The organism is Pseudomonas sp. NBRC 100443 (genome assembly GCF_030268185.1).
Lineage (GTDB): Bacteria > Pseudomonadota > Gammaproteobacteria > Pseudomonadales > Pseudomonadaceae > Pseudomonas > Pseudomonas citronellolis.
The window spans coordinates 1-57671 of record NZ_BSQE01000015.1 but is presented as its reverse complement, the minus strand read 5'-3'; the positions used below and the strand labels follow the sequence as shown (position 1 = coordinate 57671).

Here is a 57671-nt window from a genome sequence, read left to right as displayed (position 1 = left end):
CTGGTGCTGGTCGCCGTGGGCGGCTCGTTCTACACCATCGACGAGAAGGAGCGCGGCGTGGTGCTGCGCAACGGCAAGCTGGTGGACGTGGCCGAGCCCGGGCTGGGCTGGAAGGTGCCGTTCATCGAGACGGTGAAGACCCTGTCGATCCAGAACCACACCAGCCGCTACGAGCAACTGCAGGCCTACAGCCGCGACCAGCAGAGCGCGGCGCTGGTGGTCTCGGTGTCCTGGCACGTGACGCCGGACGAGGTGGCGAAGGTCTATTCCGGCTACGGCGACCTGCAGGGGCTGGTGGACCGTCTGATCAGCCGCCAGGTGCCGACCCAGGTGGAAAACGTCTTCGGCCGCTATACGGCGATCCAGGCGGTGCAGAACCGGGGGCAGTTCGTTGCCGACGTGGCCACCGCAGTCAAGGCCGCGGTCAAGGGCCCGGTGGTGATCGACGGGGTGCAGGTGGAGAACATCGACTTTTCCGACGCCTACGAACGTTCCATCGAGGAGCGCATGAAGGCCGAGGTGGCGATCCAGACCCGCCAGCAGAACCTCGCCACCGAGCAGGTGCAGGCGCAGATCCAGGTCACCCAGGCGCAAGCCGAGGCCGACTCCAAGCTGGCCCAGGCCAAGGCCGACGCCGAGGCCACCCGCCTGCGCGGCCAGGCCGAGGCCGATGCCATCCGCGCCAAGGCCGAGGCCCTGGCCTCGAACCAGAACCTCATCGAACTGACCAAGGCCGAACGCTGGGACGGCAAGCTGCCGGAAACCATGCTGCCGGGCTCGACGCTGCCGTTCATCGATGTGAACCGCACGCGTCCCTGATCCTGGCATCGGTTCTTCGTGGGGCCGGGCCCGGTGGGGTCGGCGCCAACCTGTAGGAACAACTGTCTGCGCCGAGGCGCTTTCCGTAGGATGGGTTGAGCTTGCGAAACCCATGCGGTTGCACTGATGGGTATCGCTTCGCTCAACACCATCCTACGAAAAGCCATGCTCGCTACGTTCGTGTGTCCCTGGAACTGGACTGTGTTCCGTGCCGAGGTTGAGATCGGAGTGGAGGGCCGCGGAAGAGCACCCTCTCCCCAGCCCTCTCCCGCAAGCGGGAGAGGGGGCTGCCCGGCATGCTCGGGGAGTTCGGCGCCAACCTGTAGGAGCGGGCCCTGCCCGCGATTTCGCGCGCAGGGCGCGCTCCTACATGCTGTCCGGGAGAGCGCGGATCTCATCCGCGAATCGCGCCGGAGCTTCCGGCCATCGCGGACAAGGTCCGCTCCTGCCATACGGGTGGGCACGGCTTCTCGTAGGAGCGAGCTTGCTCGCGAACACACTTCACTGCGCTGCTCATTCACGAGCAAGAACCAGGCGTCCCCCCTCGACCTACGAAGAGGCGATCTGCCTGCCTCCACCGAGCCCGGCAGATAGTCCGCATTCGATGGTCGGTGATGGCTGCGTTGATGGTGTAGGCGCCGCCTCCGCAGATGCCGATGGCGCCGATGCGATCGGCATCTGCGGAGGGTTGGGCCAACCTCTCCATCCCCCAGCAACTCCCTTCATACATTTGTCTAGCGCAACTGCCCGTCCCTTGGATTTTGTCGATGTTCAGCCCCGGCGGAGGTCCCTAACCTTCTGAAAAGGCAGCGTTGATTACCAATAATAAAAGGAGACGACCAGTGCCTATTCAGACAGAACACGACCCGCGCCTGAAGCGTGCGCTCAAGACGCGGCACATCAGCATGCTGGCCCTGGGCGGCGTCATCGGCGCCGGGCTTTTCGTGGGCTCCAGCGCGGTCATCGCCTCGACCGGGCCCGGCGCTTTCATCACCTATGCCATCACCGGGCTGATCGTCGCGCTGGTGATGCGCATGCTCGGCGAGATGGCCGCCGCGCATCCCGCCAAGGGTTCCTTCGTCGATTACGCGAGGCTGGCCTTCGGCCGTCCGGCCGGGTACATGACCGGCTGGCTGTACTGGTACTTCTGGGTGATCGTGGTGGGCTTCGAGGCCGTGGTCGGCGGCCAGATCATCAACGGCTGGTTCCCGGACATCCCGGTATGGGCCATCGCTCTGGGGCTGATGGTGGGCATGACGCTGCTGAACCTGATGTCGGTGCACTCCTTCGGCGAGGCCGAGTACTGGTTCGCCGGCGTCAAGGTCGCGGCCATCGTCGTGTTCCTGGTCGCCGCCGGGGCCTATGCCTTCCGGCTGTGGCCGGGCTCCACCGCCAGCTTCGGCAACCTCACCGAGCATGGCGGGTTCCTGCCCCACGGCGTGACGTCGCTGTTCACCGGCGTGGTGGTGGTCATCTTCTCCATGACCGGCGTGGAAGTCGCCACCCTCGCCGCGGCGGAGTCCGAGGACCCCTCGCGCAACATCCGCAAGGCTGTCAATACCGTGATGCTGCGCATCCTGGTGTTCTTCGTCCTGGCGACCTTCTTCATCGTGGTCGCGCAGCCGTGGACCGAGATCAAGGCCGGCAAGTCGCCGTTCGTGGCCACCCTGGAGCACATCGGCATTCCCGGCGCCGGCCACATGCTGACCGCGGTGATCCTGGTGGCGGTGCTGTCGGTGCTCAATGCCGGGCTCTACACCTCGTCGCGCCTGCTGTACGTGCTGGCCTCCAACGACGAGGCGCCAAGCTGGATCGCCGGGGTGAGCCGCAAGGGCGTGCCGGTGCGCGGCGTCATCGCCTCCACCCTGGTGGGCTATGGCTGCGTGGTCATCGCGGCGCTCTGGCCCGATACTGTGTTCCAGTTCCTGATCAACTCCTCCGGCACCGTCTTCCTGTTCGTCTACCTGATGATCTGCCTGTCGCAGCTCAAGCTGCGCCGCAAATGGGTGGAGGAGGGCAGCCTGAAGTTCGCGATGTGGGGCCATCCCTGGCTGCCGCTGCTGGTGACCGCGTCGATCGTGGCGGTGCTGGTGAGCATGGCCTTCGACCCCTCGATGCAGATCAGCCTGCTGCAGTGCCTGATCGCCATCGCCGCGATCGCCGCCTCCTACGCGCTGGTGCGGCTGTCCCGCTGCCGCCGGCAAGCCGTCGCGCTACCCGCACGCAGCGCTTCGTAGCCCCCACCCATGGCCGTCAATTGGAAGCCAACCCCATGACCGCAAAATTCGATCTGACCCAGTTACCCAACAAGCCGCTCTGGTTCGAACAAGGCCCGGTCCGCGCTGCGCTGGAGGGCACCACGGACGCCGATGTCGTCATCGTCGGCGCGGGGTACACCGGCCTGTGGACGGCCTACTACCTGCTCAAGAGCGACCCCTCCCTGCGGGTGGTGCTGCTGGAGAAGCGCGAAGTCGGTTTCGGCGCCTCCGGGCGCAACGGCGGCTGGGCCTCGGCGATTTTCCCGATCTCGCTGTCCCGGGTGGCCGAGATGTATTCCCACGATGCCGCGCTGAAGCTGCAGGCGGCCATGAACGACACGGTGGACGAGATCGGCCGGGTGCTGGCGCTGGAAGGCGTCGACGCCGACTACGCCAAGCAGGGCTTCCTCTCCCTGGCCCGCAGCGCGCCGCAACTGGCCCGTGCGCGGGCGGCGGTGGAAGGCTCGGCGCGCTTCGGGCTGCCGGAGCAGTGGCAACTGCTCGATGGCGCCCAGGCCGGCGCCAGGGTCGGCGCCGAAGGCACGCTGGGCGGGCTCTATACCGAGCATTGCGCGCTGATCCACCCCGGCAAGCTGGTGCGTGGCCTGGCGCGGCTGGTGGAGACGATGGGCGCGACCATCCACGAGCATTCCGCCGTCACCGAGTTTGCCGAGGGCGTGGTGCGCACCGGGCGTGGTTCGGTGCGCACGAAGTTCACGGTGCGCGCCACCGAGGCGTTCACCTCGCAGCAACCCGGGCACTCGCGCTTCGTCATCCCGCTGTATTCGCTGGTGCTGGCGACGGAGCCGCTGCCCGCCGAGCTGAGACGCAGGCTGGGGCTCGACCACCGCCTGGCCTTCAACGACATGCGCCACCTTCGCGTCTACGGGCAGGTCACGGCCGAGGGGCGGCTGGTTTTCGGCGGCCGCGGCGCGCCGTATCGCCTGGGCTCCCGGATCACCGAGGAGGCCGACCTGGTGGACGGCATCCACGCGAAGATCCACCAGACGCTGCTGGAATTCTTCCCGGACCTGGCCGATGCGCGCATCACCCACCGCTGGGGCGGCGCGCTGGGCGTGGCCCGCGACTGGTGCCCGACGGTGAGCATCGACCGGAAGAAACGCATCGCCTGGGCCGGCAACTACGTGGGCGATGGCGTCGCCACCAGCAACCTGGCGGGGCGCATCCTGCGCAACCTGATCCAGGGCCGCGACGAGGCGATCAACGCCTTGCCCCTGGTCAACCACCGCTCCCCGTCCTGGGAGCCCGAGCCGCTGCGCTGGCTGGGTGTCAACAGTGGGCTCGCCGCGGCCTCGCTGAGCGACATCGAAGAGCGCATCACCCATCGTCCATCCCGCACCGCGATGTTGCTCGAGAAGCTGACAGGTGCGCATTAACAGGAGTACGCCGTGAGCACTTTCACGATCATCAAGTCCGCCGCCATCCAGTCCCTACCCCTGACCCCCGCCGGCCAGCGCGCCGGGGCGGACAAGGGCGACCCGCAGATCGCCATCCAGCAGCTGGCGCCCGAGGCGACCGGCAACCTCGGCGTCTGGGAGTGCCAGCCAGGCGGTTGGCCGGTGGTCGAACGCCCCGACACCGAGTTCACCTACATCATCTCCGGTAAGGCGCTGCTCACCGATAGCGGCAGCGGCGAGGTGGTGGAAGTGACTGGTGGCGATCTGATCATCCTGCCTCCGGGTTGGACCGGGCGCTGGGATGTGCTGGAGACCGTGCGCAAGGTGTACGCGATCTACTGATTCTGCAAGGTGGTGGCTGAGCGCTACCGCTGTTATCCCTTGATGTGAGAAAGACAATGACCCAAACCATCATGAATTGGATCTCCGGCGCCCAGGTACAGGCTACCAGCGGACAGCAACTGCCGGTCTACAACCCGGCCACCGGCGTCGTCACCGGCCAGGTGCAACTGGCCAGCCACGCCGACGTGGACGCGGCGGTGGCTGCCGCCAAGGCCGCCTTCCCGGCCTGGAGCAATCTCTCGCCGCTGCGCCGCTCGCGGGTGCTGAACCGCTTCCTGGCCCTGCTCAACGAGCACCGCGACGAACTGGCCCGGCTGATCACCGCCGAGCACGGCAAGGTGTTCACCGACGCCCAGGGCGAAGTCACCCGCGGCATCGAGATCGTCGAATTCGCCTGCGGCGCGCCGCAACTACTGAAGACCGACTTCACCGACCAGGTCAGCAGCAACATCGACAACTGGACGCTGCGCCAGCCGCTGGGCGTGGTGGCGGGCATCACGCCGTTCAACTTCCCGGTGATGGTGCCGATGTGGATGTTCCCCGTGGCCCTGGCCACCGGCAATACCTTCGTGCTCAAGCCCAGCCCGATCGACCCCAGCCCGAGCCTGTTCATCGCCGAGCTGCTCAAGCGGGCCGGCCTGCCCGACGGCGTGTTCAACGTGGTGCAGGGCGACAAGACGGCGGTCGACGCGCTGCTCGAACATCCCGACGTGCAGGCCATCTCGTTCGTCGGCTCCACGCCCATCGCCAACCACATCTACGAGACCGGCGCGCGCCACGGCAAGCGCGTCCAGGCCCTGGGCGGAGCGAAGAACCACCTGGTGGTCATGCCCGATGCCGACATCGACCAGGTGGTGGATGCGCTGATCGGCGCGGCCTACGGCTCGGCCGGCGAGCGCTGCATGGCCATCAGCGTGGCGGTTTTCGTCGGCGACGAGACCGCCGAGAAAGTCATGCCGAAACTGATCGAGCGCACCCGCGCGCTCAAGGTGCTCGAGGGCAGCAACCTGGCGGCCGAGATGGGGCCGATCGTCACCCGTGCGGCGCTCGAACGCATCACCGGCTACATCGAGCAGGGCGTCCGGGAAGGGGCGACGCTGCTGGTGGACGGCCGCGGCTTCGACGGCGAGACGGCGGGCGAGGGCTGCGGTGACGGCTTCTGGCTGGGCGGAACGCTGTTCGATGACGTCACCCCCGACATGCGCATCTACCGGGAAGAAATCTTCGGCCCGGTGCTGGCGTGCCTGCGCGTCAAGGACTTCGCCGAGGCGGTGCAGCTCATCAATGACCACGAGTTCGGCAACGGCGTGAGCCTCTACACCCGCGACGGCCACATCGCCCGCGAGTTCGGTCGGCGCATCCAGGTGGGCATGGTCGGCATCAACGTGCCGATCCCGGTGCCGATGGCCTGGCACGGCTTCGGCGGCTGGAAGAAGAGTCTGTTCGGCGACATGCATGCCTATGGCGAGGAGGGTGTGCGCTTCTATACCAGGCAGAAGAGCATCATGCAGCGCTGGCCGCAGGCCATCGCCAAGGGGGCCGAGTTCGCGATGCCGACCAGCGACTGAGGCTGGCGGCGAGTGGGCTCCGACGGCCCCGCACCCCAGGTGCGGGGCCGTTTGCATTCAAGGTGCCTGATCGAACAGCTCGGTGTTCTTCGCGGCCTGGAGCGCAATCCAGAAGCGCGCGATGCCGTTGGTGGAGGTGGGCTTGAGGCCCGTCAGCTGCTCCACGAGCTTCAGCCGGTAGACCAGGGTCTGGCGGTGGATGCCCAGGTCGAAGGCGGTGGCCTTCCAGTTCCCGTCGTTTTCCAGGAAGGCCAGCAGCGTGGGCAGCAGCGCGGCGCCCTGGGTGCGGTCGTGCTCGATCAGCGGGCCCAGGTAGCGCCCCACCAGCGCCCGGGCTTCGGCGAGGGACTTCGGCGCCATGATCAGGCCGGTCTCCGCCTCGCCATAGCGCAGCACGCCAGCCTCCACTTCCTGCGCCTGGGCCAGGGCCAGGCGCGCCTGCCTGACGCTTTCGCGAAAGCCCGTCGCCGCGGCGATCGGCCCGCTCACGCCGATCACGGTGCCCTCGCCGAGATTGCTGCGCAGGGCATCGAATAGCTCGTTGTCGTCGCGGCTGATCGCCAGCAGCAGGCCCTTGTCGTTCAGCAGCAGGGGGCTGGCCTGGTGCAGGGCGGGCGCCTGGTGCAGTTCGTCCGGCCCCCAGGGCCCGTTGCCACCCGGCTTGATCGCAAGGCACACCAGGGTGCCGAGCAGGCCCCGTTGTTCCAGGAGGGGGCGGGCGAGGCTGAACTCCGTCTCGCCTTCCAGCAGGCTGCGCAGCAGCGCCGAGCTCTCTTCGCGCTGCTGGTCGCGGTGGATCATCAGGCGTTCCAGTTCGACGCCGAGCAGGCCGACCAGCGAACGTACCAGGAGGGGGTCGTCCAGCATTCTTTCGCCCTTGCGGGCCATGACCAGGTTGGCCCGCGCCCGCCCGGCGATGGGTATCCGTTCCAGCCGCTCCGGGGGCGGCCTGCGGGTCGAGCGGGTTTCGACGATATCGACGCCGCTGACCGCGTCCTCGATCGCCAGGTACATGTCCAGCGTGGCGGCCAGGATCGAAAGGCGGCCGGCCATGTCGGGCTCCTTGCGCAGGGCTTCGGCGTAGGTCTGGAACAGCCGCTCGCTGGCATTGAAGCGCTCGCGCTGGGCCTGCAGCACGCTTTCGATCACATGGTGGGACAGCTTGACGAACTCGAGCTCGAAGCTGCCGCGGAGAATGGGAAACAGTAGGCGATCGGCCGCCGCCAGCAGCTCGTCCGACAGCGCCGGGGCGTCGTCACGGGGCGCGACCACCAGTGCGCTGGCGTTGCTCTGCACCAGTTGCTCCAGCCAGGCGACCTGGTCCTGCGCGGCTTCGGGCAGGCCAACGCCGGTGGTCATGACCAGGTCGCCCGGGGAAACCCAGCGCCACGGGTCCGGCAGGTCGACGGCATGGGCCCAGGTGATCAGCCTGCCGGTGCCGGCGAGGCCGGCGACTGTCTGCAGTTTCAGCAGCTCGATCTCGATCAGGTCTTGCACGGTGAGCATGGGGGCCTCTTGTTTCGACGCGGGCGGGATGCCGTTCATTATCCGGAGTTATCCGGGGGCGCCTAGCTCTTCCTTGTCGTTCTTGTGAGCGTGGAGTGATGGGGTTGAGGTTGGAGCGGAGGTTTGCAGAAGAGCACCCTCACCCCAGCCCTCTCCCGGAGGGAGAGGGGGCCGTTCGGAGTGGGCGGGGAGTCCGGAGTCATCCTGGGGCTCCTGTATCCGCCGTCGGCCGTGCCACCGGGGCGTTCGGCGTGGTCGGTGGGCCCAATCGCGGACGGAGTCCGCTCCTACGGCCGTGCTTCCCTGGAACCGTAACACTCTTGCCGGCTGCGAAACCCATGCGGTGGCGGTGATGGGCTTCGCTCAACCCATCCTACGGGGCTTCCCTGGAGCCAAGGAGCGGACTCTGCCAACAGAGCAAACATCCCTACCTCGCCGACTGCGCGATATAGCCGATGAACAACCGGAACAGGTCCGAGTTGCTGGAGATCTCCAGGCGCTGGTAGATGTTGTGCTTGTGGACCTTCACGGTGCCTTCGGAGATGCCCAGCAGGTGGGCGATGGAGGCGTTGCTGTGGCCTTGCAGGATGAGCTTGGCGATGTAGCGCTGGGCGTCGGTCAGCTGGCCCTGGAGGATGTCGACGAAGGCGCTCTCCAGTTCGCTTTCGGGCGCTTCCGTGGTGGTTTCGGCGGGCTTCAGGGCGGTGCGCCAGTGCAGTTCCCAGGCCGCGGCTATCACTGGCGCCAGGGTTTCCAGGTGGCGGACTTCCTGCGGCGCGAAGGGGCCGTGGTCCTCGGCCTTCATCAGCGAGAAGACGAGGGCCGTGCGCGGCTGCAGGTGGATGATGTAGCCGATCTCCTCGACCTGGGTGCCGTGGGTGGACGACACGCAGGGGTGCAGGTCGCGGGAGATGGCGAAGCCGGAGGAGAAGAAGCTGTCCGGCGCCAGGTCGCTCATGCGCCACAGGCCGGCCGGGTGGCGGTTCATGCTGGCCACGTAGAAGGGGTCGAGCAGGTAGCCGCCGCGGGAATAGGCCTCCAGGGTCTTCGCCGACACCTGGCCGTTGTAGCCGTCGTGCAGCAGCTGCGCATTGCAGTCGAAGCGGAACAGGTAGCCGCAGCTCATGTCGAAGCCGACCTTGCCGTCCAGCAGCGAGCCGATGGCGTGCCCCAGCTTGTCGGTGCCGACGGCGGCCATCAGGTCCGCCAGCTTCTTCGCGTCTTGGCTGTTCATGGAGGGGCTGCGTCGCCTGTCTTGAGCCGGTGTTGCCGCGCCGGCGCGGGGCCGGCGGGTGCCTGGGCCTGGCAGGGGCGCCGCGGGGCGCCCCTGCGCGGGTGCGTCAGGACAGTCCGGTCGAGGCGCGCAGTGCGTCCTGCGGTGCTTCCTGGCTGCCCAGCTGCTGCGCCTTGGGCACCGCCAGCCAGTAGGCCAGGAGCATGCCGATCAGGCCACCGCCGAGTTTTCCAATGATCAGCGGCAGGATCAAGCTCGGCTGGAAGTTGGCGGAGTAGGCCAGGTGGTCGCCGAAGGTGAAGGCCGCGCTCACCGCGAAGGCGATGACCAGCACCTTGTCCTTGGGCGGCATGTCCGCCACCAGGCGGAACATGGCGAGGATGTTGGCCGACGCCGCGAGGATGCCCGCCGCGCCCACCGGCGACAGGCCCAGGTGCGAGGCCACGCGCTCGATGGGGCGGGAGAGGAAGCGCTTGATCAGGTAGACCATCGGGAAGGCGCCGCAGAGCATGATGCCCACGTAGCCGGAGATCTCCAGCGCGCGGAACTGGTCCTGCTTGTCGGCGATGATGGGGGCGAAGCCCCAGCTGCCGAAGTTGGCGCTGAAGAAGCCGGTGAAGTATTCGACGATGGACGCCACCAGGATCAGCGTGACCGCCGCGTACATGATGCTGCCCAGCTTGAGGAACAGCCGCACCATCAGCCCCGGCACGTAGCGCAGCGCGGCGGCCAGGGCGATGCAGAAGAGAATCTGCGGCAGCAGGTTGCGCAGCAGCATCGGCAGGTCGAAGTGCAGCTGCAGGGTGGCGGCGCCGCTGGTGGCGATGTCCGGGCGCACGCCCAGGCCCAGCAGCTGCATGCCCATGGCGATGAGCACGATGCTGATGGGGATGCTCAGCAGCCCGGCCATGATGCCCAGGGCCATGTACTTGTGGTCGGCCTTGGCGAGCATGGCCAGGCCCACGGGGATGACGAAGATGATGGTCGAGCCGGACTGGAAGCCGGTGATCAGCCCGAGTATCCAGCCTTCCGGGTCGTGGGCCAGGGCCTGCGCCAGCTGGTAGCCGCCCAGGTCGGAAGCGATGAAGATCGCCCCGGCGATGGCCGGGTCGGCGCCCAGCGCGGTGAACAGCGGGCCCACGTAGTGGCTGATGAAGCTGGAGATGAAGGGGATCGCCGCCATGATGCCGGCGACCGGGATGAAGATCGGGCCGATGCTGTGCAGGCCGGCGTTGAACTCCTTGCCCAGCTCCGACTCGGCGTCGAGGATGGAGGCGATGGCGCCGACCACGGCGCAGGCCATGATGAGGTAGATGACGTACGTGCCGATGTTTTCCATTAGCTGCCTCTGTCTCTTGTAGGTTTCTTGTCTATTGGCAGAGCTAAGTGTCTTGCGAGCCGGGCGTTGTTGTTGGTTTGGGCGCGCGGCTCGGGCCGGTCAGGCCGCGGTGTAGGCGTTGTCGACGAACAGGTGGGCGCCGTTGACGAAGCTGGCGTCGTCGCTGGCCAGGAACAGCGCCGCCGAGGCCACCTCGCGCGGGTCGCACAGGCGGCCCTGCATGGCGCGCAGCGCCTCGTCGGAAACCTCGGTGCCGAATTCGCGCAGCAGGTCCAGCTCGCGGCGGCCGTGGGCGGTGCCGATGAAGCCGGGGCAGATGGCGTTGCTGCGGATGTTGCGGTCGCGGAACTCCACCGAGATCGCCCGGGCGAACATGTGGCAGGCGCCCTTGGTGGTGCAGTACAGGACCTCCATGGGGGTGCCGACCACGCCGGAGATGGACGAGGTGCAGATGATGCTGCCGCCGCCGGCCTCGATCATCTTCGGCAGCACGGCGCGGGTGACCAGGAACATGCTCTTCACGTTGATGTTCATCAGCCGGTCCCAGTCGCTCTCGCGGGTTTCCAGGAAGGGCCCGACGTGGATGGTGCCGGCGTGGTTCATCAGCACCGTGATGGCGCCGAAGCGTTCCTCCACCTGGGCCACTGCGCGCTCGACCTGCTCGGCGACGGAGACGTCGGTGGGCACGAAGAGGGCCGTGCCGCCGGCGGCGTTGATCCGCTCGGCCACGGCCTTGCCGTCGCTGTGCGGAAGGTCGAGCAAGGCGACCTTGGCGCCTTCGCGGGCGAAGAGTTCGGACGCGGCCAGGCCGCAGCCGCCCGCGCCGCCGGTGATGAGCGCCACTTTGCCGTTCAGTCGTCCCATGGGTATCTCCTGCTTGTTGTTGGTGTGGGATTGCCTTGGGGCTCCACGCTAGGGACGGGCCTTGTGGGTGTCCATATGCCGGCGGATATACGCCGGCCTATGTCTTTGTTTCAAAGCAATAAAAGTCATTTTTCCGATGGGCGGGAAGCGCCGTGCGGGGAGGGCGGCGACGCTGCGTTGCGGCCGTCGCTGTCGGGCCTGGTCAAGGAAGCGGCGCGCTGGAACAACTGCCCGGCAGCGCACGTGAACTAGCTTGGCTTTGCGCAATGCGGCCCTGGCTGGCGGCATTGGGCACGGACATGACAAGAACAACGAAGAAGGCCTCAGGATGACAACGACAAGAACGCAAATCCGCAATGGCGAGCTCGCGCAAGGCTTCAAGCCGCGGCACGTCACCATGCTTTCCATCGCCGGCGTGATCGGCGCGGGATTGTTCGTAGGCTCGGGGCACGCCATCGCGGCTGCCGGCCCCGCCGCCATAGTGGCTTATGTGCTCGCCGGCACCCTGGTGGTGCTGGTCATGCGCATGCTGGGGGAAATGGCCGTGGCCAGCCCCGACACCGGCTCCTTCTCCACCTATGCCGACCAGGCCATCGGCCGCTGGGCCGGCTTCACCATCGGCTGGCTGTACTGGTGGTTCTGGGTGCTGGTGATCCCCATCGAGGCGATCGCCGCTGGTGTGGTGCTGAACAACTGGTTCCCGCAGGTGGAGTCCTGGTTCTTCGCCCTGGCGATGACTGTGCTGCTGACCCTGACCAACCTGTTCAGCGTGGCCAAGTACGGCGAGTTCGAGTTCTGGTTCGCCATGCTCAAGGTGATCGCCATCGTGCTGTTCATCGCCCTGGGCGCCGTGGCCCTGGCCGGCGGCCTGCCGGGCCGCGAGGTGAGCGGCCTTTCGCAGCTGATGGCGAGCAACGGCGGCTTCATGCCCAATGGCTGGACGGCGATCATCGGCGCGCTGCTGACCACCATGTTCAGCTTCCTCGGCACCGAGGCGGTGACCATCGCCGCCGCCGAGTCGGGCAACCCGGCGAAGAACATCGCCAAGGCCACCCGCTCGGTGATCTGGCGCATCTGCGTGTTCTACCTGCTGTCGATCTTCGTGATCATTTCCGTGGTGCCCTGGAACGACCCGCTGCTGCCGGTGCAGGGTTCCTACCAGCGCGCGCTGGAGGTGATGCACATCCCCTACGCGAAGTTCCTGGTGGACATGGTGGTGCTGGTGGCGGTGGCCAGTTGCCTGAACTCGTCGATCTACATCTCCTCGCGGATGATCTTCTCCCTGGCCAAGCGCTCCGACGCACCGGCCTTCATCCGTCGCACCTCGGCAGCCGGCGTGCCGCGGGCGGCGGTGATCGCCAGCACCGTCATCGGCATGCTGACCACGGCGGTGAACTTCTTCGCCCCGGCCCAGGTGTTCGCCTTCCTGCTGGCCAGCTCCGGCTCCATCGCGCTGCTGGTGTACCTGGTCATCGCCTTCTCGCAGCTGCGCATGCGCTCGATCCTGCAGCGGCGCAACGCCGAGATCGCCTTCAAGATGTGGCTGTTCCCCTGGCTGACCTGGGCGGTGATCGGCTTCATCGTGTTCGCCCTGGGCGTGATGTTCGTGATGCCGGAGCACCGCCTGGAGGTGACTTCCACCCTGGCGCTGGCAGTGGTCATCCTGCTGCTCGGCAACCTCACCGCGCGCCGGCACGCCACGGCGGCCGCGCGTTCCGGCACGGTGGAGCAGGGCGCCTGAGGCCCGCGTAGAAAGCGACGGGAGGCCGGGGCCGGCCTCCCGTCGTCGCGTCAGTGCACAGTGGATTGGGACAGCTTGCTGCGGGCCGAGAGGAGGGTGGCGAAGATGATCAGCGCCGCCCCCAGCAGCATGCGCAGCGAGGGTTGCTCGCCGAACAGCAGCCAGGCGCAGGCGATGGCGTAGACCGGCTCCAGCGCGATGATCATGCCCGCGCTGCGGGCTTCCAGCGCATCCAGGCTCTTGACGAACAGGTACTGCGCCAGGCCCGTGCAGAAGATGCCCAGCAGCGCCAGGTAGACCCAGTCCGCCGGCAGCAGCGCATGGTGGGCGAGGTGCGTCAGGGCGAAGGGCGAAACCAGCACGGCGACGGTCAGGTTCTGCCAGAAGGCCACTTGCATGGCGTCCATGCCGCGCGTGGCGCGCCGGTTGGCGATCGCCAGCAGGGCGAACGACAGGCCCGAGCCCAGGCCCCAGAGCAGGCCCAGGGTGCCCTGGTCCGCCAGGTCGAACGACGGCACCACCAGCACCAGCCCCGCCGTGGCCATCAGCAGCAGGCAGGCTTCGCCGAAGCCGATCCGCTCGCGGAACACCGCCAGGTCCAGCAGGGCGATGAAGGCCGGGAAGCTGGCGAAACCGAGGGTCGCGACCGCGACGCCGCCGACCTTGACCGCGATGAAGAAGCTTACCCAGTGCGAAGTCAGCAGCGCCCCGGTCAGCGCCAGCACGCCGATCTTGCGCCAGCTCAGGCCACGCAGCAGCGGGCGCCGCTGCAGCTGGGCGACGGCGCCCAGGGCGACGATGGCGAAGGCGGCGCGGCCGTAGGTGATGACGCTGGCGTCGGCCTGGATCAGCGCGCCGAGGATACCGGTCAGGCCGAACAGCACGGCGGCGACGTGGGCCACCAGCAGGGCGTTGCGGTGCGCCGAGGCGCAAGTTGTGTGGGGGAGGTCGGATGTAAGCATGGCAGTGATTCTTCAAAAATGGTGTGCGCGCCGCTGCGCCGTGCGCAACGGTTGGGTGTCTGGTCGAGAAGGTTGTGTGTGGTGAGCGGCACGGGCCGACACCGACGGCGATGCAGCATTGAGAAGCTCTTCCGTGAGCAGTGCTGTTCGTTCGCCGCCCTGGATGGGTGGCGCCCCCGGCGCCGGGCGGCGCTGGGGGCTGTACTGCGGGTCAGGTCAGGATTTTACCGCGGGTCTCACGAAGCATCGATCCAGATGGTCTTCAGCTCGGTGTACTGGTCGTGGGCCCAGATCGACTTGTCGCGCCCGCCGAAGCCGGACTCCTTGTAGCCGCCGAAGGGCGTCGAGGCGTCGCCTTCGCCGAAGCAGTTGACGGTGACGATGCCCGCGCGGATTTCCCGGGCCAGGCGCAGGGCGTTGCGCAGGCTGCCGGTGTAGGCCGAGGCGGCCAGGCCGTAGACGGTGTCGTTGGCCAGGTCGATGGCGCCGTCGATGTCGGTGAAGGGCGTGACCGACAGCACCGGGCCGAAGATTTCCTCGCGGAACAGCCGGCTCTGCGGCTCGACGTCGTCGACCACGGTGGGCTCGACGAAGATGTCGCCCTGGGTCTGGCCGCCATAGACGAAGTCCAGGCGCTCGCTGCGGGCCTGCTCGATGTACGAGCGCACCTTCTCGAAGTGGGCCTTGCTGACCAGGGCGCCGAGGCGGTTTTCCGGGTCCAGCGGGTCGCCCATCTTCCAGTCGCGCATGTGCACGCCGATGCGTTCGAGCAGGGCGTCCTTGATGTCGGCGTGGACGATCAGGCGCGAGGACGCCGAGCAGTTCTCGCCCATGTTCCAGAAGGCGCCGTTGACCACGTGCTGGGCGACCTGGTCGAGGTCTTCCACGTCGTTCATCACCACCGCCGGGTTCTTGCCGCCGCACTCCAGCACCACGCGCTTGAGGTTGGACTCGGCGGCGTACTTGAGGAACAGCCGGCCGGTCTCGGTGGAGCCGGTGAAGCTGACCATGGCCACGTCCGGATGGCGGCCGATGGGCTCGCCGGCCTCGCGGCCGCCGCCGGGCACCACGTTGAACACCCCGGCGGGGATGCCGGCCTGGTGCGCCAGCTCGGCGACGCGCAGGGCGGTGAGGGTGGTTTCCCGGGCCGGCTTGACCACGATGGAGCAGCCGGCGGCCAGCGACGGGCCGATCTTCCAGGCCAGCATCAGCAGCGGGAAGTTCCACGGCAGCACCAGGCCGACCACGCCGATGGGCTCGCGCACCACCATGGTCACGGCGCCGGAGCCGACCGGCGCGGTGCTGTCGTAGATCTTGTCGATCAGCTCGGCGTGCCAGCGCAGGGTGTGGATGGTCTCCGGCACGTCGATGTTCTGGCATTCGCGCACCGGCTTGCCGCTGTCCAGGCTCTCCATCACCGCCAGCTCGTGGGCGTGGTCTTCGAGCAGCTGGGCGAAGCGCTGCATGACCGCCTTGCGCTCGCCGGGGGAGCGCTTGCTCCAGCGGCCGTCCTCGAAGGCCAGGCGGGCGCTGGCCACGGCCAGGTTGACGTCTTCGGCGTCGCAGGCGGCGATGTCGGCCAGCCGCTCGCCGGTGGCCGGGTTGCTGCTGGCGAAGGTGCGGCCGGAGACGGCGTCACGGAAACTGCCGTCGATGAAGGCCTGGGTGGGGAAGCGCAGTTCGGCGGCGATGGCGGCGTATTGCGCCTTGCTCAGCAATTCAGCCATTGTGGGTGCCCTCGGTGATCTGCGCGACTTCGCGCTTGAGTACGGCGACGATCTCTTTCAGTTCGGCCTTTTCGGCCTCGGTCAGGCCCTTGAGCGGGGCGCGCACGCCGCCGCTGCGCAGGCCGGCCAGCTCGCAGCCGTACTTGATCGACTGGACGAACTTGCCGCCTTCCAGGAAGTCCATCAGCGGCATCATCGCCGCCATGATGCGGCGGCCCTTGGCGAAGTCGTTCTCGACCACGCAGGCCTGGTACAGGGCGACGTGCTCGCCGGGGATGAAGTTGGAACCGGCGCAGACCCAGCTGCGCGCGCCCCAGGCGAAGAATTCCAGGGCCTGGTCGTCCCAGCCGCAGGACAGCGCGATGCGCGGGTGCTTGCAGGCCAGGCGGTGCAGCTGGCCGGTGGAGCCGGAGCTTTCCTTGATGGCGACGATGTTCTTGCAGCCGGCGACGGCGGCGAAGAATTCCTCGCCCATGTCCACGCCCATGCGCGCCGGGTAGTTGTACAGCATGATCGGCAGGTCGGCGGCGGCGTCGACGGCCAGCACGTGGTCGGCGATTTCCTGCTGGGTGGGCAGGGCGTAGGGCGGCGAGCCGACCAGCAGGGCGTCGGCCTTGATCTCTTTCGCCGCCTTGGCGTAGGCCACCGAGTCCTCGGTGCGGATGGCGCCGGTGCCGACGATCAGCGGCAGGCGGCCGTTGATCACGTCCTTGGCCTTGGCCGCCAGGTCGAAGCGCTCCTGGGCGGTGTGGGCGTAGTACTCGCCGGTGGAGCCGCCGATGATGATGCCGTGGACCTTCGAGGCGATCAGGTATTCCAGCACTTCGGCGAAGGCCGGATGGTCGATCTGGCCGTCGGCCGCCAGGGGGGTGATGGCGGGGGTGTAGATGCCTTCGAATTTCATGATGCGTTCTCCAGTGGGGTCGTGGTGGTCGGCCGCCGCGCCCAGCGGCGCGGCGGCCCTTGATCAGGTGAGCGAAGCCGCCTGCTGCAGGTTGAGCGAGCGGGTTTCCGGGGCCAGCGCCCAGGCGAACAGCAGGCCGACCAGGGTGACGATGGCCGCGGCGTACATGGTCTGGGCGATGCCCAGGCTGTCCAGGGACAGGGGGACGAGGTAGGTGCCGACCGCGGCGCCGACCCGCGACAGCGAGGTGCCCACGCCGACCGCGCAGGCGCGGATCTCGGTGGGGAACAGCTCGTTCGGGTAGACCAGCTGCAGCACCTGGGCGCCGCCGATGAACAGGGCGTAGGCGCCGAACAGCGCGAGGATCACGGCTTCGGAGGAGGCGTGGAAGGCGCCGAGGCCGAGCAGCGCCAGGCCGGACCAGAGGAAGCTGTAGATCAGCATGCTGCGCCGGCCGATGACGTTGATCAGGCGGGTGGCGATGATGCAGCCCACCACGAACAGCAGGGTGATGGCTTCCGAGCCGAAGGAGGCCCAGTTACCCTGGAGGTTCAGCGCCAGCAGCACCTTGGGCGCGAAGGCGTAGACGGCGAACACCGGGATCACCGAGCAGGTCCAGAACATGCTGACGAACAGCATGCGTTTGCCGTAGCCGGAGTGCAGCAGGTTCCACACCGAGAGCTTTTTCTGCCTGGGCTGCTCGGGCAGGTTCCGCAGCGAGAAGCGCGGCCCGTAGACGCTCTTGATGACTTGCTCGGCCTCGGCTGCACGGCCCTTGCCCAGCAGCCAGCGCGGCGATTCGGGGGTGCCCAGGCGAATCAGGAACAGGCCCGCGCCTATCACCGCGGCGCTGGCCAGCACCAGGCGCCAGGCGTCGTCGCCGCCGTGCCTGAGCAGGTAGTTGCCGACCATGTAGGCCAGCGCGGCGCCGGCGAACCAGAGGATGGTCAGGGTCGCCAGGCGCGGGCCGCGGAACTTCTTCGGCAGGAACTCCACCAGCAGGGAAGTGGCGACGGGGTATTCGATGCCCACGCCGATGCCGATGAGCAGGCGCAGCAGGAACAGCGCCAGGGCCGACTCCACCCAGTACTGCGCCAGCGAACTGAGGATGAACAGCACCGGGCCGACGAAGAAGATGCGCTTGCGCCCGAAGTGGTCGGTCAGCCAGCCGCCGATGAAGCCGCCGAAGAAAATGCCGATCAGCGCCGCGGCGGCGATCATGCCCTGCCAGAGGGTACTCAGGCCCAGGGCGGCGGTCATCTGCACCATGGATACGCCGATGATGCTGAGCACGTAGCCGTCGACGAAGGAGCCGCCGCCGGAGCGGATCGTCAGCAACTGGTGAAAGCGGTTGATGGGAACGTCTTCGATGGATGGAGTCGTAATTGTCATTGTTTTCCTCGTTTCAGGTTTCCCGGAAGCCGCAGCGCGCGCCCGGCAGCCGAAGGCGCTTCGGCCGGCGGGTACGCATCGCTGCGGCTTCAGGTCTGCACGCCGGGAATCGTGTCGTGCGGCCAATCTCGGCCGGAGGTTCCCTGGCAAATGACCGGGGCGGGGCTCAGCTTTCCTTGCCGGCGCGGTATTGCCCCCATTTCAGGTTCAGGTTGACGCCCGCGGAGAGGAACGGCTGCGGCGGGTTGCCGTTGGGGCCCGGCGAGTTCAGCAGGAAGTCGATGAGCTCGCTGCGCTCGCCGGCCAGCCAGTCGGCCAGCAGCTTGCCGGTAACCGTGCCGCGGGTAACGCCCAGGCCGTTGCAGCACAGCGCGCCAAAGACGTTGGCGGCCAGTTGCCCGAAGTAGCCCGAATGGTTGCGCGACAGGGCCAGCGCGCCGCCCCAGGTGTATTCGAAATCGACCTCGGGCAGCATCGGGAAGCGGCTGGCGAAGGAGGCCTGGTGGCGGTTGACGAAGCGCTCCAGGTACTTGGCGTTGCTGCGCCCGTCGGGGTTGAAGCTGAAGCTGTTGCGGATCAGCAGGCGGTTGTCGGGCGTGCGGCGCACCGTGGTGCCGAACGGGTCCGCCGGGATGACGCCCCAGTAGGGCTTGCCGCCGAGGCGCGCCTGTTCCTCGGCGGTCAGCGGGCGGGTGATGCTGGCATAGGTGAAGATCGGCAGCATCTTGCCGCGCAGGAAGCCGAAGCTCATGCCGAAGGCGTTGTTGGTGAGCACCAGGCGGTCGGCGACGAAGCTGCCGCGCTCGTGCCGGAGCACGACCTTGTCGCCGTACTCCACCTCGGTGATAGGGGTGTTCTCGTAGAGGCTGACGTTCGCCGGCAGGCTGTCCGCCAGGCCCTTGACCAGGGCGGAGGGCTGGATGAGCACGGTGCCGGGGGTGAACAGCGCCTTGCGGTAGAAATGCGTGCCAATGTGCCCGGGCAGCGCGTCGGCCTCGATCATCTCGTAGGCCTGGCCGAGCCGGTCCAGGCCGCGGCGATAGGCTTCCAGCACGGCGATGCCGCGGTCCTCGATGGCCGCCTGGTATTTGCCGCAGGCCTTCATCTGGCAATCGATGCCGTGCCGCTCCACCTGGTTGCGCAGCAGGTCCTGGCCCATCAGGTTGAGCTTGAGGCTGGTCCTGGCGATGTCGATGTCGCCGATGTAGTCGTCGGCGCCGATGTCGTGGGGCAGGTCGATGGCGAAGCCGGCATTGCGCCCGGAGGTGCCGAAGCCCACTTCCTGGGCCTCGACCAGGACGATTTCCTCATGGGGGAAATGCAGCGCCAGCTGGCGCGCCGCGGCCAGCCCGGTGAAGCCCGCTCCGACGATCACCCAAGGTGCCGAAGTCCGGCCGGTATGCGTGGGCCTGGGTTGTCTGGCCTTGCTCAGGTGGTACCAGCCACAGCTTTTGTCATCGGCAGGTAAATGGGTGATCTTCGTCATTTCAGGGGCCTGTTCTATTTATTTCAGCCAATAGCTATCCGTTGCGTGGAGTGAGTCACTTCACGCGAGAAAACCGGAGTCGGGGGATTACCCGAGTTTCACTGTTGCGGCGCGGCCTCGATGCCGGCGTCTGTGCGACGCTTCGAAGTGCGCCTTGAAGATGTCCGCTGTGGCTTGCGGGTCGTGTCGTTGGGTGCTGTCGATCATCCGCTCGTGCGGGGCGCGGGCAGGACCTCCTGCCCGTCGCCGGCGATCCCTGCCGTTCGTGGAATGACTATAGGGAGCGCGCCGACGGGGTGTCTAATTACATTTTCTGGGATCAATTCATACGCATACAGCGGGTTTCGGGCGCCGAAGAGGCGCTGGCGAGGGCCCCGGGCGCCTCTGTCGGCCGGGCATTTCCCAGCCGGAAATCACTGGGTTTTCTTTGCGGGCACAGGTGTTTCCACTGCCGGGGCGAGGGTTCCGGCCAGCTATGACGCGAGAGCAGGCGGCGCGCGCCGAGGCCGCTTGCGAGCCAGCCATGACCGGGGTCGAGGGATTGCGCAGGCCTGCGGGCTGCGTGGGGGAGTGGCCGGAGGCAGAGCGCCTGTATAACATTTGCCTGCGGACGGTATACAGAACAGCCATCGCCGCGTCGCCCTGCCAGGCCCGCCGCGAGGCTGATGAACGCCGCAACTGCCCACAAGAACTCATAGAGGCTGCCATCGGTGGAAAGACGACAATTCAGCGAAGCCATGCAAGGCAAGAATCTCCGCTTCATGGCCGAGAAGAAGGCCGAGCCGCAGCGTCAGCGACGCGTGGGCTTCGTCCTGCTGGAGCACTTTTCACTGCCGGCCTTCACCCAGGCGCTGGACACGCTGGTCACCGCCAACCTGATCCGCGAGGGCGCCTTCTCGACGCACACCTTCAGCCTGGACGGCGAGCCGGTGACCAGCGACCTGGGCCTGGTCATCTGCCCCTCCGCCGCCCTGGAAAGCCGTCATCTGGACCTGGACCTGCTGGTGGTCTGCGGCGGCCTGCGCACTCCGCTGCGCGAGCTGCCCTCGCTCAACCGCCTGCTGCAGCTCGCCGACGACCGGGGCGTGGACCTGGCCGGCCTGTGGAACGGCGCCTGGTTCCTCGGCAAGGCGGGGCTGCTGGACTGCCACAAGTGCGCGGTGCACCCGGAAAACCGCGCGGCCCTCGCCGAGGTGGCGAGGAACAGCGTGGTGACCGCCGAGAGCTACATCGTCGACGGCAACCGCCTGACCGCGGGGAGCCCGGCCGGCGCCTTCAACATGGTGCTGGAATGGATCAACCGCCTGTATGGCCGCGAGCTGGTCGACGGCGTGGTGGACATCCTGGCCTTCGAGGAATCCCGCTACCGGCGGACCCGCCCGGCGCTGCACGAGAAGATGTCGCAACCGCTGCGCGACGTGCTCAACCTGATGAGCGCGAACATCGAGGAGCCGCTGAGCACCGACCAGCTGTCACAGTGCGTGGGCCGTTCCAAGCGCCAGCTCGAACGCCTGTTCCAGGAGCAGCTGGGCACCTCGCCGGTGCGTTACTACCTGGAGCTGCGCATCACCGAGAGCCGCCGCCTGCTGCAACATTCGGACCTGTCCCTGGTGGAGGCGGCGCTGGCCTGCGGCTTCGTTTCGCCGAGCCACTTCAGCAAGTGCTACACCTCGTTCTTCGGCTACCCGCCGTCGAAGGAAATCCGCCACGGCTGCGTGCGTTCCGCCAGGGCGAAGTAGCGGGGCGGGCCGCCGGGCCCGGCCGCTCAGAACTGCGCCATGAGCCAGTCGCGCAGGCGGCGGCAGGCGTCGTCGTCTTCCTTGTCCTCGTTGAAGGTCAGGTAGTGCTGGCTGTCGTGCAGCACCACTTCCTGTTCCACGGGGCGCACCAGTGAACCGTTGGCCACCAGGTGCCCCACCAGGTGGTTCCAGCCCAGCGCCACGCCCTGGTGGCTCAAGACCATCTGCACCAGCAGGTTGTAGTCGTTGGCGTTGAAGAAGTGCGGGCGCTTGCCCGGGCCGTTGTCCAGGTCGATGTTCTGGAAGGCCATCCACACGCTCCAGTCGACGTGCTCGGCCACCTGCGAGCGGCCGTAGGGGCTGAGGTTGAGCAGCACGCCTTGGCACAGGCCTTCCAGGCTGGCGATCTCCGGGTGCCGGGCGAGGTAGGCCGGGGTGCACACCGGGTAGATCACGTCGTGGACCAGCGGGTAGCTGCGGTAGCCCTCGCGGATCTTCGCCATCTTGGTGATGAAGATGTCGGGCCGGGTTCCCGGCTCCATGGAGAGGAAGTTCTGCGTGGTGATCAGGTTCAGCTCCACGTCCGGGTTGGCCTCGAAGAAGCCCGGCAGGCGGTGGGCGAGCCAGAGCGCCGAGAAGGCCGGTGAGCAGCAGAGGGTGACGATCGACTTGGACGTGCTGTTGTGGCGGATGCGCTCGGCCGCCTGGGAGATGTTGACGAAGGACAGCTGCACGGCGTCGAAGAAGATCGAGCCGGCCGGGGTCAGCTCCACGGCGCGGCCCACGCGCTTGAACAGGTCGGCGCCCAGGTAGGTTTCCAGCTCGCGGATCTGCCGGCTGATCGCCGCCTGGGTGACGCACAGCGCCTCGGCCGCCCGGGTGAAGTTCTGGTACTTGGCCGCGGCCACGAAGGACTTCACCGCGCGCAGCGACGGCATCTTGATCAGCGTCTGATCGGGTTCGGTGTGTTTGACCATAACTTCAGGTAATCAAGACCTTGGAGAAAATGTCGGTTCTTTCGCGTCGGCCCCGGTCCTAGACTGCCGCAAATGCTGTGATCGCGGCGGGCTGGCAGGCTCCGTGGATGGAGGTTAGCCGAAGCGACCGACGACAGAAAGCCTCCGCGCCGCAGGGCCCCTGCGTCAGCGCCGGACGCCGCCGCCAGCCGATCCACGCATGCACCGATCCAAACCGCGCCTGCTCTGGAGTGCATACAACAATGGATAAGAAAGCCGCTGTGCTCGACCTGATTCGCCAACGCAAGGCCCGCCACGCGCTGCCCCGCGCCGTCTATAGCGACCCCGAGGTGTACCGCCAGGACCTGGAGCAACTCTGGCACAAGGAGTGGATCTTCGCCGGCCACACCTTCGAGCTGGAGAAGCCGGGCCAGTACCTGACGCTGCAGATCGGCGACTATCCCATCGCCGTGGTGCGCGGCGGCGACGGCCAGGTCCGGGCGTTCCACAACGCCTGCCGGCACCGTGGTTCCAAGGTGTGCACGGAGAACAGCGGCAAGGTGGCCAAGCTGGTCTGCCCCTACCACAAATGGGTGTTCGACCTGGACGGCAAGCTGCTGTTCGCCGGCAACATGGGCCCGGAATTCAACCCGGCCGACTACGGCCTGAAGCTGGCGCACTGCGAGGTGGTGAACACCTACATCTACGTGTGCGTCGCCGAGACCGCGCCGGACTTCTCGCGCTTCCGCGACGCGGTCTCGCCCTTCATCGGGCCGCACAACCTGGAAGACTGCAAGGTCGCCTTCGAATCCAACCTGGTCGAGCGCGGCAACTGGAAGCTGGTGTTCGAGAACAACCGCGAGTGCTACCACTGCGACGGCACCCACCCGGAGCTGCTCAACTCCTTCGTCGAGAACCTCTCCGTGGCCGGCGTGGGCGGCGAGGAAGACCCCGAGCTGAGCGCCCACTGGGACCGCTGCGAGGCCGCCGGCCTGCCCAGCCGCCTGGTGATGGACGAGGCCGGGCAGTTCCGCATGACGCGCATCCCGCTCTCGGCCGGCGCCGTGAGCTACACCATGGACGGCAAGCCGGCGGTGGCGCGGCGCCTGGACAAGAGCGGCGAGCCGAACATCGGTGCGCTGCTGTACTTCAACTACCCCTCCACCTGGAACCATTTCCTCGGCGACCACGCCCTGAGCTTCCGCGTGCTGCCCCAGGGCCCCAACGAGACCCTGGTGACCACCAAGTGGCTGGTGCCCAAGGATGCCCAGGAAGGCATCGACTACGACCTGGAACGCCTGACCCGCGTGTGGATCGCCACCAACGACCAGGACCGGCGCCTGGTCGAGGGCGCGCAGGCGGGGGTGAACTCGCCTGCATACGAACCGGGCCCGTACTCGTCGATTGCCGAGAATGGCGTCTGCCAGTTCGTGGATTGGTACTGCACCGAGATGACCAGTCGTTTGGCCGACTGATTCCTTTCCCGTTCGCTGCCGACAGGCCCCGCTTCACCCTCTGGTGAAGCGGGGCTTTTTCGAATGCCCGGTCGATCTGATACCCAGGGAGCAGGTCATGCGGACCCCGCGTTTTCTTCCCGGAATGAGCGCTCATTCCCGAGGCTTTCTTCTCGTTCTGCTGGCCGCGTTCTGCTATGGCCTGCAGCCGTTGTTCGCCAGCTTCGCCTATGCCGGCGGCGCCAACCCGATCGGCCTGCTGCTGGCGCGCTTCTCCATCGCCGCCGCGGTGCTGCTGGCGCTGCTGCACCGGCAGCGCATCGGCTTGCCGAGCCTGCGCCTGGTCCGGCAGAACCTGCTGCTGGGCGTGGGCTACGGCCTGGCGGCGCTGGGCTACTACAGCGCCAGTCGGGCCAGCTCGGTGAGCCTGGCGATCATCCTCGTCTACAGCTTTCCGGCCTTCGTCACCCTGGTTTCCATCGCCTGGCTGGGGGAACGCACCAGCCTGCTGAAGCTGTTCAGCCTGTTGCTGGCGCTGGGCGGGGTGGCGCTGGCTACGGGGCTGAGCCTGGCTGGCGCTTCCATCGGCGCGCTGTGGGCACTGTTCGCGGCGATGGCCTACGGAGCTGCGGTCATCTACGGCACACACCGCGTTCGCCATGAGCACCCGCTGGCCTCGGCGGCCATCGTCCTGCTGGGCTGCGCCGCCACCTTCGCCGTCGCCGCGCTGTTCCAGCACGCCGCCTTCCCGGTGGGTGGCCAGGCGTGGCTGGCAACCCTGGGGCTGGCGGTCTTCGCCACGCTGATACCTGTCGCCGCGTTCCTTGCCGGGGCGCCGGCGATCGGTCCTTCGGCGGCGGCCACGCTGTCCACTGTCGAGCCCCTGGTGGCGGTGGCGATCGCCGTACTGCTGATGGGCGAGCGGCTGACCCTGTCGATGCTCGTCGGCGGCTGCATGGTGCTGCTGGCCGCCGTCGCCCTGGCCCGCCCGAGCCCCGCGGAAACGCCGCTGGCGCCCGCGACTTAGGAACGTAGGGCGTATAACCGTTCGCGGTTATACGCCGTTGGCTGTGCCGCTGGGGGGGGCCGGCGTGGCCGGTGAATCCGATCGCGGACGGAGTCCGCTCCTACGACCGAGCTTGCCTGGGGGCCATGCACCAGGGCTTGAGAGCGCCCTCTCCCCAACCCTCTCCCGCAAGCGGGAGAGGGAGCTGTCCTGAGTGGGGCTGGGGTCTGGCGCCATCCTTCCACCTCGTCGGCCAGTGCGCCGATGTCACCATGACTGTAGGAGCGAGCTTGCTCGCGAACGGGGTTTGCCGGTGGCGTAGGTGCTGGGTTCAAGAGCGCCCTCACCCCAGCCCTCTCCCGGAGGGAGAGGGGGCCGTTCGGAGTGGCCGGGAAGTCCAGAGTCATCCTGATACTCCTTACCCCCTCGTCATTCCCGCGGACGCGGGACGCGGCTCCATCGCGAACAGCGCTTGCGCTGGCCCGAAGGGGAATAACCCAGTGACTGCGGGGTTCGCGAGCAAGCTCGCTCCTACGAAAAGCAAAAGCGCATTTGCTCTTGGACTTCCAGAGAAACATCCGCGCGCACCGAAACGCCCCTTCAGAAGGCCGAGCGAAACCGGCGCTCAGGAGGTCATGCGACATGGATGTCGCGAGAGCCCCGCGGGCTACAGGGACGTACCCTCGGGGCGGGCCTCCGTGGCGGGGGAGTTCGTGAGGGTAGCCCGGCTCCATCGGGCCCGTATGGCGGGGCAAGCCTTTTTGGTTCCTTTTTGCGGGGGTGGCCTTCCACCGTTTGACAAAAGGGACTCGCCCGAGGGGGCGAAACAAGACGGTCGGGCAGACTCGGTGCGGCGCAGAAACACCCAAACCAAGGCAACTGGGTTCCCGCGTTCGCGGGAATGACGGGGTTGAAGGATGCTGCCTAACCAACAAGCCGCTCAACCATGTAGGACTCATAACGCCCCAGGCCCCCGTGGCACAGGGCACGGACCCGGATCAATAACATCAAGTTATGGTTTTGAGCGAACAAATGTCGTTGGACGCTCGACAGGCGGAACCCTAATTTGAAGACACGCCGCCGTCGCCTTCGACGGCCGCTGTAAAGCCTTGCAGGAGCTTCTGCGCAACGGAAGGGCCGCCCCGCCGGCGGCGGCCGTGATTCTTCCGGCGGTACCGGTGCTACGAGGCCGCAAGGTCCCCCGCAGCAAGACCTTGGCCACAAGAATAAGCATAAGGTGAGGAACGTATGAGTCAGACCGACGATATCCTTTCGGTTCGCAACATCTTCAAGGTCTTCGGGCCGCGCCCTAACGAGGCGATGGAGATGCTGCGCAAGGGCGCTGACAAGAACGAGATATTCCGCAAGTCCGGGCATGTCGTCGGGGTGTTCGATGCCAGCTTCTCGGTCAAGCGTGGCGAAATCTTCGTCATCATGGGCCTGTCCGGTTCCGGCAAGTCCACCATGGTGCGCCTGTTCAACCGGCTGATCGAACCCACCTCCGGCAGCATCCACCTCAACGGCCGCGAGATCACCGGGCTGTCGGACAAGGCCCTGCTCGACGTGCGGCGCAAGGAAATGGGCATGGTGTTCCAGTCCTTCGCGCTGATGCCGCACATGAGCGTGCTGGAGAACACCGCCTTCGGCCTGGAGATCGCCGGGGTAGGGGAGCAGGAACGCCACAGCCGGGCCCGCGAGGCGCTGCGCCAGGTGGGCCTGGAAGGGCACGAGCACAGCTACCCGCACCAGCTCTCCGGCGGCATGCAGCAGCGCGTCGGCCTGGCCCGGGCGCTGGCCAACGACCCCACCATCCTGCTCATGGACGAAGCCTTCTCGGCGCTCGACCCGCTGATCCGCAACGAGATGCAGGGCGAGCTGATGCGCCTGCAGGCCGAGCAGCAGCGCACCATCATCTTCATCTCCCACGACATCGAGGAAGCCATCCGCATCGGCCACCGCATCGCGATCATGGAAGGCGGCCGGGTGGTGCAGATCGGCACCCCCCAGGAGCTGCTGAACCAGCCCGCCAACGACTACGTGCGGACCTTCTTCAAGGGCTTCGACAGCTCGCGGGTGCTCAAGGCCGGCGACGTCGCCGAACTCGACCAGGCGGTGCTCTGCCGGCTCAACGGCAAGGGGCCGCAGCCCAAAGCCGGCGTGCCATACAGCTACCTGGTCAACGAGCGCAACCAGCTGATGGGCGTCATGGGCGCCGAAGCCGGCGCCGCGGGCGAGGCGGGCGCGGGGCACTACACCCTGCACGAGCGGCACCCGGTCTACACCGACACACCGCTGCACGACGTGCTCGACATCGTCGCCGAGCTGCCGTACCCGGTGCCGGTTCTGGACCGCAGCGGCGCGCTGCACGGCACCATCTCCAAGAACCAGCTGTTGCAGACCCTCAGCCGGCACTGAGCGCAGCCTTGCGCAACAGCCGTCCTCGTCATTCCTAGAAGCAGGTAGCGAGCATGTCCGAGTCCAGTTTCCTCGATCCCTTCCAGAACGCGGTCATTCCGCTGGGCGATTTGGTCGAAACCAGCCTGAATTTCCTGGTACGCAATTTCCGCGATGTCTTCCACGCCATTCGCTGGCCCATCGACCACGTGCTCAACGGTTTCGAGTACGTGCTGCAGAGCGTTCCGCCGACGATCGCCATCGTGCTGGCGGCGCTGTTCGGCTGGCAGCTCGCCGGGCCGCGCATGGGCGCGCTGTGCGCCGTCACCCTGACCTTGCTGGGGCTGATCGGCGTGTGGTCCGAGTCGATGACCACGCTTTCGCTGGTGCTGACCTCGGTGCTCTTCTGCGCCGTGATCGGCATCCCGCTGGGCATCCTCTCCGCCCGCAGCGACCGCATCGAGCGCATCGTGCGGCCGCTGCTCGACGCCATGCAGACGCTGCCGGCGTTCGTCTACCTGGTGCCGGTGGTGATGCTGTTCGGCATCGGCAACGTGCCGGGCGTGCTGGTCACCATCGTGTTCGCCGTGCCGCCGCTGGTGCGCCTGACCAACCTGGGCATCCGCCAGGTGCCCGAAGACAAGATCGAGGCGGCCCGTGCCTTCGGCTGCACGCCGCGGCAGATGCTGATGCGCGTCCAGCTGCCGCTGGCCACGCCGACCATCATGGCCGGGGTGAACCAGACGCTGATGCTGTCGCTGTCGATGGTGGTGATCGCCTCGATGATCTCCGTCGGCGGGCTCGGCCAGATGGTCCTGCGCGGCATCGGCCGCCTGGACATGGGCCTGGCCACGGTCGGTGGCGTCGGCCTGGTGCTGCTGGCGATCTTCCTCGACCGCCTGACCCAGGCCATGGGCGAGCGCACCCGTTCCGACCCGAGCCGCCGCTGGTACCACAGCGGCCCGGTGGGCCTGCTGCTGCGCCTGTTCGGCAGCCAGCCGGCGCCGCACAAGGCGGCCTGAACGAGCCGCCACTGCTTTGCATTCATTCTGCCGACCCAACGAAAAGAACAAGAGGTATACAGCGATGCATTTCGAGACGTTCAAGAACAAGCTTGTGCACTGTGCCGCGGCCATCACCCTGAGCGTGGTGTCGCTGTACGGGATGGCCGCTTCGGCGGACAAGCCGGGGGAGGGGGTGAAGGTCACGCCGATCTTCCCGCCGATCGCCGAGGAGCGCTTCCGCGGCGAGCTGGCCATGGCCGGCCTGCGCGAGCTGGGCTACGACGTGCAGGAGCCGAAGGAAACCGAATACGCGGCGATGATGGTGGCGCTGTCCTATGGCGATGCGGACTTCACCGTGCACTTCTGGGACAAGCTGCACGACGCCTTCTACCAGAAGGTCGACGGGCCGCACACGCTGGTCAAGGCCGGCGACGTGATCCCCGGCGTGCTGCAGGGCTACCTGATCGACAAGAAGACCGCCGAGCAGTACCACATCCGCTACATCACCGACCTGAAGAAACCGGAGATCGCCAAGCTGTTCGACACCGATGGCGACGGCAAGGCCAATCTGACCGGCTGCAACCCCGGCTGGGGCTGCGAACTGGTGATCTCCCACCACATGAAGGCCTATGACCTGGAGAACAGCGTCAACGTCAACCAGGGCTCCTACTTCGCCCTGATGGCCGACACCATCGCCCGCTACAAGCAGGGCCAGCCGATCCTCTACTTCACCTGGGTGCCGCAGTGGATCGCCGGCGTGCTGGTGGAAGGCCGCGACGTGGTCTGGCTGGAGGTGCCCAAGACCGACCTGCCCGACGGCAACAACGACGTGAACACCACCTACAAGGGCAAGAACCTGGGCTTCGCCATCGACAAGGTAGAGGCGCTGCTGAACAAGGACTTCGCCGACAAGAACCCGGTCGCGCTCAAGTTCCTTTCTCAGCTGCAGATCAGCGCCGACGACGAAAGCCAGCAGAACCTGCGCATGCAGAAGGGCGAGAACAAGCCGGCCGACGTCCGCCGCCACGCCCAGGAATGGATCGCCGCCCACCGCCAGCAGTGGGACGGCTGGCTGCAGGCTTCGCGCGCGGTCGCCAGCCAGGCCAAGCAGTGACGCCAACGGGTGCCCGCCGCCGGGCACCCGTTCCTCCGATTCCCGATCCCCGTCTGTGGAGCCCCACATGTCGCTCTATTCGTTCGTTCGTGAATTCCGCTTCGAGCAGGCGCCCGCGCACACCCGCGAACTTATGCAGACCTGCCTGCTGGATATCCTCGGCGTCGCCGCCGGCGCCCGCGACAACGCCACCAGCCAGGCGCTGCGCCGTTATGCCTTGAACCACTACCCGGCGGGCGTGCTTTCCAGCCGCCTGCTGTTCGACGGCCGCGCGGTGCACCCGCTGGGCGCGGCCTGGGCCGGCGGCTTCTGCGTCGACAGCCTGGATGCCCACGAAGGCCACTTCACCTCCAAGGGCCACGCCGGCGCCACCGTGGTGCCGGCGCTGCTGGCCCTGGTGGACGCCTGCCGCCAGCAGGGCCGCACCATCAGTGGCGCGGAACTGCTCAGCGCCCTGACCATCGGCTACGAAACCGCCCTGCGCGCCGGCGCCGCGCTCATGGCCACGGCGCCGCAATACCACGCCTCGGGCGCGTTCTCCGGCATCGGCGTGGTGTGCGGCGGCGCGCGCCTGCTGGGCTTCGACGAACAGCAGTTCCGCCACGCCCTGGGCATTGCCGAATATTTCGGCCCGCGCTGCCCGATGATGCGCCTGGTGGACCACCCCTCCATGCTGCGGGACGCCCATGGCGCCGGCGCTTTCGCCGGCCTCAACGCGCTGCTGCTGGCCGAGGCCGGCGTCACCGGGGCCCCGGCCGAGACGGTCGAGTTCGACGAGGTCGCCGGCCACTGGCGCGACCTGTGCCAGCGCTGGGAGATCGATGCCCAGTACTTCAAGCCCTGGCCGGTGTGCCGCTGGGCCCAGCCGGCGCTGACTGCGCTGACTGCACTGATGGCCGAGCACCCGCAGATCCGCGGCGAGAACATCGAGCGCATCAAGGTGCAGACCTTCCACGAATCCATGCGTTTGCAGGGGCACACACCGACCAACGCCGACGAGGCGCAGTACGCCCTGGCCTTCCCGCTGGCGGCCCTGGCCGTGCGTGGCCAGGTGGGGCCGCTGGAGGTGACCGGGGACGCGGTGCACGCCTCGGACATCCTGGCCGTCAGCCAGCGCGTCGACATCGTCGAAAGCGACGAGCTTTCCGCGCGCTTCCCCAACGAGATCCTTTCTCGGGTCTCGGTGTCGCTCAAGGACGGCCAGGTGTTCACCAGCCCGGTGACCGCGGCCAAGGGCGACCCCGCTACAGCCATGAGCCGCGAAGAGTTCCGCGCCAAGTTCGACCTGCTGGCCGGCATCACCCTGGACGAGGCCCTCAGGCAGGAGATCGCCGGGGCGATAGCGGCGCTGCCCGCCAGCGCCGATTGCGAAGGCTTGTTCGGGCTGCTGTTCGAGGCGGCCGGGCAGGGCGCCTGAGCCCCGCGGCCGGGAGGCCATCGTCTGTAGCGATGGCCTTCACCGCAGCGGCCGCCGCCTTGCCCAGCGCCAGGCGGCGCCCTGCTACGGGGCCGGGTTTCTCAGCGCCTGGGTCTGCGCCAGCAGCCACTCGCGGAGCATGCGGATGCCCGTCGAGCCGACCAGGTCGCGGCGGCAGACGAAGTAGTGCTTCCTGTCGTCGGCGAAGTAGGTTTCCTGCAGGGGGCGCACCAGCCTGCCGCTGTCCAGCTGCGGCTGGACCAGGTGCCGCCAGGCCAGGCCGACGCCGACCTCCTGGTGCACCGCATCCATGAGCATGGAGAAGTGGCTGAAGTTCATGGCCTCCCGGCTTCCGGAAACGTCCAGGCCGAACTGCCGCAGCCAGAACGCCCAGTCGATGGGCGCCCACAACCTGGCCTTCCAGTGGCTCGCGCTGAGGTTGAGCAGGGTGGCGTCCAGCAGCCCCGGCAATGTCGCGACCTGGGGATGCTGTTCGAGAAAGCCCGGGGTGCAGACCGGGAACACCTCCTCGGAAAACAGGTACTCGGCCACGTAGCGCGGATGTTCCTCCAGCCCCAGGGTCACCGCTGCGGTGAAGTTCTCCTGGTAGTCGGGGTTGCCTTCGGTGCTGATCAGGTGCAGCTGCAGTTCGGGATATTGCGCGCGCAGCTGCTTCAGCCGCGGCATCAGCCACAGCTGGGCGAAGGCCGTGGTGGTGATCAGGGCGAGATGATCCTGGCCGTTGCGCCGCAACAGGTCGCTGGAGGCATTGGCGATGTGGTGCAGGGCCGACGATGCGGCCAGGTACAGCGCATGCCCGTCGTCGGTGAGCTCGACCTTGCGGTTGCCGCGCAGGAACAGCTTGAGCCCGTAGAAGTCCTCCAGCACCTGGATCTGGCGGCTGACCGCCGCCTGGGTCACGTAGAGCTCCTCCGCCGCCATCTTGAAACTGCCGTGGCGGGCGGCGGCCTCGAAAGTCCGCAGCGCATTCAGTGGCGGCAGCGAATGCCGGAGGTTGCTCATGGGGGCTCACCCGTTATGGAAAGACGCCTGGGCAGTTAAGCAAAACTCAAGCGTGCAGGGCAGTGCTTTCTCGCTTTCCTTCCATTCATGGGTATTTCGATTAACCAAAAGTCAATCGAATGCAGCGCAGAAGTCGTTTGTCGCCGGCCCCCGGCCTGTCGATCATCGGCCTCACACATCCCACTGAGGTGCAAGGCCATGCGATTCGAAAACAGGATTGTCGTGATTACCGGTGGCGCCGGCGGCGTGGGCCAGGCGCTGGTACGGCTGTTCGCCGCCGAAGGGGCCCGCCTGATGATCTCGGACATCAACGCCGAGGACTGCCAGGCCATGGTCGACGAGGCGCGCGCCCTGGGCGCCGAGGCCGAGTGCCTGGCCGGCAACCTGCGCGAGAAGGAGTACTGCGAGGCGATCATCGCCCGGGCGGTCGAGCGCTTCGGCGGCGTCGACATCCTGCTCAACAATGCCGGCATCATTCCCCGCGGCACCGTCGAGGAAACCACCGACGACATGTGGTTCACGGCGCTGGACGTCAACCTGAACGCCGTGTTCTTCCTCTGCCGCGCGGCGATACCGCACATGAAGCGCCGCGGCGGCGGCGCCATCGTCAACACCTCGTCGGTCTGGGGCGTCTACCCCGGCCCCGGGCACGTCGCCTACTGCACCAGCAAGGGCGCGGTGGCCGCGCTGACCAAGAACCTGGGCCGGGACGCCGCGCCCTTCGGCATCCGCGTCAATGCCGTGTGCCCGCATGAGATCAACACGCCGATGATCCGCAGCGGCTTCGAACGCCGTGGCCTGGACCCGCAAAAGGCCATCGAGGAGCTGAACAAGACCGTGCCGCTGGGCCGCATCGCCGAGCCGGAGGACATCGCCGACGTGATCGCCTTCCTGGCCTCCGACCAGGCGCGCTACATTGCCGCGGAAACGCTCGAAGTCACCGGCGCCAAACCGGTTTCGGGCTGAGGAGGCCAGCATGCTGCTCAATGACAAGGTAGCCGTCGTGACCGGCGGCGGACGCGGCATCGGCCGCGGGATCAGCGAGAAACTGCTGGAGGCCGGCGCCCGCGTGCTGGTCGCCCAGCGCCAGCCGCTGGATGAAGACCTGAGCGCCAACCCGCGGGTGGCATGGTGCGAGGCCGACCTGGCCGAGCGCGAGGCGCCCTATGCCATCGCCCGCGCCGTCGAGGCGCATTTCGGCGGCGCCGACATCCTGGTCAACAATGCCGGCTTCATGTTCGAGAAATCCCTCGACGACATGCACGAGGACGATTGGGACCGCATGATGGCCGTCAACCTGCGCGCCCCGGTGTTCCTGGCCAAGGCGCTGCTGCCGCAGATGCGCCGGCGCGGCGGCGGCAGCATCGTCAACATCGGCTCCATCGAAGGCATCGGCGCCAACCCCTGGCATACCGCCTACTGCGGCTCCAAGGCCGGCGTGCATGGCTTCACCCGGGCCATGGCCGTCGATCTGGGACGCGACGGTATCCGTTGCAACGCCATCGCCCCGGGGTGGATCAACTCGGAACTGAGCGACGCCTACATCGACGCCCAGTCGCAACCCGAGCTGGCCCGCGCCGGCCTGCTGAAGCTGCACCCGGTGGGCCGCACCGGCGAGCCCGAGGACATCGGCGGCGTCGCCGTGTTCCTGGCCAGCGACGCGGCGGCCTTCATCACCGGCCAGGTGATAGTCGTGGACGGCGGCCGCACGGCCAAGTTGCCGCTGCCTTTCTGAGGCGCGAGTGGCGCCGGGAAGCCCACCTTGGCGGTGGGCTTTCTTCATTGCGTCGTGCGGTGGTGTTTCGAGTGTGCGGGGCCTGTGATCTGGGATATTTCCCCCCAAAGCGGACGGAGTCCTACGGTTACAGGGAGGCACGGCTTTTCGTAGGATGGCGTTGAGCGAAGCGATACCCATCAGCGCCACCGCATGGGTTTCGCAAGCTCAACCCATCCTACGAAGAGCGCCTCGGAGCGGCCGTAGGAGCGGACTCCGTCCGCGATTCGGATTTCCAGAGGAACCTCCGAGCAGGCCGAAGCGGCGCAAACACACCCAAGAATCAGCGCGCCGCCCAGGCATTGAACCGCTGTTGCAGCTGCTCCCCATGGTCCGCCCAGAAGGCCGCATCCATCGCCAACTGCTTGCCCAGGTTATCCGGCGCGCTGGGCAGATTCTGGCTCTGCGCGGGCGCTATCTGCGCTGCTGCTTCGAGGTTCACCGGGCCGTAGGCGATGTGGTCGGAATAGGCCTTCTGCTGCGGCTCCTGCAGCGCGAACCGGATGAACTTACGCCCTTCCTCGGCGTGCTTGGCGCCCTTGGGAATGGCGTAGGACTCGATGTCGTAGATGCCGCCGTTCCACACCACCTTCAGGTTGCTTTCGTTCTGCACGGCGGAGATGCGCCCGTTGTACGCGGCGCTCATCACCACGTCGCCGGAGACCAGGTATTGCGGCGGCTGCGCGCCGGCTTCCCACCACTGGATGTACGGCTTGATCTCGTCGAGCTTGCGGAAGGCGCGGTCCTGGCCTTCCTTGGTGGCGAGCACGGCGTAGATGTCCTTGTACGGCACGCCGTCGGCCATCAGCGCGTACTCCAGGGTGTACATGGGGCCCTTGCGCAGCCCGCGCTTGCCCGGGTACTTCTTCACGTCCCAGAAGTCGGCCCAGCCGGTGGGCGCGGTCTTGAGCTTGTCGGCGTTGTAGGCCAGCACCGTGGACCAGACGAAGATGCCCGCGCCGCAGGTGTTGATCGCGCCCTTGACCAGCTTGGGCGCCAGGGCGGCGATGGCCGGGTCGTCGCCGATCTCCTCCAGCAGCCCCTCGTCGCAGGCGCGCAGCAGTTCCGGCGTTTCCAGCTCCACCACGTCCCAGGAGACGCTGCCGGTGTCGACCTGGATCTTGACCTTGGCCATCTCGCCGTTGAATTCGTCGGCAATGATCCGGCTGCCGGTCTGCGCGCTGTAGGGCTGGTAGTAGGCCTGCTGCTGCGCGTTCTTGTTCGCCCCGCCCTGGGAGGCCACGGTGAGGTCGGCCAGGGCGTGGGTGGAAAGACACGCGATGGAAAGGGCGATGACGCTGCTCAGAGACTTTGGCATTGTTATGGGCTCCGATGAGTCGAGGGAATGTCCGGTGAGGGCAACGGGCCGGGGGGCGCTGGACTGCGCGCGGCCTGACCTCCAGTTTCCCCAGGGCCCGGGCGCGGCGACATCAGACAGATTTACAATTCGCCAGCAGCTGGTTCATACCTTTGTATGGATTCAACGGCCCGGGGCCGATGCGATCCTCTGATTCGCTGCTGCGAACCCACCTGCCGGAGGCGCCGTGCCGATTTCGATTCAGGACATCCTCGATGACAACGCGCTGTCCACGCGCCTGGTCAGCGGCGCCAGCCACGTCGGGCGGCTGCTGCGCTGGGCCCACGTCTGCGAACTGCCCGACCCCTCGCAATGGCTGGGCGAGGGCGAGCTGCTGATGACCACCGGCCTGGGCATTCCCGCCGACGCCGCGGCGCAGCGCGAGTACATCGAGCGGCTGGCCAGGGCCCGCGTGGCGGGGCTGATGATCGGCGAGAACATGCACGCGCCCAGCGACATGGAAGTGCTGTTCGATACCGCCATGCAGCTGGATTTCCCGCTGCTGCTGACGCACAGCTCGGTGCCGTTCTCGGCGGTCGCCCGGGCGATCATCGATGCCAGCAAGCAGGAGGAGCAGGAGCGCCGCAGCGCGGTGGCGCGCATCTACGAAAGCGCGCGCATGGGCCTGCGCCACGTCGGCGTGGAGTTCCTGCTGCAGCGCCTGGCGGCGGACTTGCGCACCCAGCTTTACCTGTTCGACGCCGCCTCGCTGGAGCCCTGGCATGCGGGCCTGGCGCCGCTGCCGGCGCACTGGCGGGCGGCCCTGGGCAAGCGTGCGAACACCACGACCACCGTCACCCGCCATTCGACGGAGGAGGGCGACGCCCTGGTCATGGCCCTGCCTTCGGTGCCGGCCTGCAAGATTCTCGCCTGCGGCGGCGGCCTGGTGGATTACGGCCTGCTGCACCACGTGACGGCGGTGCTGGGCATCGAGCTGGAGCGCCAGCAGGTCGAGCATGAGCGCCTGCTGCGCCAGGGCTGGGAGTTGCTGGATGACCTGTTGCAGCAGCGCCTGAGCGAGCGGCCCGCCCACGAGCGCCTGGGCGCCCTGGGCTACCCCGTCGGCCAGGCGGTCTTCGCCGTTGCCCGTTGCCAGGCGGATTTGCCCGAGCGCTGGTCGCAGCGGCTGCACTTGCAGGGCGTGGCGTTATTGTCGCGCGTGCAGGGCGAGGAACTGATCCTGCTGCTGGCCTCGGACGCGGCGGCGGAGCAGGTCCAGCAGGTGCTCGGCTGCCCGCTGGGGCTGTCCAACCCGCTGGGGCACTCGGGCCGCACCCCGGAGGCGCTGCGCGAGGCGCGCCTGGCTCTGGCGCATACCTCGGCCAGCCGCCAGGTCGCCTATTACGGGCGGGCTTCCGGTGAGCTGCTGTGGCTGCCGTCCAGCCTGGAGGAGGCCCAGCTGGTCTACCGCCGCGCCCTGGGCGCCCTGGCCGATTACGACCAGCAACAGGGCGCGCAGCTGCAGCACACGCTGCAGGTGTTCCTCGAACAGAACCGCTCCTGGCAGAAGACCGCCGAGCGGCTCAACGTGCACCGCCAGACGCTGGTCTACCGCATCCGCCGCATCGAGGAGATCACCGGCCTCTCGCTGGATTCCACCGAGGACGTCGCCGTGTTGTGGATCGCCCTGCGCGCGGCGGACATCGCCGGCCTCAAGGCATGATCACGAAGCTCTTGCGCAGGGTTTCGCGGATGTCCCAGGTGCCGTGACAATTCGCCGGGAACAGGATGGCGTCGCCGGCGCGCAGTTCGATGGGCTCGCCCTCGTCGGGGATGAAGAAGCCGTGGCCGCTGATGAAGTGGCTGAACTCGCGCTCCATGACCTGGCGGCGGAAGCGCCCCGGGGTGCATTCCCACACGCCGGTCAGCAGGCCGCCCTGGCCTTCGGCGGCGTAGGTGGCGGCCTCGGCCACCGGCGTGCCGACCGGCGCCTTGGCCGGCACGCCGGCGGGCAGCGGGAAGCGGGCGGTATCGGGCAGATGGATCAGGTGCTGCATCGGGGGTCTCCTTGCCTGTTCAGGCGCTCTTGTCTTCCAGGCCCACGGGGGCGAATTTGCTCAGCCTGAGGTCGAGCCAGGACGGCTTGCGGTTCTGCGCCTCCTGCTCCTCCTTGCGCTGCACCGCGCCGCGCACCAGCAGGCCGCCGAAGTAGCGGATGGGCTCCGGCGGGAAGCTCTTGGGCCGGCGCCCCACCAGGCCGCAGCGGCTCCATTCGTCGTTGCGCCCCAGCACCAGGCTGGCGAGGATGCGCCCGCCCAGGCGGCTGGGGCCGACGCCGTTGCCGCTCCAGCCGATGCCGTAGAAGATGTGCGGCGCGCCTTCCAGGTGGCCGAACACCGGCATGCTGTCGTAGGTGCGGTCGATGGGGCCGCACCAGGCGTGGCTGATGGGCTCGTCGGCGAGGTTGGGGTAGGTGCGGCGGAAGTCTTTCTCGGTCTCTTCGCTCAGCCGCGGGTTGTCGTCGAAGCTGGCGTCGATGCGGCTGGCGTAGTTGATCATGCCGGTGCCCTTGCCGAAGGCGATGCGGCCGTCCTGCGTGGTGCGGTAGAAGTCCACCATCAGCTGCGAATCGGTGATCGACTCGCCGCCGGTCCAGCCGATCTGTTCCAGGCGCCGGGGGATCGGGTGGGTCGCCACTATGGTGCTGGTGACCGGCAGGACGACGCGGCTGAGTTCGGGGATCTGCGCGGCCCAGGCATTGGTGGCCAGCACCACGCGCCGCGCCGTGACCGAGCCCGAGGGCGTGCGCAGCACCGCCGGTTCGCTGCGCTGGATGTCGTCCACGGGCGTGTTCTCGAAGATCCGCACGCCTTTCTCCAGCGCCACCCGGCGCAGGCCGCGGGCGAGGCGGGCGGGCTGCACGGTGGCGTTGCTGGCCTCGATCACGCCTTCCAGGTGCTGGCGCGAGCCGGCGCGGCGCTGCACTTCGTTGTCCGGCAGCGAGCGGAAGACCTGCTCGCCCAGGCTTTCGCAGGTGCGCTGCACGCCTTTCCAGGCGCCGCGCTGGGCGTCGCTGGTGGCGGTCCACAGCCAGCCGCCGCGGCGGAAGTGCGCGTCGATGCCGTGCTGCGCGCAGAACTCGCCGATCTCGCCGATGTTCGCTTCCGAGGCGCGGGCCAGGCGCAGGGCTTCTTCCTTGCCGCACTGCGCCACCAGCGAGCTGATCTTCGGCCACCAGGACATCACGAAGCCGCCGTTGCGCCCCGAGGCGCCGCCGCCGCAGATGTCGCGCTCGAGGATCACGATCCGGCACTGCGGTTCGAGCTCCAGCAGGCGCAGCGCCGTCCATAGCCCGACGAAGCCGCCGCCGATGATGGCGACGTCGACGCTGAGGTCCTCCCGCAGGGGCGCGGTCGGGGTGAGTTCGTCGGCAATTTCCTGGAGCCAGAGGGAGCGTTTCATGGCGAGAGCCCATGGGTTGTTGTTTCCCATAATCTCGCCGAGCGGCGCTGGCCTACCCATCGTGCATTTCTAACGATTTGGCGGCGGGTTTTCATACAAACATACGAACCCGGCGCTGAGGCCAGGGTGCCCCGGCCACGGCGCTCTTCGCAGGATGGGGTGAGCGAAACCCATGTGGCCGTGGCGATGGGTATCGCTTCGCTCCACCCATCCTGCGTTGCCCGTCTTCACTCGCCGGAACCCTGGAGGTTCCGGCGCGGCGGGTTCAGAACAGCTTGAGGAAGTTGAGGTAGAAGCGCGGCGCCTTGCCGTTGTCGTCGTCCAGCTCTTCGGCCGAGACCTTGCGCGTCAGCGGGAAGGCCAGCTCGGGCGACACGTACATGTCCTTGAACACCTGCAGGTGGGCGCCGACGCCGGCCGAGGACAGGCTCTCGGCGCTGACCCAGCTCGGCTCCTCGCTCCACACCTTGCCGAAGTCCCAGAAGGCGTAGTACTGCGTGGGCACCTCGTGGTCCCTGAAGGTGTGCAGGCGGTTGTACTGCAGCTCGACCTTGCCGGCGAAGCCCTTGTCGCCGGTGATCTCCGACGGGTCGTAGCCGCGGCCGAACTCGCTGCCGCCCACGCCGAACTGCTCGGGGCTGAGCAGCGGCTGGCCGAAGGAGGTCTGCGCGGTCATCGCCAGGTACAGGTTGAGGCCGTCCATGATCTTCGACAGGTCCTGCAGGCGCTGGGCATCCAACTGCAGCTTGGTGAAGTCGGTCTCGCCGCCCTCGCGCGAGGGGTTGGCGCGGTTTTCGCTGCTGGCGCCCATGATCTTCAGGCCGCGGCTCAGTTCCGCCTTGACCAGGTTCTTGCCGCCGTAGGCATCGAAGAAGTCGTAGCTGGCGCCCAGGCGCAGGGCGCGGATGCGGTCGTCGCTGGAGGGCGGGTTGTGCGGGTCGTCGAGGTACTCGGACTTGCCGTTGAACCAGGTGAAGGCCGCCGAGGTCTTGAAGGTCTCGTCGCGCTGGCGGATCCACGGCCGGGTGATGCGCACGGCGAAGGTGTCGCCGGAGCTGTTGGCGTTGAGGAAGGAGTAGGTGTCGGCGTGGCCGTCGTTGTGCTGGGCGAGGAAGCTGAGCACGTCGCCGCGGTTGCCGACCGGGAGTTCGTACTGGCCTTCGAAGAAGGTCATCTTGTTGCCTTCCACCGATTTGCCGGCGCGCACGCCCAGGTGGTCGCCGTGGCCGGTCAGGTCGTTGACGCCCACCCCGCCGTACACCTGCCAGGGGCCGAAGTAGCGGCTGTCGCGGTTGTCGAAGCCGAAGAAGCCTTCGTACTTGCGCTGGGTGTTCTCCACCAGCAGGTCGGTGCCTTCGGCGACCGGCGAGGGGACGAAGGTGCCGCGGCTCTGGTTGCCGGACACGTCGTTCATCAGCAGCAGGTTGCGTTCCAGCGTGGCGCTCTTCACCGGCACTTCTTCACGGATGTTGCCGGCATACCCTTCCAGCGCCTTGTTGCTCGGCCCCTGGAAGGTCACCTGGTTGATCCGCCCCTCGAAGACGTGGATGACCAGGTTGCCGTTCTCCAGGCGTTGTTCGGGCACGTAGGCCTTGGCCAGGAGGAAGCCGGCGCGGCGATAGCGCTGGGTGATGATGTCGGCCACGGCGTTCGCTTCGGGCAGCGACACCCTGTTGCCTTCCAGGCGCGCGAGCAGTGGTGCGAAGGTGGCGGGCGGGTAGCTGGTCACGCCGCTGAGGGTGACCTTGGCGACCTTGAAGCGGGTCTCGCCGCCGGGCAGCGCGGTCATCTCGGCAGGGACGTTCTCCGCGCTCGGGGTGACCACCGTGTCCGGCAACTGCAGCGTGGCGGGCATCTCGGTGGGCGCGCTGCGGTGCCCGGAGGCGTCCGGCACCTCGACCCGCCCGGGGTTGAGCTGGCCGAGCGGGGCGGCCTGCAGCGCGGCGCTGGCGAACAGGCCGGAGCAGACGGCCAGGGCGAGGATGCTCAGTTTCGACGGAAGCGGTTTCATGGCTATTTCCCTCCCTTCTGGCCGGCCTTCAGGTCGTGGGGGATCACGCTGCGGTTCCAGTCGGGGGCGATGAACTGGCCGTCCCTGATCAGGCTGTTGGCGTAGGTCAGCACGTCGCGGATGTCCGGCGTGGTGCTGGTCTTGCCGCCGTAGGCGCGGGGTTTGCAGATCAGTTGCACGGCGTAGGTGCGGATCACCGCCGGCGACACCGAGTAGTTGGCCGAGACCGCCGAGGGCGATTCCAGCGCGGTGCAGCGGGTATTGCCGGGGGCCTGGGCGGTGAGCGGGATGCCCTGTTGCGGCTGTGGCGCGAGCGGTCCGGTGATGGTCAGGGCGCCGTCGCGGAACACCACGCTGTAGTTGCTGCCGGCCTCGAAGGCCTGGCCCTGGCCGATGGCGTAGCTGCCGGGCTCTTCGCCCGGGGCGCGGCTCAGCGAACCCCTGGCGACGTCGGCCGGGTCGCCGTTCTTCAGTCCGCTGACCGAGTAGGTCAGCCGCGGGTCGGGCTGGCCCTGGGCCTTGCGCTTGTCGTCGGCGCTCACCACCAGCGGCGCCGGGGTGATCTGCAGGTTGCCCTCCTTGAATACCAGGCTGTAGTTGCCGCTGCTCAGGCCCAGGTTGCCCTGGCCGATGGCGTAGCCCCGGGGCCGCACGTTCTCGCCGCGCTCGCGCTGCAGGCCGCCGTTGAGCACGGCAGCGGCGCTGTCACCGTTCTTCAGCCCGCTGACCGAGTAGCTCAGCGCCGGGTCGGCATCGCCGTAGACCTTGGTCTTGTCGTGGGCGATGACTTCCAGTTGCGCCGGGGTGATGTGCAGCAGGTTGCCTTCGAAGCTCAGGCGGTAGTTGCCGTTCAGGCTGCCGACGCCACCCTGGCCGATGGCGTAGTCGCCGACGTTCTGCCCGGGGGCGCGGTTGAGGTTGCCGCCCACCAGGTCGGCGGCGTTCTCGCCGAACTTTTGCCCGCTGACCTGGTAGGTCAGCGCCGGGTCGGCGTCACCATAGACCTTGGACTTCTCGTCGGCCCTGACCTTGAGCTCGGCCTGCCGGACGCTCAGGGTGCCTTTGTTGTCCTCCAGCCGATAGCGGCCCTGGGCGCGCTGGTCCTGGCTGACGTTGTTGTCGATGGCGTAGCCGCCGGGCCTCACGTCGCTGTGTTCGGTGGCCGTGGTGGTCGGCGTGCCGACCTGGGTGCCGTCGCGGCCGAGCTGCTGGTTGACGTAGTCGTCGACGCCTTTCACCGCCTGGGCGTTGGCGTCGTACTCGGTGCGGTTGGTCAGCGTGGGGTTGCTGTCGCCGTAGGTGCGCGCCTGGTCGTCGGCGGTGACGGTGATCGTGGCCGGGGCGGCGCTGTTGAGGATCACCCCGGGCTCGTTGGTCTTGTCCACGGTTTCGTAGAAATGCACCCGGGCGCGCTCCAGTGTCTGCTCGCCGGGCTGCAGCGACGGGCCGTTCTGATCGGCTTTCTGCAACCAGGGGGTGTCGTTGACCAGGGCGCCGATCAGCGCTTCGACGGTGTTGTACTTGCCGCCGAGGTTGACGACCAATTGTTGGCTGCTGCCGTCCTGGGCGTTGTGCTGGATCTCCTTCTGATCGGTGGCGCCGGGGATGTACTGGTAGGGTTCCACGCCCCAGCCCGCCGTGCCGAAGGTGGACACCACCTCCAGGCCGCCGTTGGCGCCGAAGGCGAAACCCACTGGGAGGGTGGTTTCCACCGGGCTTCCGCCGGGGTCGGTGCGGGTCACCTTGGTCAGGCTGGGGTCGGCCGCATCGGGTGAGATTTTCCAGAGCACGCCGGCCGCGTCGGTGAAGCTCAGGCCGTTGACCAGGTAGTCCGAACTGTCCAGGTAGTTGAGCAGCAGGGCCGGATCGAGCTCGCGGTAGCCGCCGCTGCCGTCCGGGGTGACGAAGCCGGTGGCCTCGAACACCAGGTAGTCGAAGGCGTCGCCGTTCTCGGCGCGCAGGGTCACCGAGCGGGTCGCGGAGCCGTAGGTTGTACCGGGGTCGGCCACGATGTCCTGATAGCCGCGATACTCCAGCTGCTGGGCGGTGACACCGCTGAGGCTTTCGTTGGAGTAAGGCGAGGCCACGCTGCCGGTGGTGGTGGTGCCGCTGGCGTTGGTCTGGTTGAAGCGGAAGATGCCGTTGCTGGCCTTGCCGGCCAGGGTGCCGGCGTAGTTCAGGTTGCTCTCCATGCGCACGCTGGCGCCTTCCAGGGCCACCTTGTCGCCCATCAGCGCGGTGCCTTCCTGCTGGACGATGGAGGCGACGTTGGAAGTCTTCAGCCAGGCGATGCCCTGGCCGACGTCGATGATCGCGCGCTGGCCGTAGCTGTCGCCGGTGTTGTTCAGGCGGATGTCGCCGGTGGCGGCGATGAACAGGTTGCCGTCCTTGAGCAGGATGGGCGCGTTGATGTACACCGAGCCGCTGTCGTTGGAAAGGTCGGCGCCGGCGTAGGCCTGGCCCTGGCGCGGGTTGCCGGTGGCGATCAGGGCCAGGGTGGCAGGGTTGCCGTTGCCGTCCTGGCCGATGTTGGTGGCGACGATCGCCGAGTTGACGTTGATGCGCTGGCTGGCGCTGACCTCGACGTTGCCCGATGCCAGCCCATTGACGATGGCCTGGGCGGAGACCTGCCACAGGTCGGCCGTGCTCGGGCCCTGGGCGGTGCCGCCGGTGACGCTGGTGCCGGGGTCGGCATCGGCGTCGGCGACGATGTTCACCGTCTCGGGGTCCAGCAGCCATTTGCCGACGACCTTGCCGCCGGTGTCGACCTTGGCGTCGCTGGTCACCCGCAGTTGTCTGCCGGAAGTCTCCACCACCCCGCCGCGCTGTTCGCCACGGGCGCTGGCGCTGCCGGCGAAACTGGTCTGGCCGTTCGACCAGACCACCACCTGGCCGCCGTCGGTCCTGCCATCGGCCCTGAGCTGAGCGCCCTTGGCCACGCCGGTGGACTTCGCCGCCGGCTCGGGGCCCTTGCCCTGGTAGCTGCCGCCGACCAGCACCTTGCCGCCGGCACCCTGGCTGCCGGAGGCGTCGATCCTGGCGCTGCCGGCGAGGTTCACCGCGTCGCCCAGCACCTTGACGCTGCCGCCGCTGGTGCCCCTGGCGCTGAGGGTGCCGGTCACGTTGGTCTGCGCCGCGTTGCCCAGGACGATGCTGCCGCCTTGCTCGCTCACCGAGTCGGCGGCCACCTTGCCGCCGAGGTTGATCACCGAGTCCAGGTGCCTGGCCGCGCGCTCGGCGCTCATGGCCACCACGCCGTTGCCGACGTCGATCTCGCCGCTGTTGTGCACGCCGCCAGTGACGTCGGCGTTGACGCTGTCCTTCTCGCCGGGGCTGCCCTGGACGGCGATGTTCATCAGCCCGTCGCCGTGGAAGTCGAGGGTCGCGCGCGGGCCGGTGGCCAGTTGCACGCTGCCCTTGCGCGCCTGGATGACGCCGTGGTTCTCCACCTGGGCGCCGAGCAGGGCGACCATGCCGTTGTCGTGCACGGTGATGCGCCCGTGGTTGCTGACCACGCCCTTGAGCTGCAGGTCCAGCTTGCCGCTGCGGGCGAACTCGCGGGCCTGCTCGTCGGTGAGGAAGCCGGCGCTGGCCACCAGGGCGCTGGCGGATATGCGCGAGTTCGGGCCGAGCCAGATGCCGTTGGGGTTGACCAGGATCAACTGGCCGTTGGAGGTGACGGCGCCGTAGATCTTCGACGGATCGCTGCCGATCACCCGGTTGAGGGTCACCGAACGGCCGTCGGGCTGGCGGAAGGTGATGCTGTTGTCCGGGCCGACGTTGAAGCGCTGCCAGTCGATGGCGGTGCGGGCGCTGGAGGTGTTCACCTCCATGTTCGGCCCGTTCCGGGTGATGCTGGCCTGGCCGCCGACCACCTGGCCGCCCTCGGGCAGGGCGTCGGCCTGGGCCTGCAGCGATAGGCCGGCCGAGGCCAGGGCTATCGCGACGCAGAGCGTGTGCAGCGGCAGAGGGGAGGGGCCGCGGTTCCCCGAATGGCGACGTTTCATCGCTTGTCTCCTAGGAAATTTACTAGGAGAAAGCTTTGGGGAATTCCCTGCGGGGATTAATCAGGCGCGCCACGAAAGGCTTGTAGTGCTTCCCTGAGACGTCAGGGCTGCCGCGCGCTGCGGGGGAGTTCCAGATGCAGTTCGACGTGCAGCTTCGCGCCGTTCTGCTCATGGACCTGCAGGTTGCCGCCGAGCAGGCCGACCAGCGTCTCGGCCAGCACCAGGGCCGCGACGAAGGGCGGCACGCGCGCCGGCAAGGGCCCCGCCCGCAACGAAAGCCGCCAGTGCAGGCGGGCGCCGGAAACCTCGATGGCCTTCGCCGCCAGGTCGACCTGGCCGGCGCCCAGGCTTTGCGCATACAGGAGCAGGGCGCCGACCAACTGGCGGTAGCGCTGCGCGTCCACCCAGGCCCAGGGCTGCGTCCCGGCCTTCTGCAAGCGGCAAGCCGGCGCTGCGGGGGTGGCGAGGGCCTGCTCGGTCAAGGCATCCAGATCGGCCCGACTGGGCATGGGCGTCATCTGGCCCAGTTCCAGGCGGGCCAGGTCGGTCAGCAGCTCGATGTCGCCGCGCAACCGGGCCAGGCCCTGGGCGAGGGCGTCGTCCTGGCCGGGCTGCTGCAGCGCCGCCAGCTCGCGCAGGGCCTGTTCGCCGAAGTCGACCAGGTAGCGTCCGCGCTGCGAGCGGATGCTGCGGACCTGTTCCAGGCTGTCGCGCAGCATCTGGATCTCCTGGTCCTGCTCGCCGATGTCGACGGCCGAGCAGAGCATGCCGATGAACCCGCCATCCTCGCCGCTGACGGGGATGCCGCCCTGCTTGAACACGTGGCGCACGCCGTTGATGTGGACCACGCATACCGTCATGTACGGGATCCTGGCCTGCACCGCGGCCTGGAAGGTCTTGCGCACGTACTCCAGGTGCTCGGCGTCCACCACCCCCAGCTCGCTGATGGTGCTGCCCGCGACCTGGTCATGGCCGAGGCCGGTCAGCCGGAGAAAGGCCGCGTTCGCCGCCAGCACGCGGCCTTCGCCGTCGCGCAGGCTCACCGGGTAGGGGACGCGGTCGATCAGGCTGTCGAAAGACGGCAGGGCGCCTGCCTGCGCGGGTGCGTCGCCCGGGCGCTCCACCAGCCCGTGCTGCGCGGCGACCTGGATCAGCTCGACCAGCGAGCTGGTGTTGGTCTTTTCCAGCAGCCGGGCCTTGTAGGTGCTGACGGTGCGGTCGCTGATCGCCAGTTCGGTGGCGATGTCCTTGACCCGGTAGCCGTCGGCCAGGTAGTGCAGGACCGTGATTTCCCGTGGCGTCAGCACCTCGGCCTGGGCGGCGCCGTGGGCCGCCGCGCCGATGGGTTCCTGGTGCAGCGCGCCGACCTTGAAGAAGGTGCGCCCGGCCAGCACCGCCGACACCGCTTCCAGCAGCGGCGCCCGGGTGTCGGACTTAGCGACGAAGCCGGCGGCGCCGCACTCCACGCATGCGTGCTCGTAGACGTCCGCCGGCAGGTCGGTGAACACCAGCACCTGGGTACTCTCCTGGCGGGCGCGGATACGGCGGATCACGTCCAGCCCGCCGAGGCGCGGCACCTTGAGGTCGAGCACGACCAGCTCCGGCGCCAGCCGCCGGCACAGGTCCAGGCCCTCGACGCCATTGTCGGCCACGCCGACGACCTGGTGGCCCTGGCTTTCCAGCAGGGCCCTGGCGCCCACGCAGGTGATGGGGTGGTTGTCGATGATGATGATGCGGCTCATCCCTCTGCCCGCCGTGCGATCGGGTTCCGGAAGGATAGTTCAGGCGCGCTTGGGTGGTGCGTGGAGGAATCCCCGTCCATGGCGTAGAGGCTGATCCTTGCTGGGGCTGCACGGCCCCTGGTCCGCAACGCCGCATCCTGTCAGGCTAACTCCTTCCATGCCGCAACCAGGGAGTGGCCCCATGCGCTTCGATTGGCACAGCCAGCCGATCACCCGGCAGACCCCGGTCGATCCGGGCTACCGCAACACCCAGAACGTCCGCCGCTTCCTGCGCGAGCAGTGCGGCGAGGGCTTTCGTTTCGAGCGTGCCTTCATGGCCTGGATACGCAGCGGCGCCCCAGCGACCATGGGCGAGGTGGTGGACGAATGGCTGCGGCGGCACGGCCCGTAGGGGCGCGTTCGCCCCGGCTCAGTCCAGCCAGCTGTGCCAGGCCAGGCGCACCGCGCCGTCGCGCAGCGGTAGTACGGTGAGGTTGTCTGCGCCGCGCAGTTCCGTCAGCACCCGTTCCCAGGCCTTGGCGTCGTCGCCGGGGATGCGCTGCAGGGTCAGGCCGGGGCGCTGGCGGGCGTCGTGGGCGGCGATCTGGGCGTTAACCCGGGCGGAGAGCTGCTGGTAGGTATCGGCGTGCATGGTGTCCCCCTGGCGTCTGGGAAGTGGCTGATTGGCTCTGTGGAAAATACTGTATGTGCATACAGTATTGCTGTAAAGCCTCTCTTACGACGAGAAGATGACCGGCGTGGGGGCGGGCGCGCGCGCCTGCGTTTGCACTGAACTCCCGCGCGCCGCAGCGGCCCTACCTGCACAGGGCGCAGTGGCCAGCCATGGGTCGCTGCGCTGTTCGCAGCCAGGAGGAAGAAGAGGACGGCCGCATGAGCACGCCCGCCCCCGTGTACCGCACCGACCTGCCCGCGCGGCTAGACCGCCTGCCCTGGGGGCGCTTCCACAGCCGGCTGGTGGTGGCGCTGGGCATCACCTGGCTGCTGGACGGGCTGGAGGTGACCCTGGCCGGCGCGGTGGCCGGCGCCCTGAAGGCCAGCCCGGCGCTGCGCCTGGACAATGCCGGGGTCGGCCTGGCCGGCGGCGTCTACATCGCCGGCGCGGTGCTGGGGGCGCTGCTGTTCGGCTGGCTGGCGGACCGGCTCGGCCGCCGCCGCCTGTTCTTCGTCACCCTGTTCGTCTATGTCGGCGCCACGGCGGCCACGGCCTTCTCCTGGAACCTGTGGAGCTTCCTGCTGTTTCGCTTCCTCACCGGGGCGGGCATCGGCGGCGAGTACTCGGCCATCAATTCGACCATCCAGGAGTTCACCCCGGCGCGCTTCCGCGGCTGGGTGGACCTCGCCATCAACGGCACCTTCTGGGTGGGCACGGCGCTGGGTGCCCTGGGCTCGCTGGTGCTGCTCGATCCGCAGCGGGTCGGTGGCGACCTGGGCTGGCGGCTGTGCTTCGGCATCGGCGCGGCGCTGGGCCTGGTGATCCTGGCGATGCGCCTGTGGCTGCCGGAAAGCCCGCGCTGGCTGCTGATCCACCAGCGCCCCGAGGCGGCCAGGCGCATCGTCGAGGGCCTGGAGGCGCAGCTGCGCGCCCAGGGGCACGTGCTGGCGCCGGTGGCGCCTGGCCAGGCGCTGTGCCTGCGCGGGCGCCACCACACGCCGCTGGGGGAGGTGGCCGCCACGCTGTTGCGCCGGCACCTGTGTCGCTCGCTGGTCGGATTGACGCTGCTGGCCGCCCAGGCCTTTTTCTACAACGCCATCTTCTTCACCTATGCGCTGGTGCTGGGCGAGTTCTATGGCGTGCCGGGGGAGCGGGTCGGCTGGTATATCCTGCCCTTCGCCCTGGGCAATTTCTGCGGGCCGCTGTTGCTGGGGCGGCTGTTCGACGTGGTGGGGCGGCGGGTGATGATCAGCGCCACCTATCTCATCTCCGGCGTGTTGCTGCTGGCCAGCGGCTACCTGTTCCTGCGCGGCTGGCTGGACGCGACGCAGCAGACCCTCGCCTGGACGCTGATCTTCTTCTTCGCCTCGGCCGCGGCCAGCTCGGCCTACCTGACGGTGGCCGAGACCTTCCCGCTGGAGATCCGCACCCTGGCCATCGCTGTGTTCTATGCCCTGGGCACCGGCCTGGGCGGCATCGCTGGGCCGCTGCTGTTCGGCCAGTTGATCGAGACGGCCAGCCGGCAGAACCTGTTCATCGGCTACGGGATAGGCGCCGGGCTGATGGTGTTCGCCGGGCTGGTGCAGGCGCGCTGGGGCGTGGCGGCCGAGCGCCGCGCCCTGGAGGCCGTGGCGCCGCCGCTGTCGCTGGCGGCGCAGGAGGACGGTGCTCCGGGGCGGGCGAAGATCCCTCGCTAGCGACCCTGGTGCAGGCCGAAGGCGGCGACCTGCGGTGCGCGGCGCTGGCCGGCGCGCACCAGGGCGAACTCGTTGCCCAGGGCGCGGCTGAGCGCGCGCACGGCCGGTTCGCTGGTGATCAGTTCGGGCTGTACGCCGGGGATGGTGAAGTGCGTTCGGGTGGTGACTCGGCTGTCGAAGTGGAGGGTGAGCTGGCCGTCCGCCTCCCGCGAAATGCGGCATTCGTAGAACGGCAGGTATTGCTCGAGGATTTCGGCGATGCGCTCCGGGCTCATTGTTCGATTTCCTGTCGGTAGGTGGAGTGGGATGTGCTTCGCAGGGCCGTCCCTGGTGCTTTCGCCCTGTGCCGGCGAGACGGCCACGTCTGCCCGGCGGCCCTGCGAGCCGCCATGGGTGCTGCCGTCCGCTGCTGGCGCCCTAGCGGTGGCCCAGGTCCATGATGATGATGAGGGCCGCCACGGCGATGATCAGCAGGATGAAGAAGGTATTCATGGCCCGCGCCTCCCCGGTAAGAGCTGAACAGTCGAGGGTGCCCGTTCGCAGGAGTTCACAAAGTCTTGCCCGGCGGTCAGGCGTGGCGGCCCATGGGGCCGCGTGGCCGCTGCGCTTCGCCGACGGAGCCGCTGCCCCGTCTCTGCACCGCATGGCCGGATGATCGACTACCGCGCAGGGCAGGGCATGTTCACCAGTATTGACCTGCCGGTGGTTTCCCACTCGGCCGTATGTCGCCGGGCTTGCATTCCGGCCGCCGCCGGCCTAAAAGCGAATCCCTTCAGCGCGCCGCCGCCCCGCCGGGCAGTGGCCGGCCACCGGAGCAGCAGAGGAAGAAGCCCCCATGACAGCGGTCAGCACCCGCGAACACTGGATCGACACGCCGCTCGGCCGGCTCTTCGCCCGGCGCTGGACGCCGACTGGGGGCGGCGCCGCGGCGCCCATCGTGCTGTTCCACGACTCCCTGGGCTGCGTGGCGCTGTGGCGCGAATTCCCCGAGCAACTGGCGCGGGCCAGCGGGCGCGAGGTGATCGCCTACGACCGCCTGGGCTTCGGCCAGTCCGACGCCCACCCGGGGACGCTGGCGCGCGGCTTCGTCGAGGACGAGGCGCGGCAGGGCTTCGCCGCGTTGCGCGAACAACTGGGCTTCGAGCGCTTCGTCGCCTTCGGCCACAGCGTTGGCGGCGGCATGGCGGTGGGCTGCGCGGCAGCCTTCGGTATAGCCTGCGAGGCGCTGGTGCTGGAGTCGGCCCAGGCCTTCGTCGAAGACCGTACCCTGGAGGGCATCCGCGCCGCCGAGCGCGACTTCGCCCGGCCAGGCGGACTGGAACGCCTGGCGAAATACCACCGCGACAAGGCGCACTGGGTATTGCGGGCCTGGGTGGATACCTGGCTGTCCGATGCCTTCGGCGACTGGAACCTGGATGCCCAGCTGGCGCGCCTGCAGTGCCCGCTGCTGTGCCTGCACGGCGAGCAGGACGAGTTCGGCTCGGCCCGCCACCCCGAGCGCTTCGTTGCCCGCGCCGCCGGGCCCGCCGCCATGAAGCTGCTGGCGGATTGTGGCCACGTTCCGCACCGGCAGAAGGCCGCCGAGGTGCTGGTGCAGGTATGCGCCTTCCTGGGCTGAGCGAGGCCGGCGAGAGGCGCGCCAGAGCCCTCGCGGACACCCGCCGTTGCGTTACAGGCCGCGCCAGCCGTGGGCTGTGGCGGAATCAATATGAATGATCCACCAGCGCGGCGGTCTACAGAACCGAGCGAAGCCGGCCGGCAGCGCCGCGAACAGGCGTGGCGCGCCAGGTGCCGGCGAGTGAGGTCGATCATGCGCTGGACAGTCCGGGTAGCGTGCATCGTCGCCTTGCTGTTCGGCGCCCCGGCATTCGCCGGGCCGCTCGGGCAGAAGGCCGCGGTGGCGGAGAACAAGGCCGAGGTGCTTGAGGAGCAGGCGGCCGAGCAGGGGGCGAGCGGCACGGCCGCCCAGGTCAGGCCCATCACCCGCAGCGAGGCCCGCGCCGTGGACCCGGCCGGGGAGGCGCCGCTGGACGACGCCATCACCTGCCTGGCCCGTTCCGTCTATTGGGAGGCCAAGGGCGCATCGCGCGGGGACATGGAGGCGGTGGCCAACGTGGTGATGAACCGGGTGGCCAGCAAGGACTTCCCCGATACCGTCTGCGCCGTGGTCAAGCAGGGCTCGGAGAGCAGGAGCTGCCAGTTCTCCTGGTGGTGCGATGGCCGCCCCGACCAGGTGGTGGAGGAAAAGCGCTACGACCTGGCCCGCGACATAGCGCGCAAGGCGCTCAACCGCCAGTTGCCCGATCGCACCGACGGCGCGCTGTACTTCCACGACCGCCACGTCAGGCCGTCCTGGGCGAGGACCTACCTGAGGACGGCGCGGACCGAGCATTTCCTGTTCTACAAACCGCGCCTGGGCGGCGAGCCGATAGCCCGCAGCGGGGCGGGACGGCGTCCGTGAGCGGGAGCGGCGGTCTTGCCGGGGGGCGGGGTTTGTCTGCGATAGCCGGAGGTTCCTGTGCGGATCGCGGATAAATCCGCTCCTACGGTTTGCCCCTTGCACCGTCCCTCCCCGTAGGAGCGGATCTTATCCGCGATCCGGCCGGCAGGCCGGCGTGTATCGGTGACCGCGGACGGAGTCTCATACCCCTGCCATTCCCATGTAGGAGCGCGCCCTGCGCGCGATTCGCGGGCAGGGCCCGCTTACAGGGAGGGTGCAAGGGGTTGGCCGGCGTGTATTGGTGATCGTGGATTAGGGTACGAGCGGGCACGGCTTCTCGTAGGAGAGAGCTTGCTCGCGAACAAGCCCCGTAGCGGAGTCTGTTCGCGAGCAAGAACCAGGCGTCCCTCTCGATCCTACGAAGAGCACCTCGGCGCAGCCTGCAAGGCAGTTGCTCCTACGGGGCTCCGGGGGCGTTACATGGAGTACTTGACGCTGAACATCAGGTTGCGCGGCTCGCCGTAGTTCAGGTTGCCGAAGCTGATGCCGCTGTAATAGTACTTGTCGAAGATGTTGTTGAAGTTGACGCGGGTGTCGATGTTCTCGCTGACCCGGTAGCCGAGCATGGCGTCGACCACGGTGTAGCCGCCCTGCTGGAAACCGGTTTCCGTATCTTCGGTCTTGCTCTGGGTGGTCAGGTTGCCGCCCACGCGCCATTTGTGCAGGTCGCCCGGCAGATTGTAGGTGGTGGCCAGCTTGAACAGGTGGCGCGGCTTGCTCGGGTCGAAGGGCTTGCCGACGTTGGATTCGTCGGCGTCATGCTTGTACTTCGCGTCGACGTAGGTGTAGCCCACCATCGCCTGCCAGCCTTGGCTCAGCTCGCCGCTCAGTTCCATGTCCACGCCCTGGCTGCGGACCTTGCCGGAGGCGCGCTGGCAGTAGTCGAAGGAGCTGGGGTTGGCCGGGCACGGGTTGGGGCTGCTGGTGTCGTCGGTGGCGCGGTTTTCCTGGTCCACCTGGAACAGCGCGATCTGCGAGTTCAGCGCGCCGCCGAAGTGCTCGCCCTTCAGGCCGATCTCGTAGTTCTTGCCGGTGATGGGGGTGAGTACGTTGCCGGTGGCGTCCAGCGTGTCCTGGGGTTTGAAGATGTCGGTGTAGCTGGCGTAGACCGAGTAGGTGTCGTTGAGGTCGTAGATCACCCCGGCGTAGCGGGTGACCTTGCGGGTGACCTTGAAGACGTCGGTGTCGCCGTGGGCGTCGGCCTCGTACCAGTCCAGGCGGCCGCCGAGGATCACCTTGAGCGGGTCGGCGATGTTCAGCCGGGTGGTGACGTAGGTGCCTTTCTGCTCCTGGTCGAGCTTCATGCCCCAGAGGTTCATGTCGATGCTCGGCTTGAGGGTCGAGGCCGGGTCCCACTGCGTCGGGTCCATTTCCCCCAGCGGTGTGCCGTCCTTCTTGAACAGGTCGCCCCAGCCGCCGTGGCCGTCGAAGCGCTCCTGGCGGTAGCTGGCGCCCACCACCAGTTCGTGCTCGCGGCCAAGCAACTGGAAGGGACCGTTGGCGAAGGCGTCGTAGCTTTCGTGGTCGTCGGTGTAGTCGTACTTGCCGGCGCCCTGGGTCATGGTCGGGCAGTCGTAGGTGTAGTAGCAGCTGTTGTACAGGCCGAGCATGTTGATGCGCGCCCACAGCTTGTCGGCCGCCAGCTTCATCTGCCAGCCGTTGTCGAAGCGGTGGGTCAGGTCGCTGAACAGGTGCGTGGTCTTGGTATCCCAGTAGGACCAGTCGGCGCCGTAGTAGTCGGAGCGTTTCAGGTCCAGGTGGCGGCCGCCCAGCGGGGCGGGCAGGCCCACCCAGTTGTCGTTGCGGTTGTCGTCCTGGTAGGAGGCGCCGATGGCCAGGGTGGTGTCCGGGCTCAGGTCGGCCTCGGTGATGCCGTAGAGCACGCCGCGCTCGCTGCTGACGTAGTCCTGGAAGCTGTCCTTGGTCTGGTAGGCCATCACGGCGCGGCCGCGCAGGGTGCCTTCGCTGTTCAGCGGGCCGGAGACGTCGGCCTCGCTGCGGTAGCGGTCCCAGGTGCCGGCGCTGCCCTCCAGGCTCATGTGGAAGTCCTGGGTGGGGCGCTTGCGCACCATGTTGATGGCCGCCGCCGGGTTGCCGGCGCCCTGCATCAGGCCGGTGGCGCCGCGCACCACTTCGACGCGGTCGAACATCGCAAGGTCCGCCGCGGAGATCACGTCCTGGGTGTAGGTGGAGATGCTGGTGGGCAGGCCGTCGTACATGATGTTGTCGACGTCGAAGCCGCGCGAGGCGTAGCTCACCCGCGCCGGGCCGTACTGCTGGACGGTCAGGCCGGTGACGCCCTTCACCGCGTCGTTGAGGTCGTTCATGCCCTGGTCGTCCATGCGCTGGCGGGTCACCACGCTGACCGACTGCGGCGTCTCGCGGATCGACATGGGGATCTTGGTCGAGGTGCGCATGGCCTTGGTGGTGTAGGAGCCGCTGCCTTCGGTGGTGGCGGCTGCGGCGGGGTCCTGGGTACCGAGTACCTCGGTGGCGCCCAGGTCCACACGGTCATCCTTAGCCGCGGCCTGGATGGCCAGGGGGAGGGCGGAGAGGCTTAGCAACAGGGCGCTGGATACTACTTGTCTCATTTTGCAGGGTCCTGGTCGGATGTAAGCCGCATGAGGCCGTGGCAGAGGCCGGCTGCGATTCTTGTTTACGTAGGAAATCGGAGAGGGATTTCTCCGCCGGCAAAATGGTAAGGAAAGGTAAATATGTTGTAAATAAAAACAATTAGCATTTACAGATTGTCGCCAAGGTGGCCTTGAGGGGCGGCTGTTTCCAAGGAGGGATCATCGCGGACGGAGTCCGGGGGGAGCACGGACGTAGGAGCCGTGCCCACCTGCAATGTAGGAGCAACCGTCTTGCGCCGAGGTGCTCTTCGTAGGATGGGTTGAGCTTGCGATACCCATGCTGCCGTGGTGATGGGTATCGCTTCGCTCAACGCCATCCTACGAAAAGCCGTGCTTCCTGGAACCGTAGGCGCGGACTCCGTCCGCGATTGGCCACCGGCCATGCGAGTCGTCGGACATCGGTGCTCCGGCCAGCGGCGGATAACCGCGAACGGTTATTCGCCCTACGCGCTGTCGGCAGAGGAGGATTCTTCCTGCGACCGGGCTTTCATTTCCGGCTGAGGGGGAATGTCGTAGGCGTTTGGTGTGGGGCAGGTCGGCTACCCATGCGCCTTACATGGCGCTACTTGCAGCGCGTACCGCAGGTAGCCGTTGGGTGAGGTGCCCAGGTGGCGGAAGCCTGCCCGTGGCCTCGTCAGCCTTGTGCCAGCGGCGGGGTGCGCGGCGGGACGATGCGGCGCTTGCCGGTCGACTCGAAGGCTGCGGCGAAGCGCAGCAGGGCCGAGTCGTCGTAGGCGCGGCCGGCGAAGGTCAGGCCCACCGGCATGCCGATGTCCGCCATCACGCCCATGGGCACCGTCACCGTGGGCACGCCCAGGTGGCGGATGGCGAGGTTGCCGTTGGCGACCCACACGCCGTTGCTCCAGGCGATGTCCGCCGAGGCCGGGTTGACGTCGGCGTCCGCCGGGCCCACGTCGGCCACGGTGGGGAAGAGCACGGCGTCGAGGCCGAGTTCGTCCATCCAGTCTTCCAGGTCGAGCTTGCGCGTCTTCTCCAGGCCGCGCAGGCCATCGGGCAGGGTGGCGATCTGGTCCCAGGGCTTGATGCCGCGCTGGGCCATGCGCACGTATTCGTCCATGCCGGCGGCGAGGTCGCCCTCGCGGTTGGGCAGGGTGCCGGGGTCGTGGGGGAAGATCAGCTCGCCCTGCACGTCGGCCAGGCGGTTCAACTTGGGATCGCCGTTGGCCCGCAGGAAGTCGTCGAAGGCCCAGCCGCTCAGCTCCCACAGCTCGTCGTGGAGGAACTCCTTGGAGACGATGCCGCGGTTGAACACCGTCGGCGCGCCGGGGCGGTCGCCCTCGCAATTGGAAACCAGCGGGAAGTCCACCTCGACCACTTCGGCGCCGGCCGCTTCCAGGGCCTTGCGGGCCTGTTCCCAGAGGGCGATCACCGAGGGCCGGGTGTGGATGCGCTGCCCGGTCGGGCCACCGATGCCGGGGTTCTCGCTGGTGCCGGCCGCTTCATCCTTGTTGATGAACATGCGCGGCACGCCGAGGCGCTTGCCGGCCAGGGCGTCGGCCTTGGCGGCCAGTTCCAGGTAGGACGCCGGGCGCACCGAGGCGACGTCGGGGATCGGCACCCAGGGTTGCAGGCGCCACAGGTCGCCGCGCTTGTCGGCGTCCTCGGCCACCACCGCGTCCAACACTTCCAGCAGATCGGCCATGGTCCGGGCGTAGGGCACCACCACGTCCATGGTCGGCGTCAGCGGCCAGTTGCCGCGCACCGAGATCACCCCGCGCGACGGGGTGTAGGCGCACAGGCCGTTGTTCGAGGCCGGGCCGCGGCCGCTGGACCAGGTTTCCTCGGCCAGGCCGAAGGCGCAGAAGCTGGCCGCGGTGGCCGTGCCCGCGCCGTTGGATGAGCCGGAGGCGAAGGGCGCGGTGAGGTAGGCGGCGTTGTAGGGGCTTTCGGCGCGGCCATATACGCCGCGCTGCATGCCGCCGTTGGCCATGGGCGGCATGTTGGTCTTGCCCAGGCAGATGGCGCCGGCGGCGCGCAGGCGTTCGATGGTGAAGGCGTCGCGGTAGGCCACCAGGTCCTTGAAGGCCGGGCTGCCGGAGGCCGCGGTCAGGCCCTTCACCAGGTAGCTGTCCTTGGCGGTGTAGGGGATGCCGTCCAGCGGGCCCAGCGTCTCGCCCCGGGCGCGGCGCGCGTCGGAGGCCTCGGCTTCCGCCAGCGCATCGGGGTTGCGCACCACGACCGCGTTCAGCGCGGTGGGGGTGTCGGCGCCGTCGTAGGCGTCGATTCGCGCGAGATAGGCCTTGACCAGCTCGACCGCGGTGGTGCGGCCGGACTCGAGCGCGTCGCGCAGCTCGGCAATGGAAACCTCGGTTACCTCGATCATGCTGTCACCGCCGCTTGCAGGTGGGTGGTCGCGAAATCGGCTTTCATACTGTCCTCGTTCACTTCTTGTTCGGCACCCCGGTTTCCGGGGCAGGCCGCCGGGCACTGGGCCGGCGGCAGTTGATCAGTGTATCAGTGGCGGGGACCGGCGGCTGCCGTCATCCGCTCGTGCTCCTGCGCCCGCCTGCAGTACCCTGGCCGCCCGCTTTATGAACGAGAACACCGCGATGCCCGATGAAGACCGCAACCCGCTGCTGATCGATGGCCCGGCAGGCCGGATCCAACTGCTCATCGACGCCCCGGCCGGCCCGCTCCGCGGCGTAGCCATGGTCAGCCACCCGCAGCCGCTGCTCGGCGGCAGCCCACGGCACCTGGTGCCGCTGACCCTGGCGCGGCGCCTGAGCAAGGCCGGCTGGCTGGCGGTGCGCCCGAGCTTCCGTGGGGTGGACGGTACCGAGGGCGAGTACGCCGAGGGCATCGGCGAGGCGCAGGACAGCCAGGCGGTGGCTGCCTATCTGCGCGAGCGCTACCCGGACCTGCCGCTGGCGCTGGTGGGCTTTTCCTTCGGCGCCTACGTGTTTGCCCGCACCGCCCGCGACCTGGCGCAGCCGGCCGAGGCCGTGGTACTGATGGGCCTGCCGGTGGGCACGGTGCCCGGCGGCCGGCACTACGAACCCATGGCGCTGCCGGCGGACTGCCTTCTATTGCACGGCGAGGCCGATGAAATGGCGCCGCTGGCCAATCTGCTGGACTGGGCGCGGCCCGAACAGCGCCCGGTCACCCTGTTCGCCGGCGCCAACCATTTCTTCAAGGGCTGCCTGGACCGCGCGGTGGACCAGGTGCTGGCCCACTTGCGCAGCGTGGAGCGGCCGCTGGGCTGAGGTGCCTCAGCCGGCCTTGGCCGTGCGCACGGATGCAGGGCGCGCGGCGAATGCATCGCCTTCTCGGAGAGATATCGCGGGGATGCAGCGGGAGGGGAACTTGTTGCCGTAGAGATGTCTACAGAAGCGGTTCCCCGCCCCGTCGGCATCGGGCGATGCTTCAGCGGTGGGGTGGGGAATCACCTCCCTGGCCTCGGGCAGCAGCCCTACGGCCCGTTCTATATATAGATGAGCGTGTGCGCCTGAATCGGCAGCGAGAAGCATCGCTTTGAAAGAAGCTGTTGACAGCTATTCGGATGTCTATATAATTCGCCGCCCGTCAACTGGCAAAGCCCACTGGGTTTTACATAAGACGCTGAATTTAAAGAAAATATTTTTTAAATCAGGTATTGACGGGAAGCGAGGTTGCTGTAAAATGCGCGGCCTCGGTTGAGACGAAAGCCTCAACCAACTGCTCTTTAACAAGTCGAATCAAGCAATTCGTGTGGGTGCTTGTGAGTTAAGACTGGTGATCGCAAGATTATCAGCATCACAAGTAACACTCGTGAATTCGAGAGTTTTTTGCGATTGCTGAGCCAAGTTTAGGGTTTTCTCAAAACCCGATCAGTATTGAACTGAAGAGTTTGATCATGGCTCAGATTGAACGCTGGCGGCAGGCCTAACACATGCAAGTCGAGCGGATGAAGGGAGCTTGCTCCCGGATTCAGCGGCGGACGGGTGAGTAATGCCTAGGAATCTGCCTGGTAGTGGGGGACAACGTTCCGAAAGGAGCGCTAATACCGCATACGTCCTACGGGAGAAAGTGGGGGATCTTCGGACCTCACGCTATCAGATGAGCCTAGGTCGGATTAGCTAGTAGGTGGGGTAATGGCTCACCTAGGCGACGATCCGTAACTGGTCTGAGAGGATGATCAGTCACACTGGAACTGAGACACGGTCCAGACTCCTACGGGAGGCAGCAGTGGGGAATATTGGACAATGGGCGAAAGCCTGATCCAGCCATGC

At 67.8% G+C, this 57671-nt stretch carries 42 protein-coding genes and 1 rRNA gene (1 of these 43 running past the window's edge); 22 read left to right on the top strand and 21 right to left on the bottom strand.

From position 1 onward, the window contains the following. The 5 genes from QSJ95_RS19645 to QSJ95_RS19625 form a co-directional block, all read left to right on the top strand. Nucleotides 1–819: the 3' portion of an SPFH domain-containing protein gene (locus QSJ95_RS19645; RefSeq protein WP_285644716.1), read on the top strand. Its footprint begins 72 nt before the window's first position; the window shows 819 of its 891 coding nt (coding positions 73–891); the start codon falls outside the window, past its left edge; it ends in the stop codon at nt 817–819. A gap of 842 nt (nt 820–1661) precedes the next feature. Then, nucleotides 1662–3056, top strand: a complete 1395-nt coding sequence (locus tag QSJ95_RS19640) for an amino acid permease (RefSeq protein ID WP_285644714.1) — start codon at nt 1662–1664, stop codon at nt 3054–3056. 35 nt (nt 3057–3091) lie between these two features. Continuing rightward, nucleotides 3092–4474: an NAD(P)/FAD-dependent oxidoreductase gene (locus QSJ95_RS19635; RefSeq protein ID WP_058071869.1), complete on the top strand. Its 1383-nt coding sequence runs from the start codon at nt 3092–3094 to the stop codon at nt 4472–4474. Between the two features lie 12 nt (nt 4475–4486). Further along, a complete protein-coding gene (locus QSJ95_RS19630) occupies nt 4487–4837 on the top strand; it encodes a cupin domain-containing protein (RefSeq protein ID WP_058489453.1) in 351 nt (116 codons plus the stop codon). A gap of 56 nt (nt 4838–4893) precedes the next feature. Continuing rightward, complete coding sequence (locus tag QSJ95_RS19625; protein ID WP_285644709.1) at nt 4894–6405, top strand: CoA-acylating methylmalonate-semialdehyde dehydrogenase; 1512 nt, start codon at nt 4894–4896, stop codon at nt 6403–6405. A gap of 57 nt (nt 6406–6462) precedes the next feature. Here QSJ95_RS19625 and QSJ95_RS19620 read toward each other — a convergent pair whose 3' ends face one another. The 4 genes from QSJ95_RS19620 to QSJ95_RS19605 form a co-directional block, all read right to left on the bottom strand. After that, nucleotides 6463–7911 (bottom strand): PucR family transcriptional regulator, encoded by a 1449-nt coding sequence (locus tag QSJ95_RS19620; RefSeq protein WP_285644707.1) that lies wholly within the window; start codon nt 7909–7911, stop codon nt 6463–6465. 427 nt (nt 7912–8338) lie between these two features. Further along, on the bottom strand, nt 8339–9145 hold the full coding sequence (locus tag QSJ95_RS19615; protein ID WP_285644705.1) for a helix-turn-helix transcriptional regulator: 807 nt from the start codon (nt 9143–9145) through the stop codon (nt 8339–8341). 106 nt (nt 9146–9251) lie between these two features. Continuing rightward, nucleotides 9252–10484, bottom strand: coding sequence for an ethanolamine utilization protein EutH (gene eutH / locus QSJ95_RS19610; protein WP_285644704.1), 1233 nt, complete (start codon nt 10482–10484; stop codon nt 9252–9254). A gap of 99 nt (nt 10485–10583) precedes the next feature. Next, nucleotides 10584–11348, bottom strand: coding sequence for an SDR family NAD(P)-dependent oxidoreductase (locus QSJ95_RS19605; protein ID WP_043273794.1), 765 nt, complete (start codon nt 11346–11348; stop codon nt 10584–10586). Nucleotides 11349–11676: 328 nt separating this feature from the next. Here QSJ95_RS19605 and gabP point away from each other — a divergent pair, with 328 nt between their 5' ends. Next, on the top strand, nt 11677–13089 hold the full coding sequence (gene gabP, locus QSJ95_RS19600) for a GABA permease (protein ID WP_043273796.1): 1413 nt from the start codon (nt 11677–11679) through the stop codon (nt 13087–13089). 50 nt (nt 13090–13139) lie between these two features. Here the strand turns inward: gabP and QSJ95_RS19595 are convergent, their stop codons facing one another. The 5 genes from QSJ95_RS19595 to QSJ95_RS19575 form a co-directional block, all read right to left on the bottom strand. Beyond that, complete coding sequence (locus tag QSJ95_RS19595) at nt 13140–14051, bottom strand: DMT family transporter (RefSeq protein WP_285644699.1); 912 nt, start codon at nt 14049–14051, stop codon at nt 13140–13142. 236 nt (nt 14052–14287) lie between these two features. Next, nucleotides 14288–15778, bottom strand: coding sequence for an aldehyde dehydrogenase (locus QSJ95_RS19590; protein ID WP_285644697.1), 1491 nt, complete (start codon nt 15776–15778; stop codon nt 14288–14290). Then, nucleotides 15771–16682, bottom strand: coding sequence for a dihydrodipicolinate synthase family protein (locus QSJ95_RS19585; protein ID WP_043312731.1), 912 nt, complete (start codon nt 16680–16682; stop codon nt 15771–15773). Before QSJ95_RS19585 ends, QSJ95_RS19590 begins: the two co-directional genes overlap by 8 nt. A gap of 63 nt (nt 16683–16745) precedes the next feature. Beyond that, a complete protein-coding gene (locus QSJ95_RS19580; RefSeq protein ID WP_285644695.1) occupies nt 16746–18074 on the bottom strand; it encodes an MFS transporter in 1329 nt (442 codons plus the stop codon). Nucleotides 18075–18240: 166 nt separating this feature from the next. Next, nucleotides 18241–19560 carry an NAD(P)/FAD-dependent oxidoreductase gene (locus tag QSJ95_RS19575; RefSeq protein ID WP_285644693.1) on the bottom strand — a complete coding sequence of 440 codons (1320 nt, stop codon included), beginning with the start codon at nt 19558–19560 and terminating at the stop codon, nt 18241–18243. 710 nt (nt 19561–20270) lie between these two features. Between QSJ95_RS19575 and souR the strand changes: the two genes are divergently transcribed. Next, nucleotides 20271–21299: a transcriptional regulator SouR gene (souR, locus tag QSJ95_RS19570; RefSeq protein WP_009620109.1), complete on the top strand. Its 1029-nt coding sequence runs from the start codon at nt 20271–20273 to the stop codon at nt 21297–21299. A gap of 26 nt (nt 21300–21325) precedes the next feature. On the opposite strand, the gene QSJ95_RS19565 is transcribed toward souR, so the two are convergent. Next, nucleotides 21326–22276 carry a LysR substrate-binding domain-containing protein gene (locus QSJ95_RS19565; RefSeq protein WP_069865379.1) on the bottom strand — a complete coding sequence of 317 codons (951 nt, stop codon included), beginning with the start codon at nt 22274–22276 and terminating at the stop codon, nt 21326–21328. Nucleotides 22277–22518: 242 nt separating this feature from the next. Between QSJ95_RS19565 and QSJ95_RS19560 the strand changes: the two genes are divergently transcribed. The 6 genes from QSJ95_RS19560 to QSJ95_RS19535 all read left to right on the top strand — a co-directional run bounded on the left by QSJ95_RS19560 (nt 22519) and on the right by QSJ95_RS19535 (nt 30644). Beyond that, nucleotides 22519–23730, top strand: a complete 1212-nt coding sequence (locus tag QSJ95_RS19560) for an aromatic ring-hydroxylating oxygenase subunit alpha (protein WP_009620111.1) — start codon at nt 22519–22521, stop codon at nt 23728–23730. 124 nt (nt 23731–23854) lie between these two features. Continuing rightward, complete coding sequence (locus tag QSJ95_RS19555) at nt 23855–24736, top strand: DMT family transporter (protein ID WP_285644688.1); 882 nt, start codon at nt 23855–23857, stop codon at nt 24734–24736. A 1227-nt stretch (nt 24737–25963) separates the two neighbouring features. Continuing rightward, a complete protein-coding gene (locus tag QSJ95_RS19550; RefSeq protein ID WP_281688080.1) occupies nt 25964–27130 on the top strand; it encodes a quaternary amine ABC transporter ATP-binding protein in 1167 nt (388 codons plus the stop codon). Nucleotides 27131–27183: 53 nt separating this feature from the next. Continuing rightward, entirely contained in the window at nt 27184–28131 is a 948-nt protein-coding gene (gene proW, locus QSJ95_RS19545; RefSeq protein WP_285644686.1) for a glycine betaine/L-proline ABC transporter permease ProW, read from the top strand. A 64-nt stretch (nt 28132–28195) separates the two neighbouring features. Beyond that, a complete protein-coding gene (proX, locus tag QSJ95_RS19540) occupies nt 28196–29227 on the top strand; it encodes a glycine betaine/L-proline ABC transporter substrate-binding protein ProX (protein WP_285644683.1) in 1032 nt (343 codons plus the stop codon). A 67-nt stretch (nt 29228–29294) separates the two neighbouring features. Then, a complete protein-coding gene (locus QSJ95_RS19535; protein ID WP_285644681.1) occupies nt 29295–30644 on the top strand; it encodes an MmgE/PrpD family protein in 1350 nt (449 codons plus the stop codon). 84 nt (nt 30645–30728) lie between these two features. Here the strand turns inward: QSJ95_RS19535 and QSJ95_RS19530 are convergent, their stop codons facing one another. After that, nucleotides 30729–31667, bottom strand: a complete 939-nt coding sequence (locus QSJ95_RS19530; protein WP_285644679.1) for a LysR substrate-binding domain-containing protein — start codon at nt 31665–31667, stop codon at nt 30729–30731. Nucleotides 31668–31865: 198 nt separating this feature from the next. On the opposite strand from QSJ95_RS19530, the gene QSJ95_RS19525 reads away from it, so the two are divergent. Beyond that, complete coding sequence (locus QSJ95_RS19525) at nt 31866–32633, top strand: SDR family NAD(P)-dependent oxidoreductase (protein ID WP_285644677.1); 768 nt, start codon at nt 31866–31868, stop codon at nt 32631–32633. 10 nt (nt 32634–32643) lie between these two features. Then, nucleotides 32644–33402 carry an SDR family NAD(P)-dependent oxidoreductase gene (locus QSJ95_RS19520; RefSeq protein WP_285644675.1) on the top strand — a complete coding sequence of 253 codons (759 nt, stop codon included), beginning with the start codon at nt 32644–32646 and terminating at the stop codon, nt 33400–33402. 322 nt (nt 33403–33724) lie between these two features. On the opposite strand, the gene QSJ95_RS19515 is transcribed toward QSJ95_RS19520, so the two are convergent. Then, nucleotides 33725–34759 carry an ABC transporter substrate-binding protein gene (locus tag QSJ95_RS19515; RefSeq protein ID WP_043273827.1) on the bottom strand — a complete coding sequence of 345 codons (1035 nt, stop codon included), beginning with the start codon at nt 34757–34759 and terminating at the stop codon, nt 33725–33727. A 226-nt stretch (nt 34760–34985) separates the two neighbouring features. Here QSJ95_RS19515 and QSJ95_RS19510 point away from each other — a divergent pair, with 226 nt between their 5' ends. Then, nucleotides 34986–36461, top strand: coding sequence for a PucR family transcriptional regulator (locus QSJ95_RS19510; protein WP_285644672.1), 1476 nt, complete (start codon nt 34986–34988; stop codon nt 36459–36461). Here QSJ95_RS19510 and QSJ95_RS19505 read toward each other — a convergent pair. The 5 genes from QSJ95_RS19505 to QSJ95_RS19485 form a co-directional block, all read right to left on the bottom strand. Then, nucleotides 36451–36795, bottom strand: coding sequence for a cupin domain-containing protein (locus QSJ95_RS19505; RefSeq protein WP_009620142.1), 345 nt, complete (start codon nt 36793–36795; stop codon nt 36451–36453). The genes QSJ95_RS19510 and QSJ95_RS19505 overlap by 11 nt on opposite strands. Before the next feature lie 19 nt (nt 36796–36814). After that, entirely contained in the window at nt 36815–38200 is a 1386-nt protein-coding gene (locus QSJ95_RS19500) for an NAD(P)/FAD-dependent oxidoreductase (RefSeq protein WP_009620144.1), read from the bottom strand. Between the two features lie 265 nt (nt 38201–38465). After that, the gene (locus tag QSJ95_RS19495; protein ID WP_285644666.1) at nt 38466–40211 is read right to left on the bottom strand and encodes a ShlB/FhaC/HecB family hemolysin secretion/activation protein; all 1746 of its coding nucleotides are present in this window, start codon (nt 40209–40211) and stop codon (nt 38466–38468) included. Nucleotides 40212–40213: 2 nt separating this feature from the next. Further along, nucleotides 40214–44218 carry an MBG domain-containing protein gene (locus QSJ95_RS19490; RefSeq protein ID WP_285644664.1) on the bottom strand — a complete coding sequence of 1335 codons (4005 nt, stop codon included), beginning with the start codon at nt 44216–44218 and terminating at the stop codon, nt 40214–40216. A gap of 101 nt (nt 44219–44319) precedes the next feature. Continuing rightward, nucleotides 44320–45960 carry a response regulator gene (locus QSJ95_RS19485; RefSeq protein ID WP_285644662.1) on the bottom strand — a complete coding sequence of 547 codons (1641 nt, stop codon included), beginning with the start codon at nt 45958–45960 and terminating at the stop codon, nt 44320–44322. 181 nt (nt 45961–46141) lie between these two features. Between QSJ95_RS19485 and QSJ95_RS19480 the strand changes: the two genes are divergently transcribed. Further along, nucleotides 46142–46351 carry a DUF6434 domain-containing protein gene (locus QSJ95_RS19480; RefSeq protein WP_009620151.1) on the top strand — a complete coding sequence of 70 codons (210 nt, stop codon included), beginning with the start codon at nt 46142–46144 and terminating at the stop codon, nt 46349–46351. Between the two features lie 18 nt (nt 46352–46369). On the opposite strand, the gene QSJ95_RS19475 is transcribed toward QSJ95_RS19480, so the two are convergent. After that, nucleotides 46370–46591 (bottom strand): DUF1654 domain-containing protein, encoded by a 222-nt coding sequence (locus QSJ95_RS19475; protein WP_269963280.1) that lies wholly within the window; start codon nt 46589–46591, stop codon nt 46370–46372. 239 nt (nt 46592–46830) lie between these two features. Here QSJ95_RS19475 and QSJ95_RS19470 point away from each other — a divergent pair, with 239 nt between their 5' ends. Beyond that, nucleotides 46831–48309: an MFS transporter gene (locus tag QSJ95_RS19470; protein ID WP_285644658.1), complete on the top strand. Its 1479-nt coding sequence runs from the start codon at nt 46831–46833 to the stop codon at nt 48307–48309. Here QSJ95_RS19470 and QSJ95_RS19465 read toward each other — a convergent pair. Further along, complete coding sequence (locus QSJ95_RS19465) at nt 48306–48584, bottom strand: hypothetical protein (protein WP_009620156.1); 279 nt, start codon at nt 48582–48584, stop codon at nt 48306–48308. The two genes, QSJ95_RS19470 and QSJ95_RS19465, sit on opposite strands and share 4 nt — an antisense overlap. Before the next feature lie 560 nt (nt 48585–49144). Between QSJ95_RS19465 and QSJ95_RS19460 the strand changes: the two genes are divergently transcribed. Beyond that, nucleotides 49145–49927, top strand: a complete 783-nt coding sequence (locus QSJ95_RS19460) for an alpha/beta fold hydrolase (RefSeq protein WP_285644655.1) — start codon at nt 49145–49147, stop codon at nt 49925–49927. A 192-nt stretch (nt 49928–50119) separates the two neighbouring features. Next, nucleotides 50120–50770 (top strand): cell wall hydrolase, encoded by a 651-nt coding sequence (locus QSJ95_RS19455; protein ID WP_285644653.1) that lies wholly within the window; start codon nt 50120–50122, stop codon nt 50768–50770. Nucleotides 50771–51225: 455 nt separating this feature from the next. On the opposite strand, the gene QSJ95_RS19450 is transcribed toward QSJ95_RS19455, so the two are convergent. Beyond that, the gene (locus QSJ95_RS19450; RefSeq protein ID WP_281688090.1) at nt 51226–53400 is read right to left on the bottom strand and encodes a TonB-dependent siderophore receptor; all 2175 of its coding nucleotides are present in this window, start codon (nt 53398–53400) and stop codon (nt 51226–51228) included. A gap of 676 nt (nt 53401–54076) precedes the next feature. After that, entirely contained in the window at nt 54077–55786 is a 1710-nt protein-coding gene (locus QSJ95_RS19445; protein ID WP_285644650.1) for an amidase, read from the bottom strand. Between the two features lie 226 nt (nt 55787–56012). Here QSJ95_RS19445 and QSJ95_RS19440 point away from each other — a divergent pair, with 226 nt between their 5' ends. After that, nucleotides 56013–56666, top strand: a complete 654-nt coding sequence (locus QSJ95_RS19440) for an alpha/beta hydrolase (RefSeq protein ID WP_043312699.1) — start codon at nt 56013–56015, stop codon at nt 56664–56666. A 611-nt stretch (nt 56667–57277) separates the two neighbouring features. Next, nucleotides 57278–57671: ribosomal RNA gene (locus QSJ95_RS19435) — 16S ribosomal RNA — on the top strand; the annotation flags it as partial.

Bases quoted from the DNA above. Each gene is read 5' to 3' on its own strand.
- QSJ95_RS19625 (WP_285644709.1), top strand. From the start codon at position 4,894: ATGACCCAAACCATCATGAATTGGATCTCCGGCGCCCAGGTACAGGCT.
- QSJ95_RS19445 (WP_285644650.1), bottom strand. From the start codon at position 55,786: ATGATCGAGGTAACCGAGGTTTCCATTGCCGAGCTGCGCGACGCGCTC.
- QSJ95_RS19490 (WP_285644664.1), bottom strand. From the start codon at position 44,218: ATGAAACGTCGCCATTCGGGGAACCGCGGCCCCTCCCCTCTGCCGCTG.
- QSJ95_RS19595 (WP_285644699.1), bottom strand. From the start codon at position 14,051: ATGCTTACATCCGACCTCCCCCACACAACTTGCGCCTCGGCGCACCGC.
- QSJ95_RS19465 (WP_009620156.1), bottom strand. From the start codon at position 48,584: ATGAGCCCGGAGCGCATCGCCGAAATCCTCGAGCAATACCTGCCGTTC.
- QSJ95_RS19495 (WP_285644666.1), bottom strand. From the start codon at position 40,211: ATGAAACCGCTTCCGTCGAAACTGAGCATCCTCGCCCTGGCCGTCTGC.
- QSJ95_RS19485 (WP_285644662.1), bottom strand. From the start codon at position 45,960: ATGAGCCGCATCATCATCATCGACAACCACCCCATCACCTGCGTGGGC.
- QSJ95_RS19455 (WP_285644653.1), top strand. From the start codon at position 50,120: ATGCGCTGGACAGTCCGGGTAGCGTGCATCGTCGCCTTGCTGTTCGGC.
- QSJ95_RS19515 (WP_043273827.1), bottom strand. From the start codon at position 34,759: ATGCCAAAGTCTCTGAGCAGCGTCATCGCCCTTTCCATCGCGTGTCTT.
- QSJ95_RS19555 (WP_285644688.1), top strand. From the start codon at position 23,855: ATGAGCGCTCATTCCCGAGGCTTTCTTCTCGTTCTGCTGGCCGCGTTC.
- QSJ95_RS19565 (WP_069865379.1), bottom strand. From the start codon at position 22,276: ATGGTCAAACACACCGAACCCGATCAGACGCTGATCAAGATGCCGTCG.
- QSJ95_RS19470 (WP_285644658.1), top strand. From the start codon at position 46,831: ATGAGCACGCCCGCCCCCGTGTACCGCACCGACCTGCCCGCGCGGCTA.
- QSJ95_RS19635 (WP_058071869.1), top strand. From the start codon at position 3,092: ATGACCGCAAAATTCGATCTGACCCAGTTACCCAACAAGCCGCTCTGG.
- proX (WP_285644683.1), top strand. From the start codon at position 28,196: ATGCATTTCGAGACGTTCAAGAACAAGCTTGTGCACTGTGCCGCGGCC.
- QSJ95_RS19615 (WP_285644705.1), bottom strand. From the start codon at position 9,145: ATGAACAGCCAAGACGCGAAGAAGCTGGCGGACCTGATGGCCGCCGTC.
- QSJ95_RS19535 (WP_285644681.1), top strand. From the start codon at position 29,295: ATGTCGCTCTATTCGTTCGTTCGTGAATTCCGCTTCGAGCAGGCGCCC.
- QSJ95_RS19440 (WP_043312699.1), top strand. From the start codon at position 56,013: ATGCCCGATGAAGACCGCAACCCGCTGCTGATCGATGGCCCGGCAGGC.
- gabP (WP_043273796.1), top strand. From the start codon at position 11,677: ATGACAACGACAAGAACGCAAATCCGCAATGGCGAGCTCGCGCAAGGC.
- QSJ95_RS19590 (WP_285644697.1), bottom strand. From the start codon at position 15,778: ATGGCTGAATTGCTGAGCAAGGCGCAATACGCCGCCATCGCCGCCGAA.
- QSJ95_RS19475 (WP_269963280.1), bottom strand. From the start codon at position 46,591: ATGCACGCCGATACCTACCAGCAGCTCTCCGCCCGGGTTAACGCCCAG.
- QSJ95_RS19550 (WP_281688080.1), top strand. From the start codon at position 25,964: ATGAGTCAGACCGACGATATCCTTTCGGTTCGCAACATCTTCAAGGTC.
- eutH (WP_285644704.1), bottom strand. From the start codon at position 10,484: ATGGAAAACATCGGCACGTACGTCATCTACCTCATCATGGCCTGCGCC.
- QSJ95_RS19620 (WP_285644707.1), bottom strand. From the start codon at position 7,911: ATGCTCACCGTGCAAGACCTGATCGAGATCGAGCTGCTGAAACTGCAG.
- QSJ95_RS19480 (WP_009620151.1), top strand. From the start codon at position 46,142: ATGCGCTTCGATTGGCACAGCCAGCCGATCACCCGGCAGACCCCGGTC.
- QSJ95_RS19560 (WP_009620111.1), top strand. From the start codon at position 22,519: ATGGATAAGAAAGCCGCTGTGCTCGACCTGATTCGCCAACGCAAGGCC.
- QSJ95_RS19585 (WP_043312731.1), bottom strand. From the start codon at position 16,682: ATGAAATTCGAAGGCATCTACACCCCCGCCATCACCCCCCTGGCGGCC.
- QSJ95_RS19605 (WP_043273794.1), bottom strand. From the start codon at position 11,348: ATGGGACGACTGAACGGCAAAGTGGCGCTCATCACCGGCGGCGCGGGC.
- QSJ95_RS19460 (WP_285644655.1), top strand. From the start codon at position 49,145: ATGACAGCGGTCAGCACCCGCGAACACTGGATCGACACGCCGCTCGGC.
- QSJ95_RS19530 (WP_285644679.1), bottom strand. From the start codon at position 31,667: ATGAGCAACCTCCGGCATTCGCTGCCGCCACTGAATGCGCTGCGGACT.
- proW (WP_285644686.1), top strand. From the start codon at position 27,184: ATGTCCGAGTCCAGTTTCCTCGATCCCTTCCAGAACGCGGTCATTCCG.
- QSJ95_RS19505 (WP_009620142.1), bottom strand. From the start codon at position 36,795: ATGCAGCACCTGATCCATCTGCCCGATACCGCCCGCTTCCCGCTGCCC.
- QSJ95_RS19520 (WP_285644675.1), top strand. From the start codon at position 32,644: ATGCTGCTCAATGACAAGGTAGCCGTCGTGACCGGCGGCGGACGCGGC.
- QSJ95_RS19575 (WP_285644693.1), bottom strand. From the start codon at position 19,560: ATGACGAAGATCACCCATTTACCTGCCGATGACAAAAGCTGTGGCTGG.
- QSJ95_RS19450 (WP_281688090.1), bottom strand. From the start codon at position 53,400: ATGAGACAAGTAGTATCCAGCGCCCTGTTGCTAAGCCTCTCCGCCCTC.
- QSJ95_RS19500 (WP_009620144.1), bottom strand. From the start codon at position 38,200: ATGAAACGCTCCCTCTGGCTCCAGGAAATTGCCGACGAACTCACCCCG.
- QSJ95_RS19525 (WP_285644677.1), top strand. From the start codon at position 31,866: ATGCGATTCGAAAACAGGATTGTCGTGATTACCGGTGGCGCCGGCGGC.
- QSJ95_RS19580 (WP_285644695.1), bottom strand. From the start codon at position 18,074: ATGACAATTACGACTCCATCCATCGAAGACGTTCCCATCAACCGCTTT.